The organism is Legionella oakridgensis ATCC 33761 = DSM 21215, from assembly GCF_000512355.1.
GTDB lineage: Bacteria > Pseudomonadota > Gammaproteobacteria > Legionellales > Legionellaceae > Legionella_A > Legionella_A oakridgensis.
The window spans coordinates 342,501-400,171 of sequence record NZ_CP004006.1 but is presented as its reverse complement, the minus strand read 5'-3'; the positions used below and the strand labels follow the sequence as shown (position 1 = coordinate 400,171).

Below are 57,671 nucleotides of genomic sequence, written 5' to 3'. Positions count from 1 at the left end.
TAAATTATTGCAAGTGACTCCTTCTATATGAATCACGCGCTTCTCATCGTAGGCAATCCGCGTATTGGGCACTGCAATGACTTGTTTTCCTGAAAGATATTGGCCAGTAAGAGAATGTTCTTGCTCCATGATTGCTTGCGGAGGTCCAAATGCCACAATTTCTCCACCATGTACACCAGCACCCGGACCGATATCAAGAACATAGTCCGCCGTGCGGATTGCATCTTCATCGTGTTCAACGACAATCACGGTATTTCCCAAATCCCGCAGTCGCAATAGCGTTTTTAACAAGCGATCATTATCACGTTGATGCAACCCTATAGAAGGCTCATCAAGAATATACATTACTCCCACTAACCCTGAGCCAATTTGACTGGCTAAGCGAATACGCTGCGCTTCTCCACCGGAGAGTGTTTCGGCACTTCTCGCCAGCGATAAATAATCCAAACCAACATTCACTAAAAAACCAAGACGCTCTACAATTTCTTTATTAATTTTTGCTGCGATTTCACCACGACTCCCCGGCAATTTTAATTGCTTAAAAAAAGCATGGGCTTGCTCGATAGAATAAGAACTAATTTCAGGTAAACTCCTATTTTCAATAAAGACGTAACGGGCCTCCAATCGTAAGCGCGAACCATTGCAGGACAGGCAAGGTCTTGACGATAAATATTTGGATAATTCTTCACGAACCATATCTGAGTCTGATTCGCGATAACGTCGCTGCATGTTGGGAATGATCCCTTCAAAAGGGTGTTTTTTAAGTACATATCCTCCATGCGGACGCTGATAATGAAATTCGATAACTTCATTACCGCTGCCATAAAGAATGCATTGACGAATCGTCTCTGGCAGATCACAAAAGGCAGATTCCAGTGAAAAATCATAATGCCCAGCTAATGATTCCAACAATGAATAATAATATACCGTGCGTTTATCCCAGCCACGAATCGCACCATCTGCCAAACTCAACGTTTCATCATGGATAATTCGTTGCGGGTCAAAAAACTGATCCACTCCCAAACCATCACAAGAGGGGCATGCACCTGCTGGATTATTAAAAGAAAACAAACGTGGCTCAAGCTCGCTAAGACTGTAACCGCATTCCGCACAAGCAAATTTCGATGAAAATACAAGGTCGTCAAAATCATCATCGATGGCAGCGACAATGGCCAATCCATCAGCAAGATTTAACGCATTTTCAAAGGATTCGCTTAACCGTTGGGCCAAATCTGTCCGAACTTTGAATCGATCCACAACCACTTCTATGGTATGTTTTTTACGCAACTCCAATTTTGGAGGGGAATCAAGTTCATACAATTCGCCATTTATGCGTGCCCGCACATACCCTTGCGCCTGCAGCTGCTGCAGCAATTGCACATGCTCGCCTTTGCGTTCGCGAACGACCGGCGCAAGAATCATCGCTTTGCATTCTGATGGCAGAGCCAGAACTTGATCAACCATTTGGCTAATCGTTTGGGCATGCAATTCTCCTCCATGCTCTGGACACCTCGGTTCCCCCACACGTGCATAAAGCAACCGCAAATAATCATAAATTTCAGTGATCGTACCCACCGTCGAGCGAGGATTATGAGAGGTTGCTTTTTGCTCTATTGAAATGGCTGGTGACAACCCCTCTATCGAATCAACATCCGGTTTTTCCATCATCGATAAAAACTGCCGAGCATAAGCCGATAAAGACTCCACGTAACGCCGTTGTCCCTCTGCATATAGAGTGTCAAAAGCAAGGGAAGACTTACCGGAACCCGATAAGCCAGTAATGACGATTAAGCGGTCACGAGGCAAATCCACGTTAATACTTTTTAAATTGTGCGTTCGTGCGCCCCTTATACTAATCATGTGCATGGCTATTTTTGACTCAAAAAAAAACAAATTATATATCTGCTATACTGATATAACAAATAGTTGTGCGCATTCCCACAATGGATACTGTAGAAGGAAACTACCATGAATCGACGATTAACGTTGAGCTTATCGTTCATATTATCGTTGTTTATATCCATAAATACCCACGCCGCCGATGACGACAATAAAGTCATACAATGGACACAAAATACCTTAGTCACTACGCTTTCCGTCAGTTATCAAGAAAATCCTGATTATTATCAATTCATACAATCCTGTTACACCTATAATGCCCGGACTGCGTTGCATGATTTTTTAGGTGGCAAGATGGACATCATCAAAAGCAGACAACTTACCCTGCACCCACAACTGAAAGGACCTGCGAAAATTCTTGAATCGGGCGTCATCAACAACAGTAATTTTTTTGATGGTGTTCAATGGTGGCGTATTACTCAAGTTATTTGGATCCCGGAACTTAATCGGACTGTTGAATTTGCTGTTACGGTCCTGGAAACGACTCAAAAAACTTATCTCATCCAAGCACTGGATATGAAATTATATTAAACGCTTTCATTATAGTAATTTATCCACACTCTGTGGATATCTTTGTGAATTGCCTGGCTGTATTAAGGTTAGCAGTGCTATAATGGATGCCTTGATACCTTCATTTGAGGTTAACATGCGCCCGATAAAACACCTCATCATTTCAATGTTATTGGCATTATTTGTGTCACAGGCCCAGTCAGCTGATTTAAAAGAAATTGAACAGGATTTCAGCGACTCCGTCATTACAACCATCATTACCGCCAAATTTACCAAGAATAAAAATTTGAACCCTCTGAAAATCTCCGTGTCAACAGAAGACGGCATTGTACAATTAAGCGGCCATGTTAAAGATAGACAAGCGTTTGTTGATGCGTTAAGGCTTGCAAAATCCACCCGCGGCGTCAAAGAAGTTGAAGCTGATAATTTGGAAATTAAAGTAGTCAATACCGCTTTTGCCGATGCTTATATTACTGCCAAAGTAGAAGCTGCCGTCCTGAAAGCTAAAGTGCTGGATGATGAATCCATTCCGCTGGTTGGTATCAACGCCTCAACCACCAATGGTATTGTAACTCTATCTGGTGATCTAAAAACTGACAAGTCCATTACGGCCATATTAAAACGTGTCAGTTCAGTACGCGGTGTTAAAAAAGTTATTTCAAATTTACGCGTGACGGCAAATTCCTAAGGATAGACCTAACATGAACGCTTTGAATCGTTTTAAATTTTTTTATGGTATTTTGGCCGATTTAAAGTTCCTTTAATTGGTTATCTAAAACCAAAATTAATTCAATTAAATGAAAAAGAAATCGTCGTAAAATTACCCTTATCTCGAAAAAGTAAAAATCATTTACACTCTATGTATTTTGGAGCTCTGTCGATAGGAGCGGATGTTGCGGGTGGTTTGCATGGATTTTATCATGCTAAACAATCCGGAATGAAAGTGTCACTGGCTTTCAAATCCTTTCAGGCCCAATTTTTGCGCAGACCAGAAACAGATGTTTACTTTACCTGCGAGCAGGGTGACCTCGTAAAAGACATGATAAACCGGTCAAAACAGACCAGCCAACGCATCAATCAACCACTCAATGTAAAAGCATACATCAACTATCCTACCCATCCTGAAGAAATTGCGCATTTTATTCTTGAGTTATCATTAAAAGTTCTTAATTGACAAACCAAGCATTGCCATCTAACTTAATGATATTGATGCTCTAGTATCACGCGTTATTTCCGAACTTCTTACTCATGATTGATTTGACGATTCATACTCAACCTGATGATGAAACCTGTGGCCCGACTTGTTTGCATGCCATGTATGCTTATTATGGCTTGGATATTTCTCTTGAAACAGTTGTAGGAGAGGTAGAACGCTCTCTATCAGGGGGAACATTAGCTCCCTTACTGGGCAAGCATGCATTAATGCACGATTTTGAGACAACTATTTATATCAATAACTTGGATGTATTCGATCCAACGTGGTTTGAGAATTGTGCATCGTCTCGGGAAAATCTGATTGCCAAATTGGATGCACAAATGAAACACAAATGGGATAAAGGTATTCTGCAATCCAGTATTGCTTATCAAGATTATTTAAAATCAGGCGGGGATGTTCGTTTTAATACAATCAGTGTACAGTTACTTAAAGAATATTTTAATCAAAAAATTCCTATATTGACTGGCTTAAGTGCAACTTATCTATACCGCAGCGCACGCGAAATTTATTCAAATGATGGCGTTGCCTTTTATGATGATATCCGGGGCACACCTTGCGGACATTTTGTTGTATTATGCGGCTATGATGATAAAAATAGGCATATCATTGTCGCCGATCCTCATCGCGAAAATCCCTTATCACACGATAATTACTATAAGGTAAACAGTAATCGCTTGATTAATGCCATCATGTTGGGCGTCTATACTTATGACGCCAATTTATTAATTATAAAACCAAAAAGGAAGCAGAATGCAAACGGTTCTGATTACTGATGATCCACAAAGTTGGAGTTTTTTAAGTTCACTGGCTCCTATTATTCAAGCTTCAGATTACCTGTCAAATGACAGCTATCACCAAACCCAGACGATGCGCATTATTAATCTTTGTCGTTCTTACGATTACCAAACCATTGGTTACTATGTGTCATTATTGGCACAAGCTCGCGACCATAAAGCCATTCCTTCTGCACTGAATATTCAGGACGTTTTAAGCACCAGCTTGACTAAACAAATTTCTCTGGATATTGATGAAGAAATACAACACAGCTTACACGACATTAAAGGGGAAGAGTTTGTATTGAGTCTTTATTTCGGACAAAATATTGCCAAAAGGCATGCTAATTTGGCAAAAAATTACATGGCTTATTCCCTCTGCCACTTATTCGTTTCACCTTAGAGAAAAAGAAGCAATGGTACATCAAAAAAGTGACGGCTTTATCACTCAGTGATATTCCAGATCATCATTATGATTTCATGAAGCAAGCGGCTGAAACCTATTTTACTAAAAAACGGTTTTATCAATGGCGAAAGAAGCCCCGTTTTCATGATTTGGCCATTCTTACAGACCCCAATGAACCTAATGCCCCTTCCAATAAAAAAGCCATTGAAGCATTCATTAGTACAGGAGAATCCTTAGGACTTAACGTCGATTTAATTGATAAAAACGATAGCAAATTCATTGCCGAATACGATGCTCTTTTTATTCGCGCAACCACCGCCGTTGATCATTATACGTATCGTTTTGCCAGACGCGCAGCACAAGAAAACCTGGTGGTTATTGATGATCCACAATCCATCGTCAAATGCACAAACAAAGTTTATCTGGCTGAGTTAATGCGCAGCCATCAAGTATTAACCCCTGAAACTTTATTTATTAGTAAGTATGATCAATCATTACCCGCTATAGAATTTCCTTGTGTCCTGAAAAAACCGGACAGTGCTTTTTCTCATGGTGTTATTAAATTGGATGACTGCAAAAGCTTACAAAAATCTCTGGCACAATTTTTTAAAACATCCGATTTAATTTTACTTCAGCCTTTTATACCCACCGAATTTGACTGGCGCATTGGAGTTCTAGATAACAAGCCACTGTTTGCTTGCCGTTATTACATGGCCAAAGGCCATTGGCAAATTTATAACTGGGATTCAAAAAAGAATTCGAGGGTGAATTTGACACCGTCCCTCTGCATGAGGTCCCTGAATCTGTTATTAAAACGGCTTTGAAGGCAACCCGTTTAATTGGCGATGGCCTCTATGGTGTGGACATCAAAAGTCTTGATGACAAAAATTACGTCATTGAAGTGAATGACAATCCTAACATCGATCAAGGGGTTGAAGATCAAGTTCTGGGCGAAAACCTTTATCAACAAATTATGAGCGTTTTTTTACAACGCATTCGTAGGAAACATGGTTATGTCTAATTATTCTTTATTTTCAGTATTAGGAATTGAAATCGAATACATGCTGGTTGACCGAAATACGTTATCTGTACAACCTAAAAGCGACTTAATTTTGCATACATTGGCCGGTGAACTGGTTAATGAAATCGCTCTGGACGAAATTGCCGTCAGTAATGAATTGGTCATGCATGTTCTTGAACTTAAAAACAATGGTCCAAAATCGCCAACGACTCCCATTGCTAATCAATTTCAACAGACAATTTTACAATTACAGCCTTTACTAGCACAACACAATTTACAGTTTTTACCCACGGGGGCACATCCCTGGATGAATCCTTTGCTGGAAACGCAACGTTGGCCTCATGGCAACAAAAGTATTTATCAACAATATGATCAAATTTTTAATTGCCAAGGTCATGGTTGGGCTAATCTACAAAGCATGCATGTCAATCTTCCTTTTGCCAATGATGAGGAATTTTGCCAATTACATAATACGATCCGTTTGCTTCTTCCTTTGTTGCCTGCTATAGCGGCCAGCACCCCATTTTTAGATGGTAAAAGCACTGGCTTTTTGGATTCACGCCTTTTTTATTATGGGAAAAATCAGGAGCGCATTCCTTCCATCAGTGGCGATATTATTCCTGAATTTATCTGCTCCGAGGCACAGTATGAGCTAGAGATTTTAAAACCAATGTATCGCGATATAAATGCCTGGGACTCTCAAGGTATTCTGCAATTTGAATGGTTGAATTCTCGTGGTGCCATTGCCAAATTTGAAAGCAAAGCCGTTGAAATTCGAATCATTGATTCTCAAGAATGTGTGCAAGCAGATATTGCAATCGCTCAGGCCATCCATGCTATTCTCAAATATTGGTATTCCCAATCACCGATTCATACAAAACCTGTCTGCGAAACCAAAAAACTGAAGTCAATCTACGATCAAAGCATTAAAAAAGGTTTGTCCGTACACATTGACGATATGGAAGTTTTAACACAGTGGCAGCTTCCCAAACGCAACATGAGCATTCGTGATGTCTGGTCGTCACTGATAGAAAAAGCATCCAGCGATCTGGATAATACCAGTCAGCATGCCCTAGAACATATTTTAAGGCATGGTAATTTGAGTGAGCGTATATTACGTGCTTGTGGAAATGATTTTAGCAGATCAACGATACAACGCGTTTATCGTCAATTGGGACATTGTTTGATAAACAATCAATTATTTAATGCATTATGAAACCAACCGTATTAGTATTAAGCTGTGAACATGCCGGTAATGACGTCCCTGATGAGTATTGGCATTTGTTTTCCCAACAAGAAGCTGTTTTACAAACGCATCGTGCCTTCGATATTGGAGCATGTGAAATTGCCGAACAGTTAAGCCAAACGTTTGGTTGCGATTATACAAAAACAACAATTACCCGTTTATTGATTGATTGCAATCGCAGCTTAACCAATCCTAAATGTTTTTCGGAATTCACTCGCTCGCTGTCAAAGCAAGATAGACAAACCATCGTAGAAAAGTATTATTTGCCTTTCCGGCAACGAACTGAACAAATAATTGCTAATCATATTCATCAAGGACAGCAGGTATTACATTTATCGATTCACAGCTTTACACCAGAGCTTAACGGCGTTCTACGAAACGCCGCCATGTCGCTTTTATATGATCCCAAGCGGCATGGTGAAAAAGAAGTAGCTCGCATCTGGCAAAATTTACTCATACACCGACCAGCTGCTTATCGCGTACGTCTTAATTATCCTTATCAAGGAACAAGCGATGGTTTCACCACGGCTCTTCGCAAACAACATCATCAAAAAAATTACCTGGGTATTGAAGTGGAAAGTAATCAGGCATTGATGAAAAACAAAGAGACGTTTAATCAGTTAATCCACATTCTGACAAGTAGCTTGCAAGATTTGCTGCAGTTGCTTTAGTCACCCTAGTCACCCTGTAAAAAAATATGATTTGGCTCCCTTTGATTTTCCCGGGCAGTATATACTTATAGTGTACCTCGCAAAATTCATGGAGCCACCGTGTACAAGTTATCCCAACTGGAAAGTATAGGTGTAAAGTTCAGGGAACTATTACAAAAAGCCGGTATAGAAGATCAAGAGCAATTACTTGCAGCCTGTAGTCAGCGTAGCGGACGACAAGCATTGGCAAAAGAAACAGGAATTAACCCAAAATTAATTCTCAAATGGACTCAGCAAGCTGATTTGGCAAGAATTAATGGCATAGGGGAAGAGTATGCAGAACTCCTGGAATTCAGTGGAGTAGACTCAGTACAGACTCTTGCACAGTTTACCCCCGAAAAGCTATTTCAAACCATGCTGCAAGTCAATGAGCAAGCCAACCTAGTGCGAGCAATGCCCAGCATGACAAAAATTGAATCATGGATAGAACAGGCGCAAACCCTCCCATCGATGCTTGAATGATAACAATTTTGCACAGCCTGATGAATTAGAACTTCTTTTTCTTTAAAGAAAGACTTACGTCACATCTTGCTTTGAATGCTTTTTTTCTGCCAGACAATCGGGGCATATCCCATAAATATTCAAAGCGTGATCCGTCATCTTAAAACGAGCCTGCTCGGCAATTATTTTCTGACGTTTTTCAATGATTTCATCCATAAACTCTTCTACTCGCCCACACTGCACACAAACCAAATGATCATGATGAGCACCCTGGCTTAATTCATACACAGAATATCCACCTTCAAAATTATGGCGATTAATTAATCCTGCGGCTTCAAACTGAGCAAGAACTCGATATACGGTTGCCAAACCAACGTCTTCACCCATGTCCAATAAAGCCTTATAAACATCTTCTGCACTCAGATGATGTTCACTGGCTTGTTCAAGAATTTGTAAAACCTTCAGGCGAGGCATTGTTATTTTAAGTCCGACATCCTTTAACTGCTGACTCTCTCCCACACAAACTCCTTAAGTTATCACCTGTACTCTTTCGATGGATTGCATGCTATTATGGCGAAATTTTTCTCTGCAGGCAAAAAAAATGCGAATTAAAACCATTCTCACACTTTTAGCATTTCTATGCTTCTTCACAAGTTGTACTTCTTACGATTTCTCAAGACGTGTTGTCCAACAGGGAAATTTGCTTCCCCAATCCAAAATCGAACGTTTAAAAATTGGCATGAGTAAAGAAGACACAGCCATCCTCATGGGTACCAGCTTGCTTAGCCCTTTATTTAATAATGACCGTTGGGATTATGCCTACACATGGCGTAAAGGAAGCGGTCCTATGGAAAAACGTCATTTAAGCTTGTATTTTGTCCATGGAAGATTGGCTCGAATTGAAGAGCAACCTATAGCACATTAAAACAGTCAACGTTGATCGCAAAGTGTCTTTGAACCCATGCAATAAACTGGGATATTCTACCTTTGCAGGCAAACAGCAAGTGACAAATACTAGCAATCTCATATCATGAGCCCCTGCATGATTTTCCTGGTGCGGGCCAGGTTCTATGGCTTTGCCCGCTCCCGTCTTTTTTCCTTAGGATCAATCATCAGCGGCCGGTAAATTTCGATACGGTCACCTTCTTTTACGATTTTATCAAGTGCTACTTGCCGTGCAAAAATTCCAATGGCCATGTGTTTGGTTTCAGGATAGTCCACTTGTATTCTGGAACAATCTATTGCCTGTGCCACGGTTGTTCCTATTTCTACCATCAAATGCTTATGAACCGGGGGAGCATTTAATGGAACGTACACGATTTCAACTTTAACCATATAAAACCTTGGCACGCTCACAAAAAGCATCAACCATTTTGTCACTGATTTGTTCAAAAACAGAGCCTAACAACATGGAAAGCATACGACCCGCAAAATCAAATTCAAGATCAAAAGAAATATGGCAACCCTCTGGAACTTCATCAAACCGCCAAAAGCCTTCCAAATGGCTAAAAGGCCCATCCACCAATCGTATTTCTATCATCTTATTGGCCTGCAAGCGATTGCGTGTGGTAAATGATTTACTCATCCCTGCTGCAACAATCACCAAAGTGGCCTGTACTTCGTCTTCATCACGATGATGGACGAGGCTCTTTGAAAAGAAAGGTAAAAATTCATCGTAATGCTCTACATCATTAACCAGATTATACATTTGCTCACAAGTGAAAGGCACAACGCGTGATTTTTTAACAATAGTCATCGTTCGCCCCCTTTGCAATGAATGGCTGAAATCTCATGGATTAACCACCGCCGTATATCCGCAATTTCTTCATGGCAAACCGCATGCTCCATGGAATATTCATGCATGCTAATTTTTTGATATCCTTGTGCGGTTAACCATGCCGCGCTTTGTTGAGTCCAGGTTGGCAAGACGATGGGATCATATTTGCCACTGGCTATAAAGATAGGTGACTCAACGTGTTGATTAGGTTTACATTCTGCCACTAATGGCAGATAAGCGGATAAAACAATTATTCCAGCCAGAGGTTCCGGTATGCATATGCCCGTAAATAAAGCCATAGCCCCACCTTGTGAAAATCCGGCTAAAAAAATCTGATTTGAAGCAAATCCATCAGCCAGCTGATTAGCAATCACCTGTTGAATGAAGTTTTTAGATTGTAAAATGCCATTCTTGTCTTCACGCCCCGTTAAATCCCTATTGATGAGATCATACCAAGCACGCATAGGCATATGATTGTTTAAAGTAACTGGCCGCACGGGGGCATTTAAAAATACGTGCCGGACTGGTAAGTTTAATGCTAATTGTTCAGCCAAACCAGCCATATCCTGAGCATCAGCACCCAAACCATGCATCCAAATCACACAAGCTTGAGGCTGTTGCTGTGGGTCTTTGATATACACGTTCAAAATTTCTCCAATAAAAAAGCCGAATTATCGCCAATGCAAAAGCGCCTGGCAAGGTAGAAATATCATTAATATTATTCTGAATAGAAAAGATAACCTCTACCATTATAAATCTTAGCATGCAGCCGTTTTTTCAAATGTCTGGCAAGTTGATAAGATTCGAAAAACAAACGTATTTAGTACAAAACAGAAAAACACAAGATGACTGAGCTAAATAGCGGCAAGATATTGCCGCATAATATGCTATACTATTGAAAGTCTGTTTATCTTGCATTTTCACAACTGCAAATTTAGCTGACTGGTGCTATTTTTATGTTTGAATTTATGAGGGAGCTTGCTATTCACCTCATTCAAACGCAAAATGGTATGTAAACAGACCCTATATGATTTCTTAATTATCACAATCATCTGAACTGGAAGAGCGTGATGAAAACACTCAATCACATTTTTTTTGCTTTCATGATAATTTTACAATTATCGGCCTGCGGTCAAAAAGGTCCGCTCTATTTACCTAACACGCATCAACAAACCACTGATAAATAATGACCATTCGATTTACAAAAATGCATGGACTAGGAAACGATTTTATGGTGATCGATGCCATACGTCAGAACGTTTTACTTAGCCCCCAACAAATAGCTACTCTAAGTCAACGTGATACTGGCATTGGTTTCGATCAATGCTTAATGGTTGAAGCCAGTCAGGAAACCGGTATTGATTTTTTTATCGCATCTTTAATGCTAATGGCAAAGAAGTGGGCCAGTGCGGCAATGGGGCCAGATGCCTCGCGCGTTTTTTAAAGTATTATCAATTAACTGACAAAACCCTGATAACCGTTGCAACATCAACCACACGTATGCAATTGCAACTTAACGACGATGAAACAGTTACCGTCAATATGGGAATGCCCAAATTCAATCCTGCCTCAATTCCATTATTAATAGATTTACAAAAACCACTATATTCCTTGCCATTAGAAAACCAAACTCCGTGTTATTTCCATGCAGTCAACGTTGGCAATCCTCATGCGGTTGTTCTTGTCGACCGTATTGAGTCAGCACCTGTGCATGCATGGGGCAAGTGGATTAGCGAACATCCATTATTTCCAGAACAAACCAACGTTGGTTTCATGCATGTGGTTACTCATGATCATATTCAATTGCGAGTCTATGAGCGCGGCTGTGGTGAAACAAAAGCTTGTGGCAGCGGTGCTGTGGCAGCTGCTGCTATCGGCCGACTTTATCATCAATTAACAGAGCAAATCCGTGTTAGTTTGCCAGGAGGCGAGTTATTGGTTCAGTGGCCACAAACCACCGGTGATATTTTTTTAACAGGCCCTGCGGTCTTCATTTATGAAGGGACACTCCTATCATGACCATCATACTTAGGCAAACACGATGCGTATTGTAATCCTGGGAGCCGGACAAGTAGGCGGGACCTTAGCCCATAATCTTGCTCATGAAGATAATGATATTACTTTGGTCGATGTCAACGGCGAGCGTTTGCGAGAATTACAGCATCGCTTGGATATCAAAACGGTTCAAGGCAGCGCCTCGCATCCTAATGTATTAATTGAAGCAGGCATCCAACAAGCAGACATGTTAATAGCCGTCACCGACAGCGATGAAATTAACATGATGGGCTGTCAAATTGCCTACAGTCTCTTTCGTACTCCGAACAAAATAGCAAGAATCCGCTCTCGTAATTATTATCAATACCCTGGATTATTTACCAACGATCATATCCCGGTTGATGTATGCATCAGCCCGGAACAATTGGTGACTGAACATATTGTTAATCTGATTGATTACCCAGGAGCATCACAAGTGCTTGATTTTGCTGATGGCAAAGTATTATTGGTGACCATTAAGCCCGATGGAGTCATTATTGGAAAAACGATCGCTCAGTTGGACCAGCACTTGAGTGCCATTGAGGCAGGAGTAGTTGCCTTATTTCGTAATAATACAGCTATTCCTTTGCAAGACGATTGTGTGATAGCAAAAGGCGATGATGTATTATTCATTGCTTCTCCCCAAGCCATTCAGCAAGTCTTGATTGCTTTAGGTCGTTATACGCATCCCAATCGCCGCATCATGATAGCGGGAGGAGGTCATATCGGCTGTAAATTGGCACAAACGCTTGAAAACCACTATCGCATTAAAGTGATTGAGCATAATTTGGAGCGCGCCAATAATCTTGCTTCCCAATTGCATAAATCCACTGTTTTACAAGGAGATATTGCAGATAGAGATCTTCTTATCAATGAAAATATTGAATTCACGGATGTATTTTGCGCAGTCACCAATGATGATGAAGCAAATATCATGTCTTGCCTTCAGGCGAAACGCTTGGGCACAAGACATGTCATGGCCTTGGTCAATCGTGGAGCCTATGTGGATTTAATCGATGACAGCACTATTGATCATGCCATTTCACCTCAGCTCATTACCATTGGCAGCATTCTCACCAAATTACGCCGCGGAAATATGGTTAAGGTCTATCGATTGCATGATGAAGCGGAAGCCATTGAATTAATCATCCACGGTGATGAGCATACTTCACAAGTTATTGGTCGAAGATTAGACGAAATCAAATTACCACCAACCTGCTTGATAGCTGCCATCGTTCGTGGGGAAAAAGTATATATTGCAAACCAAGATTTTAAACTGGAAGCGGAAGACCATGTTATATTACTTCTATTAAAAAAACGTTATGTACGCCAGTTGGAATCACTCTTCCAGGTCAATTTAAGTTTTGTAGAATAGAAATTTAAAATTTTATGCAAATTAGAACCATTCTACGATTAATTGGTTTATTGCTCATGATGTTCAGTTTGAGCATGTTAACTCCATTGCCTTTTAATTTTATTTTTCATGAACATTTCTGGGTTCCATTTATAGCCGCATTTCTTTGCACAGCAAGTACAGGCGCCAGTTTATGGCTCATGTTTCACAAGCATCGCCAGGAATTAAAAATTCGCGACGGCTTCTTGATTGTTGTCTTATTCTGGTTTGTATTATGTTTTTTTGCTTCTTTACCCTTTTTATTTGCACTCCACACCCCTAGCATGACGGATGCACTGTTCGAATCTGTTTCCGGTTTTACCACCACAGGCGCCACCATCATCACTAATATTGAGGCTCTGCCTCATGCGCTTTTATATTATCGACAGCAACTGCAATTTTTAGGTGGAATGGGAATCATCGTTTTAGCAGTAGCCATTTTGCCCATGCTTGGGGTCGGTGGGATGCAGTTATATCGTGCAGAAACGCCAGGGCCTATGAAGGAAACAAAGCTGACCCCTCGCATTGCTCAGACCGCGAAAGCCTTGTGGTTTATTTATTTTTTATTAACCTTGTTGTGCATGGCATGCTATTCGCTTGCTGGCATGGATTGGTTCGATGCATTGGGAGAGAGTTTTGCCACCGTTTCAACGGGAGGGTTTTCCATGCACGATGCCAGTTTTTCTTATTACCAAAGCAATACCATTGAGCTCATTGCCTGTTTTTTTATGTTATTAGGCGGTACAAATTTTGCCTTGCATTTTATTGCTTTAAAAAAACGTACGCTCAAACATTATTGGCAGGATGAAGAATTTCGTTGTTACATCCGTGTATTATTTATCGCAAGTTTTATTGTGGTGCTTGGGCTAGTGTGTTACGGTTTTTTTCATGCCAATCATCATGCCCTTATTAAAAGCCTATTCAATGTGATTTCATTAGCGACCACCACAGGCTTTATCTCTGCACCCTTTGGAACTTGGCCAACGTTTATACCCATATTAATTTTATTTTTAGCCATCATTGGCGGCTGTGCCGCTTCAACCAGCGGTGGCATAAAAATGTTAAGAGCTTTACTTCTCTATAAGCAAAGTAAACGAGAAATGTCTCGTCTTTTACACCCTCATGGCGTCATTCCTATCAAATTTGGCAATCATACTTTGGCTGAGCCTGTTTTACAGTCCATGTGGGGATTTATTTCCGTTTTTATTGCATTATTTTTGACACTCATGATCCTCTTACTTGCCTTAGGTAATGATTTTATAACCACCTTTTCAGCCATTACTGCCACACTTGCCAATGCTGGTGCAGGTATTGGAACCATTAGCATCACTTTTGCAGATCTTAATTTACCCAGCAAATGGGTACTCATGTTTGCTATGATTGCTGGCCGCTTGGAAATTTTCTCTCTGCTTATTTTATTTTCCCGCCAGTTTTGGCAAAAATAAACACTCATCAAACTTTATTATCTTGTTTTAGGGCAAGACGTAAACGATTTTAAGAAGCAGGGTTTACATGGAGTCAATAAGCACCGCAGAAACGTTTGCAACACAGCAACGAAAGAGACAGGTTATGTAAGAGGTCTATTCTTTTAATTTCCATCGTTTATGCAGCCACATCCATTGCTCAGGATGAGCCAAAATAATACGCTCTAATGCACGATTGTATTCCAAAGTATTGCGGTAAATAGCTTCCTGAGCATCATCATAGTGTTGCCATACAATCGGTTCATAGAATTCTAATACATGGTGTCTATTATCAAGACGATAACCGGCGGCCGGGATCACTGGGATTCCAGTATGTCTTGCGAAACTGGCCAAACTACGATAGGTTCCTGCCTTCTTACCAAAAAACTCAACAGCGACTCCATCACGATTGACCAATGAGGCATGCTGATCAAGAACAAAAACAACGGCATGATTTTGCTCCAGCGCGTCACAAACTTGCTGGAGAGAATTTTTCTTAGGGATGACATTAAGACCTGCACGATAATATCGGCCAAACAACATACGCTCGATAAACTTATTACCTAATGTCCGGCGGATAAAATGAAATTGCCCCTGAAATTGCTTAAAATTCAAAATCCCACCAATAGGAGCATACTCCCAGCTGCCAAAATGCCCAGTGAGAATCAAAACACCTTGGCCTTGTTCCGCAACACGTAATAACCGCTCATGACCCCGCACTTCTACCCGCTGCCGTAATTTTTCTTCACTCATAAAACGCAGCTGAATCATTTCTTTTAGGGAGGTAGCAAGATGGGAATAAAAAGATTTAGCCAAATGAATTTGCTGTTGTTCCGTTAAAAGAGCACCAAAGACTTGATTGATATTACTCATAACAACCCGTCTTCGATAAGGCAAGAAACGATATAAGATTTTGCCAGCTAAAGACAATGGCAAAGCATTTATTTTTTTTGTTAAATCAGTCACAAGCTTTAACCACTAAGCAAGCATTTATACTGGCATAACCGCGGTTAACAATTAAAGCGTGGGATTTATCGTTTTCCATCTTCCGTTCTGTTGACGAAATACTAAGCTGCTCACATCCCAAAGCCGGCTTTTCAAAATTGGCAATGCCAGGAATGCATCTTGTCCTCAGCGCATAGGTTGCCAGAACGGTGTCTAAAACACCTGAAGCGCAAATAGTATGCCCCATAGACCATTTAAATGCCGTTACAGGAACCTTATACCCACCAAAGAGAGTATGAATAGCCTGAGCTTCGCTTACATCCGATTTTTTATTGCCATTCCCATGCGCAACAACTAACCCAATATCCGTTGTCTCGATTTGTTGATTGGCCAGGGTCTCCTTCAGCATTGAAACCAAATGAGTTCCTTCCGTCTCTATTGAAAACAAACCAGAAGCTTCTGAGGCGGAAGTTCCCGCCATGATTTCTCCATAGCAAACAGCAGAACGTTTCCGCGCACTTTCTTCACTTTCGAGAACTAAAGCAGCTGCACCTTCAGCCAGCAAGGTCCCATCATGCTCATGATCAAACGGCTTCAGATGGCGCGAACTGATAACACCCAGTTTCTCATAATAAAATAGGGCTTGTGGTTCCGTTCCAATATCATAAGCAACCACAATAGCGCGTGCGACCTGCCCGCTTTGAATAGCATGGTACGCTTCAATAATGGCTTGCATGCCGCCAACCGCGTGATTGGTAATATTATGATTTGCACCTTTAAAACCATAAGTAATTCCAGTGTAAGCCAAGACATTATTTGGCAAAATACGCAATAGCCACATAGGATGAACTTCACTGAACAGCTGAGAAGCAAATTCCTTCATGTCACCACCGGTTTTGTAAGTCAGTGGTAAAAAATCATATTGTTGATAATATTTATTACCTGGTGAACCAACATACACCCCAGTTTCATCATTGAATGAAACCGCTGAATCCAGGGTGTCTCGATAGGGAAGCAGACGGCTATGCTCAACGGCCTGAACCGCCGCACAAATACCCATGGCATCTTGACGTGAAATAACTTTCATCAATTTTCGGTCAGGAAGCATTTTCGCCGGCTGAAATTCCTTTAACTCACCACCTAAACGATGAGTCCATGAAGACAAATCCCAATGCTTAATTTCGTCCAAACCATTCTCACCGGCTAACACAGCAGCCCAAGTATCATCCGCCGTGTGACCGCAAGCCGTTAAAGCACTTAAACCAGTGATAAAAACACGTTTTTTGTTACTCATGCACTGGCCCCTTCGAATTCTGGATGTTTGAATAATAAACTGCTATTGGAACCTCCAAATCCAAATGAATTGGACAGCACCGCACCTACTGATTTTTCTCTTGGTCCTTCCACGACATAATCCAAATCACATTCCGGATCTGGAACCGTCAAATTTGCTGTTCCCGGAATTTTTGCATGCCGAATGGATAAAACTGATAATACTGCTTCCAAGGCACCCGCTGCAGCAATCAAATGCCCGGTTTGACCTTTTGTAGAACTAATTGGTAATTGATATGCATTCGTAGTAAAAACCGCCTTAATCGCATTGGTTTCGCTTAAATCATTCATTTTAGTCGAAGTGCCATGAGCATTAATGTAATCAACATCAGAATGTTTAATCCCTGCATCACGGAGGGCTTGTTGCATGGCTTGAATAGCACCATCCCCATTCGGATGAGAATCGGTGATACGATAAGAGCTTAACGTATTGCCTTCGCCTGCTAATTCGGCGTAAATATGCGCCCCACGAGCTTTGGCTTTTTCCCAAGCTTCCAAAATTAAAAATGCAGCTCCTTCTCCTAAAACAAATCCGTTTCTGGTCGCATCAAAAGGACGGCTTGCCGTTTTTGGTACATCGTTGTAAGTCGACAAAGCACCCAAGAGGCAAAAACTGGATAAACCCAAAGGGTTAATCATAGAATCAAAACCACCTGCAAGCATGAAATCCGCATCACCACGACGAATGGCTTGCATCGCCAAACCCAAAGCCTGACCACCAGAAGCACATGCCGTATGCACTGAACTTGCGAAACCAGAAATTCCAAATTGTTGAATTAAAAGAGACAGCCCGGAGTTCGAAGTCGTTTTGCCAAAATCGACCAACTCATAAAAGCTATTGCTATTATTTTGTAAAGCTTGCCAATCGATTTCTCCCTGTAACGCACAAGTCTGTTGGAAACGAAGTAAATATTCAAACTCAGCCGTCATCATGCCACTGCCAGTAACAACCCCCCACCGCCGAGCAGTTTGTTCATTAGGTCTGATGCCAGCGTCTTCAAAAGCCTGCCATGCAGCATCTAAGGCGTAATAAGTAAACGGCATGGCAAATCGTCTATGTTTGCCAAAATGTGCAGATGGTGGACTATAGTTTTTCACTTCGGCAGCAATTTTAGTCGGAAATGCGCTAGCATCAAATTGCTTGATTTCATCAATCCCCGAACAACCGGCTAATAGATTAGACCATGTTGATTGAACGTCATGGCCTAAAGGAGAAACTACCCCTAATCCAGTTACTGCGACACGTCGTTTTTTCATAGAACACCTTTCGCGGTCATCACCACGTCTAAAACACACACTCGTCTGCCATCTACTTCGCTACGATAACTTAAGATCAACTCATCTTCTTGCTGCTGTTTTACTTTAAGATGGCAAAGCAACACATCACCAGGATAAACAAACTCATTCATTTTGATTTTGCGTAACTCTCGAATTTGATATTTGTCTACCCACTGTGACTTTTCCAAAAACAGGCGCGCTAAATTTAGCTTGCACTCCAGCAAAATCGTCATGGGCAAAACCGGTTTATTCGGGAAATGATCAGGAAAATAAGGTGCTTCGCAACTTATTTTTTTTCCGCTGTAATGGACTGTCCAGGCTGACAATTAATCAGATGGTCAAACTCAAGAGGTGCTATATGTCCGCTACTGATATTGGGTGGACGATTTGCTATCATTTGGCTTATATTCGACAGTGACCACTCACCAGGGTGATTAATTTCAGCAAACTGCTGCCGCACCTCAGTGGGCTCAATAAACTCCGCCATAGGCAATAAAGGCCCTAACGCATCTTCAATATGAAACACAATTTCATCGCCAACACGGGCAATGCTGTGATAACGTACAGCCGCATCATCCAGAGAATCAATAAATGACTCGAGTAAAATGGTTTCCCCAACATACACTGGACGATGCACATGAGCACTGCCCACAATGCCCGCCACGGGTCTGTGTGTAAAATTATTACACACCATGACATTCCAGGCTGCCAATTGACCTAAGGTCTCGCCAATTAGAGAAGGAATAAAACATAACCGGCCCAGTGGATCACGGCATAGATAATGCTCATCATGCGCAATATACTTTATCCCCTTTACCATCTCGCCAGGGGATAACTGCATGATTCTGTCAACAAATAAAAACCGCATCAGACCACAGTTTCAGATACTTTCTGTTCTTTCACAGCAGCAACAATAAGCTTGCAAAACGTTTCTACTGTAAAGAGAGTAGGAATTTCATTAACTTTCATATTGGCTTTAAAATATTCGGCCGGGACTTCACTCAAGTAATCCTTGAGCGCACTTACTCCTTTTTCTGTTAGCACGCCGCCCTTTTCAAATTCATCTTCAGCCAAATTACCACGAGCATTTTTTTCAAGCTGCCCGCGCGGAATTTTTATGTCAAATTCCTTTTCCAATTGAAATACCAAATCAAGGAAATCGATGGATTCAGCGCCCAGGTCGCTAATCAAACGACTATTTAATGATATTTCTTCTTCATCAATAACCAATACATCAGCAATGATTTCCCTAACTTTTGGGTAAACGCTTTCTACGTTCATGTTATACCTCATGACCATACTAAACTTTAAAGCTTGTTAAGAATTCTTAAGGCTTTGGAGTATATCATAAGTTTTTATAAAGCGGCTATCTGCTCCTGTTTTCATTTAGAATAATTATCGATTCTCATCCTCATGCAACGACATAACCACGCGACAAGAAAAGAATGAATTTAAAATAAAATCGGCGAACCTTTCAAGGTTTATCCTCATTTTTAAAGTCCGTTGGTATGCCCTGAAAATGGACAATAAAATCTATATATTTTTGCTGTACAATTCGTGCAGATAAACGCGAAAACTCATAAATTTTCTGCTCATTTTCTATTTGATTCGGTAAATAAAAAAAATAGATAAACAGTGCTCTGCCAGCTTGTCGAATATCCAATTTGCTTTTATTGATCTTAATATTCAGCAATTCGGCTTGTGCCATAATATCTTGTAATAAAGCATATTCATCAATCGCATTAGGCTTGCTATCAATCAACTGTCCTATAGAATTTGTAAATAATTGTATAGGCTCCCAAATAATACAACTTACAATAATAAATGTTAGAGAGGGGTCAATATAGGCACTATAGGCAATCAATGATTCTATTTTATAATAATGAATAGCAAAAGCGACTGTGAATCCTAGAAAAATAATAAGATCAATAATAATACTGATGTACCAGGCAACACACTCAACTCTTAAAACTTCCGAATACACTCGCCTTGCCGCATGACGTAACCATCCATAAACCATCAAACCAACAAGAATATTTATAATAGCAACGCTTAACCCTATTTCATAATTGAATAAGTGATTATGATGAATTAACGCTTTTATGGCATGAAGAATAGATTCAATGCAAACAATAATAATTAATGCCGATTCAACTGCCACAATCAACGGTTCAAATTTATAATAACCAAAATGATACTGCTTACTTCGTGGTCTTTGTAATAACTTAACTGTTCCAATGACGGCAAGGGTTACTGCTACGTCAACTAAAGCCAGCATCGCATTTAGAATCATCATATCAGAATGCGTGATAATGCCAGCTATTGCTGTAAAAAACGTAACAATAACAATCCCAGCAAACGACAACCGCAAGGAAAAAATCTCTATCTTTTTAATATCCATTTAATAGCTACCCTCTGCCAATAGCTGCCAATTAACCTCTTTAGAAAAGCGCAGATTTCACAGACAGGTTTGTTAAGCCTCATGAAGACTTCCCTTCCCTATTTATATACAACCTAATTAAAAAAATCATTATCGGATAATCTGTTGCGACTGCATCAACCGACCACACTATAACCTGCATCCACAAATAAGGTGTGGCCTTTAATCATTTCTGCTTCTGGCAAACACAACAAATAAATGGCATTAGCAACATCTTCAGGGGTTAAAGGACGTGCGGATAAAGCATGGGCCTGATATTCGTCCAGTAATTGTTCACGATTAGGAAAATGTTTTAGAGCATCGGTATCAACCACGCCAGCAGAAACAGTATTCACACTAATACCCGCTTCAGCCAGTTCAAGACTTAATGAACGAACCAAGGCCTCAAGCGCCGCCTTTGAAGCACCAATAAACGCATAATTAGGGATTGCACGGTGTGCACCAAGACTTGATAAAGCAATGACGCGACTGCCTGGTGACATCATAGATCTGCCCTCACTCACTAAATGATTCAAGGCAAGTGCATTCGTCTCAAGACACCACCGCCAATGTTTGGTGGACATGTTCATCGCGGGCTTCAATACACCGCTTGCTGCATTACTGACTAGAAAATTCAGACGATTAAAATGCGTTTTAAATCGCACAAACATTTCTTTAACCGACTGATGATCAGCAACATTAGCCTGAATTGCTATGGCGCGTTGGCCTATTTTTTGGATTTCATCAACCACGATCATAGCTTCATCAGAGCTATTGTAATATATAATGGCAACATCACAGCCTTCTTGTGCCAATTTTAAGGCCGTTGCCCTGCCAATACCACGTGCACCACCGGTAATCATTGCTATTTTATTTGCCAGTACCTGTTTCATTGGCATCCCCCTTAGACTAAAAATCAGTCAAATTATCGCGATTCTATAGTTCTGTCAATGAATCTAATATTCAGCCAAAATAGCTCTTATAAAAACGAAAAAAGACCACGGTAAGATAAAAAGCACTGGATGTAAAATTTAGAATGCAAAGAACCAATCAGAACATCGGTTGGCAAGGCGATGGAATGTTTAAGCTGATTCTATAAGAGTGAAGAACTTGTTTCTAAAACACTATCTCGGTACCATCAGCACACAGTGATTATGTAGTGAAAATTCCGATGAAACAATCCTGGATGAACAGTGTTCTTCCCATAGCTGCAATATTTTCATTTCGCATGCTTGGCCTATTTATGCTGATTCCAGTCTTTAGCGTACTGGCGACCCAATTGCATGACGCAACACCAACGCTGATTGGCATTGCACTTGGCTGTTATGGCCTTAGCCAGGGAATTTTGCAGATGCCTTTTGGCATGCTTTCAGATTATTTTGGCAGAAAACCCGTCCTGACGGCTGGTTTAATTTTATTCGTCCTAGGCAGCTTACTGGGTGCCATGACAGATTCCATTTACGGCATGATTGCTGCACGTATCTTACAAGGCATGGGCGCTATAGGGAGTGTTTTAGTGGCTCTTCTTGCCGATCTTACCCCGGATGAACAACGTACGAAAGCAATGGCCGTGATTGGCGCCACGATTGGATTTTCCTTCAGTCTGGCTATGATCATCAGTCCAACGATTACCTTGTATGCTGGACTTTCAGGAATTTTTTATTTCACTGCTTTATTGGCTGTCATGGGATTATTACTGCTTCATTTAGTTATCCCTACTCCAGTTAAAGAACCCTTCCATGCAGACAGTGAAACAAATCTGGTTTCGTTTATGCCAGTTATAAAAAATTGCCACTTACAACGTCTCAATGCAGGAATCTTTTTTCAGCATTTTATATTAACTTCAACCTTTTTTGTTATTCCAATTCTTTTACAGCAGTATATTCTGCAAGAAAAGCTGTCCGAACAATGGCATTTTTATTTGCCATTAATGGTTCTATCTTTTATAACGATGATCCCATTCATCTGGTTTGCAGAAAAAAAACAAAAAATTAAAGTTGTATTTCTTTGCTCTGTTACCCTCATTGCAATAGCCCAACTCTTATTGTCTTTCATTTCCCAATATTGGGTGGGAGTATGCATCATATTATTTATTTATTTTTTAGCATTTAATATCCTGGAAGCCAGCTTACCCTCGTTAGTTTCAAGACAAGCCAATGCTGAAAGCAAAGGCACTGCCATGGGCATCTATTCAAGCTGCCAATTCCTTGGCATATTTGCCGGTGGAGCAGCGGCAGGTTTTCTGTATCAATCATTTGGCAGTCAAGGGATATTTCTGACTAATTCATTTCTCAGTCTACTCTGGATAATCCTTGCCTCCATGATGAAACCTAATGTTTATCAAATAACATTAATTCTTAAATATCCTGATACCTTCAAAGATGCATCCTTTATCGCTGAAAAGCTGCGATGTCTGACTGGTGTTCTTAACGTTACCATGGCGTATGAGGAAAAAGTGATTTACTTAAAAATTAATAAAGCCAGCTATCATCCCGGCAGTGCCGAACATTTAATGAGCCACTTATAAATACAGATAACATGCACCCGTCAACGGAAATCTCAAATAGAACCCTACGAAATAGTCTGGGAATTATATATAATCGGTTAAACTCATTATTGATATTGGAGAAATTTTATGGCCCGCGGTATTAATAAAGTAATACTCATCGGCAATGTTGGCGTTGATCCAGAAGTACGATACATGCCTAATGGCAACGCCGTTACAACGCTATCCATTGCAACCAGTGAAACTTGGAAAGACAAACAAAGCGGTGATAAACAGGAACGAACCGAATGGCATCGTGTCGTATGTTTTAACCGGCTTGGTGAAATTGCTGGAGAATATGTTCGCAAAGGTTCGAAACTTTATGTTGAAGGAAGTTTACGTACGAGAAAATGGCAAGATCAACAAGGACAAGAACGCTACACAACGGAGATAGTTGCTTCTGACATTCAAATGCTTGATGGCAAAGGTCAAGCAAATTACCCAGAGGAGCAATCCATGTCATCCCAGAACACCAAGACCGCCAAACCCTCACAAGGTGTCGCTCAAGATGCTTTTGAAGAGTTAGATGACGATATTCCTTTTTAATTTTTAAATGAATATACCAATAAAAAAGGCCAGATTAATCTGGCCTTTTTTATGTATACAGAAATAATTTATTCTTCTGCGTTATTTTCTGTGCTAGGTCTATCTACAAGTTCAACAATCGCCATTGGCGCATTATCACCAGCACGATAGCCACACTTTAAAACACGAACGTACCCACCCGGTCTTTTATTATAACGTGGACCAAGCGTTGTAAATAACTTCCCAACGGCACCCTTACTACGTAATTTATCAAACACCTGCCGTCTGGTAGTCACTGAATCAATTTTACTTGTCGTGATCAATGGCTCAATATAGCGTCTTAGTTCTTTTGCTTTTGGCAGAGTCGTTTTAATGATCTCATGCTCAATCAAAGAACAACACATATTAGAAAACATTGCTTTCCGATGGCTACTTGTTCTGCCTAAGTTTCGGCCAGTATTACGGTGACGCATAATTATGACTCCTAACTTTATTCGCCAAGATTTTCTGGCGGCCAATTCTCTAGTTTCATTCCCAGCGATAATGATCGTGATGCCAACACATCCTTAATTTCAGTCAGGGATTTTTTACCTAGATTAGGCGTTTTTAATAATTCGGTCTCAGTTTTTTGTACTAAGTCCCCTATGTAATATATATTTTCGGCCTTCAGACAATTGGCTGAACGTACGGTTAATTCCAAATCATCAACAGGTCGCAACAAAATTGGTTCAAATTGATGCTGTTCCTTATGATCATGACGTGATTCTTCAAACTTCATGTCCACAAACGAATGCAATTGTCTTTGCAGTATACTTGCTGAAATGCGTATCGCTTCTTCAGGATCAATAGTACCATTTGTTTGTAAATCAATAGTCAGCTTATCCAAGTCAGTACGATTTTCAACACGAGCGTTATCAACAAAATAAGCCACTTTTTTGACTGGTGAAAATATGCTGTCAATCTTTAACTTACCAACTGATTTTTCTTGGATTTCGTCTTCTGGCAACCTTATAAATGTTTCAGTTGAACGATAGCCAACACCTCTTTCCACTTTAAGAGTCATATCCAGCTTGCCATGCTCGTTCAGATTTGCAATCACAAAATCAGGATTCAGAATTTCAACACCGTGAGTCAATTGAATGTCCCCGGCAGTAACCTGACAGGGTCCTTTTTTACTCAAAGTGAGCGTAGCCTCGCGACCCACGGAAATCTTAACAGCAACTTCCTTCAGATTAAGAAGTATATTGACAACATCTTCCTGAACACCTTCAATGGTACTGTATTCATGCAATACACCATCAATACTCGCCTCGGTTATTGCGCTCCCTGGCATAGACGACATCAAAATTCGTCGTAAAGCATTACCAAGTGTGTGCCCAAACCCACGCTCCAATGGTTCAAGCACAATACGTGAATGGTTAGGATTCTCAGACTGCACTTTCAGAACCTTCGGGGTCAGCATTTCATTAATATCAGTATACATTCGGCTATGTCTCCGATCTTACTTTGAGTAAAGTTCTACCACCAGGTTAACGTTAAAGTCAGGAGGTAAATCATTAAGTGTTGGGAATGTAGAAAAGGTTCCCTTAAAAGAAGCCAGATCAACAGTTAACCAATCACATGAAGCTCGTTGCTCAGATAATGCTATTGCAGCTTGTATACGTCCTTGCTCTCTTGCTTTTTGGCGAATTGAAATAACATCACCCGCTGCAACCAGATAAGAAGGAATATTAACCACTTCATCATTGACCAAAATAGCCTTATGGCTAACAAGCTGACGAGCTTCAGCACGTGTGCTAGCGAACCCCATGCGATAGACAACATTGTCCAATCGGCTTTCCAATAACACCATCAAGTTTTCACCAGTTGCTCCCTTTTTACGAGCAGCGGCTTTATAATAATTTCGGAATTGTCTTTCCAAAACACCATACAATCTACGAATTTTTTGTTTTTCCCGCAATTGAAGACCATAATCACTCAAGCGTGGCCGCTTGTCACCATGCTGACCGGGTTGTTTTTCCGACTTGCATTTAGACTTATGATCCCGCACACCACTTTTAAGCAACAAATCGGTCCCTTCTCTTCGTGATAACTTACACTTTGGACCAAGGTATCTAGCCATTGAGCACTCCTGAAAACTTACACGCGACGTTTTTTAGGCGGCTTACACCCATTATGAGGTATGCCGGTCACATCTGTTATTTCTACAATTTTGAATTCTTGCGAAATTAATTCGCGAATACTGGATTCACGTCCTGGGCCAGGGCCATGCACAAACACAGCAACGGATTTCATACCATATTCCTTGGCCACGGATGCCGCTTTTTCAGTTGCTATCTGAGCAGCATAAGGCGTACTTTTACGTGAACCTCTAAATCCTGAACCACCTGAAGTCGCCCAACATAACGCATTACCTTGCCGATCAGTAAAGGTAATAATAGTATTATTAAATGATGCATGAACATGGACGATGCCATCAGACACGACTCTTTTAACTTTTTTCTAGTCTTTTGTTGTTTTGCCTTATTAATAGCCATCTCAATTTCCTACATGAAAAATCAAACCACGGTGCCTTTTCTTCGGCCTTTTCGTGTTCTAGCATTCGTTTTTGTTCGTTGTCCGCGCAAGGGCAATCCTCTTCGATGTCTTAACCCCCTGTAACAGCCTAAGTCCATGAGTCGTTTGATATTCATACTGACTACACGTCTTAAATCACCTTCAACGGTCATTTTTGCTATTTCATTTCTGAACAAATCCAATTGTTCATCAGACAATTCAGCTACTTTTGTAGTAGGTTCAACACCAACTTGCTTACATAACTTTAGAGATGTTGGTTTTCCTATACCGTAAATAGACGTCAGTGCGATCACCACGTGCTTATTATCCGGTATATTAACACCTGCAATACGAGCCATTCGTTTCTCCGATATTTATTCGCTCTGCCGAAAGGGACAGAAGAATACTAGTTTCACAAAATAAAATCAAGCTTTAAGTCTAACCTTGCTTTTGCTTATGACGCGCATCTTTACAAATTACACGAATTGAGCCGCTACGACGAATAATCTTACAATTACGGCAAATACGCTTAACTGATGCTCTAACTTTCATTATTAACTCCAAAAAAAATCATAATAAACCAGGCAACTTCGTTCCTTTAAAATTTGCCTTTTTCATAAGTGAATCATATTGCTGTGTCATCAAATGAGCCTGTATTTGAGCAACAAAATCCATAATCACCACAACAATAATCAATAATGAAGTCCCTCCAAAATAAAAAGGAACATGCCAAGTAAACATCAGAATCTGTGGAAGCAAACATACAAGCACCAAATAAATTGCTCCTATCAACGTTAATCTGGTCATCACATTATCAACGTATCTTGCAGTTTGCTCACCAGGTCTAATTCCAGGAATATATGCACCTGACTTTTTGAGATTATCTGCCGTATCTTTAGGGTTAAACACTAACGCCGTATAGAAAAATGCAAAAAATAAGATAGCTGCAGCATAAACAATTAAATATAAAGGTTGCCCTGGTGATAAAGCCATACCCAAGTCAGCAAGCCAATCCATACCTTTTCCTCGGCCAAAAAACTGTGCCAATGTAGCCGGTAAAAGTATGATACTGGATGCAAAAATAGGCGGTATTACTCCTGACATATTTATTTTTAAGGGCAAATGGCTGGATTGCGCAGCATACACCTTTCGTCCTTGTGTTCTTTGTGCGTAATTTACACGAATCCGTCGCTGTCCTCTTTCAATAAAAACAACGAATCCTGTCACAACAACTACGATCACGGCAATAATCAGCAACGTCAAAGCTTGCATCTGGCCTTCTTTTACTTGCTGCAAAATAGAGGCAATAGCGCCTGGCATACTTGAGACGATACCAGAAAATATAATGAGAGAAATACCATTACCAACACCCTTTTCGGTAATCTGTTCTCCAAGCCACATTAGAAACATGGTTCCTGTGACCAACGTCACTACAGCAGTAAAATAGAAAGCAATATCTGGATGCAGGGCAATTTGCTGCCCAGCTAACCATCGCGCCATACCCAAAGACTGGAACACAGAAAGAACCAGAGTCAGATACCTGGTGTACTGGTTTATTTTACGCCGACCAGATTCGCCTTCTTTTTTTAACTGCTCCAGCTTCGGCACCACCACAGAGAAAAGCTGAATCATAATAGAGGCCGAAATATACGGCATAATTCCAATAGCAAAAACAGTTACCCTGGATAACGCTCCTCCAGAAAACATATTAAACAAGCCAAAAATAGTATTTTGCTGTTCGCTAAAAAAATTAGCTAGTTTTTGCGGGTCAAGTCCTGGAACTGGTATATGTGCGCCCAGCCGATACACAAGAATGGCAAGGGCGACAAACAACAATCTTGACTTTAACTCCGTCAAACCTCCACGTGAGGAGAGGCCAGGTCCTTGTTTCTGGTTTTTCATATTCACTCTTCTATACTTCCACCAAGATCTTCGATTGCTTTGCGCGCACCCTTAGTAACACGTAAGCCTTTAATCTTCACAGCGGTAGTAAGCTCACCAGAAAATATAATTTTTGCGTCACGCATTGATTTATTAACAATACCGGCTGCTTTTAATGTTTCAATGTCAATAACTTTGGCATCAACTTTTGCCAATTCAGTCAGTGTGACCTCATCAATTAACTTACCTATACGAGACTTAAAACCTAATTTAGGAAGCCGACGCTGAATTGGCATTTGGCCACCTTCAAAATTAATTTTATGGTAACCACCAGCCCTAGCCTTTTGACCCTTATGTCCACGACCACTAGTCTTACCAAGTCCTGATCCTATTCCTCGTCCTAAGCGCTTGCGAGCAGATCGAGAACCAGGTGTAGGTGAAAGTGAATTTAAATTCATTATGCGCACTCCTCGACCTTCAACAAATAATCAATCTGGCGAATCAACCCGCGAATTGCAGGATTATCTTGATGAATTGCCACGCTATTTAATTTGCTCAGTCGTAATTGTTTAGCTATTTCAATGTGTTTCGGCACACGTCCAATTAAGCTTTTAACTAAAGTGATTTTTATTTTATTACTCATCATTAACCTGCCACTACTTCTTTAACTGTTTTGCCTCTTTTGGCAGCAACATAATCAGGAGTTTCAACGCTAGTTAATGCATGTATCGTCGCACGAACAATATTGCTTGGGTTCGTTGAACCAATACTTTTTGCAAGAATATTTTGCACTCCTAAAACTTCCAGTACTGCTCTCATCGCTCCACCAGCAATAATCCCTGTTCCTTCACTTGCTGGTTTCATGAATACTTTTGAGGCACCATAGCTTCGTGTTATTTCATGATGAATGGTTTTTCCACTTAATGGAACGTACACCATATTTTTCCGAGCTTGATCCATTGCTTTTTGAATTGCAATAGGCACTTCACGAGCCTTACCTCGACCAAAGCCAACTTTACCCTTACCATCTCCAACGACTACCAAGACTGCAAAACCAAATACACGGCCACCCTTAACCACCTTTGCCGTACGTGTTACCGATACCAGTTTTTCTTGATAACCATCAGTTTTTGTTGTTTCATCTAATGCCATAACCGATCCTTAAAAATCCAACCCTGCTTCACGAGCAGCTTCAGCGAGTGCTTTCACACGACCATGATACTTATAACCGGCACGGTCAAATGCAACTTGAACAACCTCTTTTTCTTTTGCACGCTTCGCCAGCAGCTTACCAACTTGCATTGCTTGCTCACACTTGTTTCCGGTCAAATTGGCTTTTAATTCCTTATCCAACGTTGATGAAGAAACCAGAACCTCATCGCCATGTTCACTAGGTCTCACGATTTGTGAATAGATATGAGATGCACTACGATAAACGACCAATCTTGGCCGATCTGAATTACGAATAATGGCTTTTGCTTTAGAAGCACGTCTTTTACGAGCTGCATACTTATTCATAGTTTATACCTTATTTCTTTTTCGCTTCTTTACGAATAATAACTTCGCCAGCGTATTTAACACCTTTCCCTTTATAGGGCTCCGGTGGCCTGAATCCACGAATTTCGGATGCAACTTGACCAAGCAGTTGCTTATCAATTCCTTTTAATATTATTGTTGTATTACTTGGAGTTTCTGCGGCAATCCCATCTGGCAGTTGATATTCCACAGGGTGAGAAAATCCCAAGGACAACGTGATTGACTTGCCTTTAGCCTGCGCACGATATCCAACACCGACCAGTTCCAAAGTTATTTCAAATCCTGATGTTACCCCTTTAACCATATTATTAACTAGAGCACGTGCGGTTCCTGCTTGAGCCCAGGCGTTAGGGTCATTAGAAGCGGGTTTAAAAACAATTTGCTTGGCATTTTCTTCTGATTTACTGACATTAACCAATTTATTTTTATGTTGTGTTAATGTCCCTTTAGGCCCTTTTACTGTTACGGTATCTTTGTCAATCGACAATTCAACATTTGCCGGCAGCACAATTGGGGCTTTCGCTACTCTAGACATATTTATCCTCGTTTGTATTACGCCACTTCACAAATAAGCTCGCCACCTATCCCATTTTGTTTTGCCGCAATATGAGTCATCACACCTTTAGAAGTTGACAAAATTGCAATTCCAAAACCTGGCACAGGAGATAATGCTTTTACTGACTTATAAACTCTTAACCCTGGGCGACTAATGCGCTGAATTCGTTCAATTACTGGTTTCCCATGATAATACTTAAGCTGTACAGTAATTTCCTTTTTATTATTCTCACGTTGTTCAACAGAATATCCAACGATATAGCCTTCTTCTTTTAATACCCGTGCAATCTCTTCTTTTAAATTCGACGACATCATTGTTACAGCTTGATGCTTGGCTTGCTGGCCATTCCGTATTCGGGTCAGCATATCTGCAACTGGATCATGCATACTCACAATTGTTCTCCAATGAATAATAGTTTTTACCAGCTGGACTTTCTACCACCAGTGACGTTTCCAGTCATTAACTGCTGGCGCAAGCAAATCCTGCAAAGTCCAAATTTACGATAAACCGCATGTGGCCTTCCACATTGCTGGCAGCGCGTCGTATGTCGAACAGGATTTGAATTAACAGGTAATTTAGCCAATTTAGCCTGCGCTGCCATAATGGTATCAAAATCACTGGATGACTTAATGATTTCTTTTAGCTCAGCTCTTCGAGTTCGATATTTATCTACCAACCGGCCTTTTTTACTTTCACGTGCTATAATTGATTTTTTAGCCACAATATTACCCTTCTTATTTTCTGTCTCTATCTCTTAAAGGAAGATTAAAAGCTTCCAATAACGCTTTTGCTTCTTCATTGGTTTTAGCACTTGTTGTTATGCATATATCCAAACCGCGAATACCGTCAATTTTATCAAAATCAATTTCAGGAAATACGATTTGTTCATGGATGCCCATGCTATAATTACCTGTGCCATCAAATGATTTTGGATTCAATCCACGGAAATCTCTAACCCTTGGCAGAGCAACAGTGATTAACCGATCCAAAAATTCGTACATCCGATAATTGCGAAGAGTTACTTTACATCCAACTGGCCATCCTTCACGAATTTTAAAACCAGCAATAGATTTTTTTGCTGCAGTAACAACAGGTTTTTGACCAGCAATTCTCGTCATGTCTTCTAAAGCAAAATTCATTACTTTTTTATCACCGACCGCTTCTCCAACACCCATATTCAGTGTTATTTTTTTAATTCTCGGCACTTGCATGACACTCTTGTAGCCGAACTTCTTCATCATCATTCCGACTACTTCTTTATTATAAAAATCTTTCAATCTAGCCATTTCCGTCACCTAAATTAAACAAGGTCAACTACTTCATTATTGGATTTAAAATATCTTACCTTGTATTTGCCGCCATCTTTTTCAAGAAATTTGAATCCAACTCTATCCGCTTTTTTCGTTGCGGGATTATATAAAGCCACATTGGATACATCCAAAGGAGCTTCCTTAGAAATAATTCCGCCTTTTTGGTTTAGCTGTGGATTAGGCTTAACATGTTTTTTGATTAAATTTGCACCTTCAACGACAACCTTGCCATCGATCACACGTATGACTTTGCCCACATGATTTTTGCTTTTACCGGCAATGACTATAACCGTATCGCCTTTTCTAATGCGTTTCATAACACAATCCTTCTCATAATACTTCAGCAGCGAGAGATATGATTTTCATAAATCGCTCTCTTAGCTCACGCGTCACCGGCCCGAATATTCGAGTCCCAATTGGTTCATATTGGTTGTTTAAAAGCACAGCCGCATTTCCATCAAACCGTATAAGTGAGCCATCATCTCGACGGACACCTTGACTGGTGCGCACGACGACAGCATTCATCACGGCACCTTTTTTTACTTTGCTGCGCGGAATCGCTTCTTTCACGCTAACTTTTATAACATCACCCACGCGGGCATATCGCCTGTGCGAGCCGCCAAGCACCTTGATACACATTACTTTGCGCGCGCCGCTATTATCCGCAACGTCGAGCACGGTCTGCATTTGTATCATTTCATTCTCCAGATCTAATTTTGACCAGAAAAAGGCTGCTGATTATATCAGCCTTACTGGTTTTTTAAAAGGGCATCAAATCACTAAAATCAGGAAATTACTTCGACAAGTTCCCAAGTCTTTGTTTTAGACAAAGGTCTGGTCTCACGAATTTTAACTGTATTACCTATTTTGGAAATTTGATTTTCATCATGAGCATGCAACTTTGTACGACGCTTAATCATTTTTCCGTACTTGGGGTGCTTAACAGTTCGCTCTACCATAACAACAATAGTCTTTTGCATTTTATCGCTGATAACTTTTCCCACTACTGTTCTGGCATTTGTCTCACTATTTGACATCACTATTTCCTGCCTTTTCAGTCATAATTGTTTTAATTTTTGCAATTGCGCGGCGTACTTGGCGCACAAGATGAGTCTTATCCAATGTACCACTTGCCTTTTTTAAACGCATATTGAATTGTTGCTTACGCAATGAAAGTAATTCGTTTTGCAATTCATCTATTGTCATCTTTCTTAGTTCGTTATTATCTTTCATTACATCACCTTACGCTCTTCAAATGCCACCTTGAAAGGAAGCTTGGCTTTAGCCAAATCAAACGCCTCTATAGCAAGCTCTTTGCTTACACCTTCCATTTCAAAAAGTACTTTGCCTGGCTGAATTTGAGCCACCCAATATTCAACGTTACCCTTTCCTTTCCCTTGTCGCACTTCCAAAGGTTTTTGAGTAATTGGTTTGTCGGGAAATACACGAATCCATATTTTCCCACCACGCTTGATGTGACGTGTCATCGTCCGCCTTGCAGCTTCTATTTGGCGCGCGGTTAAACGGCCTCTTTCTATCGCCTTTAAACCAAACTCACCAAAGCTAATTTTTGAGCCTCGTTGTGCAAGTCCGCGATTCCGGCCTTTCATTTGTTTACGATATTTAGTACGTTTTGGCTGTAACATAATTGTAAATCCTCACTCACTTGGTCGTGTCGCTGTTACGGCTCTTCTGAGGTACATTTTCACCCTTGAAGATCCAGACTTTGACACCAATGATTCCATAGGTGGTTTTTGACTCAGCCGTACCATAATCAATATCAGCACGAAATGTATGCAAAGGAACACGACCTTCACGGTACCACTCACTACGAGCAATTTCGGCTCCACCAAGTCGGCCACTAACACAAATCTTAATACCTTTGGCGCCTGCTTTTAAAGCAGAGGTTACCGCACGTTTCATAGCTCGTCTAAACATAACACGTTGTTCTAATTGTTGAGCTATTCCTTCAGCAACAAGTGTTGCATCAAGTTCAGGTTTTCGTACTTCTTCTATATTGAGATGCACAGGAACTTCAAGTTTTGCAGAAATCTCAGCTCGTAATGACTCAATACCACCACCTTTTTTGCCGATAATAACGCCTGGTCTTGCAGAATAGATTGTTACCACAGCATTGTTTGCAGGGCGTTCTATTTGGATTCGACTTACAGCAGCAGACATTAGCTTACTTTTCAGTTCCTTACGGAGATTAATATCCTGATTCAGCAATTGTGCATAATTTTTGCTTGCAAACCATTTAGAATTCCAATCTTTAACAATACCTAAACGTATACCAATTGGGTTAACTTTTTGTCCCATTGCTATTCCTCATCAGACACTTTAATGGTGATATGACATGTGCGCTTAGAAATTCTGTTCGCACGCCCTTTGGCACGGGCACGAATGCGCTTAAGCGTTGCCGCTTCATCCACACATACCATACCTACTTTTAATTCGTCGATGTCTGCACCATTATTATTTTCTGCATTAGCAATTGCAGATTCTAATAATTTCAGCATCAATTGAGCGCCCTTTTTGGGAGTAAATTTAAGGACATTGACTGCATTTGAAACGTTCATATTACGAATCATATCTGCAACCAGTCTGCCCTTTTGTGCTGATAAAGGGGCATTTTTTAATCTAGCTGTAACTTCCATCGCTGCCTCTTATTTACCCTTGGCCTTTCTGTCACCAGCATGGCCTTTAAATGTTCGAGTCATGGCAAACTCACCTAATTTATGACCAACCATATTATCGGTGATAAACACCGGAACATGATCTCGTCCGTTATGAACGGCTATGGTCAAATCGATCATTTCAGGAACGATTGTTGAACGTCGCGACCAAGTTTTAATTGGCTTTTTTGACTTAGATGCAACCGCAGCTTCAACTTTAGCCAGTAAATGATGATCAACAAAAGGACCTTTTCTTATAGAACGCGCCACTTTGATATCCTCTTAACTAATTATTTTTTCTTACGTCGTCTAGTAATAAACTTATCCGTTCGCTTATTCGTTCTTGTTTTATAACCTTTCGTTGGGATACCCCATGGGGTTACTGGATGACGGCCGCCTGAAGTTCTACCTTCCCCACCACCATGCGGATGGTCAACAGGGTTCATTGCAACACCACGCACGGTAGGCCGTATGCCTCGCCATCTTGTAGCTCCTGCTTTCCCAAGAGAACGAAGGTTATGTTCACTATTACTCACTTCACCAATAACCGCACGACAACTAGATAAAACTTTTCTCATTTCACCAGAACGGAGCTTAATGGTTGAATAAAGACCTTCTTTTGCTACGATTTGACCGCTGCATCCAGCGCTACGCAATAATTGCGCACCTTTGCCTGGTTTGAGTTCAACACCATGGATGGTTGTTCCGAGCGGAATATTTTTTAAAGGGAGACAATTCCCGTTGGAAATTGGAGACTCCTCACCACTGATGACTACATCGCCTTGTTTTAATCCAGCTGGCGCAATGATATATCGTCGCTCACCGTCTTTATAAACGAGCAGTGCTATCAACGCTGAACGGTTTGGATCATATTCTATCCGCTCAACTCTCGCTTCTATGCCATCTTTATTACGCTTAAAATCAACCAGGCGATAATGGCTTCGAGCACCACCACCAATGTGACGAACAGTAATTCTGCCCTGATTATTTCTTCCACCAGTTTTATTTAGCTTTTCAATTAAAGCTGAATGCGGTTTTCCTTTATGAATATGGTGATGAACTACTCGCAGTTCACCCCGTTTACCCGGTGATGTTGGTTTTGATTTTAATAATGCCATCTTTATTCGCCTTTCTTATTCTGTCACAGTGAAGTCGATGTCATACCCTGGCTGCAAGGAAACAAATGCTTTTTTCCAGTCACTGCGTTTACCATTCAGTTGACGGAAACGTTTACTTTTCCTTTAACATTGATGACAGATACACTTTTGACTTTCACATTAAACATCTGTTCAACAGCTTGCTTTACTTCTCCCTTAGTCGCTGTTCTCAATACTTTAAATGTAAATTGCTTAAACCGCTCAGCCATAATGGTTGCTTTTTCAGAGGTATGCGGTTCACGAAGAACCATTATTAACCGTTCAGGATTCATTGTAACTGCTCCTCTAATTGTTTAATGGCTTCTTCAGTCATCACAACGTTTTCAAATCGCAACAGCGCTACTGGGTCCAAGCCAGTGACATCACAGACGTCAAAATCTATAAGATTGCGTGAAGCCAAATATTCAAACTCACCGACTTCTTTCATAACAACCAATGCATTCGTAAGCTGCAAATCCGCCATCTTACTAATAAAATCCTTGGTTTTTAAGGATGAACACTGAAAGTCACTGACAACAATCAGACTTCCATTGCGGTTGAGCTCGGAGATTATACTACGCAATGCGCGTTTGTACATTTTTTTATTAATTTTTTGTGAATAATCTCGTTTTTTTGAAGCAAAAGTCACACCGCCTGAACGCCATAATGGGCTGCGAATAGTACCAGCTCTTGCTCGTCCGGTTCCTTTCTGATTCCAAGGCTTTTTGCCACCGCCACTTACTTCAGATCGTGTTTTTTGGGCACTATTACCAGAACGTGCCTTATTCATGAAGGCCACAACGGCTTGATGAATTAAACCTTCATTATAATCATATGAAAAGACAGCATCATTGACTGTAATCTCAGAATTTGTATCTTTCGTCACTAATTGCATGGTTAACCCCTTTCTTGCCTTTTAACTGCAGGCTTTACTTCAACTCTTGCGCCTGGGGCACCAGGAATCGCACCTTTGATCAAAAGCAGATTACGATCTTTATCGACGCGGACTAATTCCAAGGATTGAGTCGTACAGCGCTTATTTCCAAGTTGCCCGGCCATTTTTTTCCCTTTAAATACACGGCCTGGTGACTGGTTCTGTCCAATTGAGCCAGGTACACGGTGCGAGCGTGAATTACCATGGGTCGCATCTTGTGTTCTGAAATTATGTCTTTTCACCGTGCCAGCAAATCCTTTACCTTTGGATATGGCAGCAACATCCACGTACTCACCTTCATTGAATACATCGCCAACAGCAATAACTTGACCGACAGAATACTGTTCCAAATCGTCCAAACGGAATTCACAGAGCATATCACCGGCTTCAATTTCTGCCTTTGCGAAATGCCCAGCCATAGGCTTACTAACGCGACTTGCCGCTTTATTACCACCAGTCAGTTGGATCGCATTATAACCATCAACTTCAATGCTTTTTATTTGTGAAACGCGGTTTGGCACTATTTCAACCACTGAAACAGGAATTGTTTTTCCTTCTTCTGTAAACACGCGTGTCATGCCGATTTTACGGCCTAATAAACCGATCATTGCAACACCCTCTCTTTAATTTTCAGCGTTCACCCGCCTAGTCATCCAGGCTAATCTGAACATCCACGCCGGCTGCCAGATCCAGTTTCATTAATGCATCAACTGTCTTTTCGGTAGGATTTACAATAACAACCAGCCGCTTATGCGTACGCAATTCATATTGATCACGTGCATCTTTATTAACATGAGGCGAGGTCAGCACAGTAAACTTCTCTTTTTTCATTGGCAATGGTATTGGCCCACGAATTTGTGCGCCAGTACGTTTAGCCGTATCTACAATTTCTCGTGTTGAAGCATCTATCATACGATGGTCGAATGATTTGAGACGGATTTTAATATTTTGACTATTGCTCATTTTTATTACTCAATAATTTTGGCGACAACACCTGCGCCTACAGTACGACCGCCTTCGCGAATCGCAAAACGCAACCCTTCATCCATCGCAATAGGTGCATGTAAGCTGACAAGCATTTGAACATTATCACCAGGCATGACCATCTCCGTACCTTCCGGAAGCTCGCAAGTTCCCGTTACGTCCGTCGTTCTAAAATAAAACTGTGGACGATAGCCATTAAAGAATGGAGTATGACGTCCACCTTCATCTTTAGATAAAACATACACTTCTGCTTCAAACTTCGTGTGTGGCTTGATGCTGCCCGGCTTAGCTAATACTTGCCCACGCTCAACTTCATCACGCTTCGTGCCACGTAACAGCACTCCAACGTTATCACCAGCGCGGCCTTCGTCAAGCAACTTACGGAACATCTCAACACCCGTGCACGTCGTCTTCACCGTATCACGAATTCCAACAATCTCAACTTCTTCACCAACTTTAATAATTCCGCTTTCAACGCGCCCAGTAACAACCGTACCGCGTCCAGAAATTGAGAACACATCTTCAATCGGCAACAAGAAGCTCTTGTCAATATTACGAACTGGCTCAGGAATATATGAATCCATCGTCTCAACCAGCTTCTCAATCGCTGCCATACCAATGTCACTCGTATCGCCTTCCAGCGCTTTCAAAGCCGAACCAACAACAATCGGAATGTCATCGCCAGGAAACTCATAGGAGCTCAACAAGTCACGTACTTCCATCTCAACAAGTTCTAACAATTCAGGATCATCAACCATGTCAGCCTTGTTTAAAAACACAACAATATAAGGAACACCAACTTGTCGTGACAACAAAATATGCTCGCGGGTTTGTGGCATCGGACCATCCGCTGCAGATACAACTAATATCGCTCCATCCATTTGTGCCGCACCAGTAATCATGTTCTTCACATAATCCGCATGTCCAGGACAGTCTACGTGTGCATAATGGCGAGCAGCTGATTCGTACTCCACATGCGCCGTGGAAATCGTAATCCCACGTTCTCTTTCTTCTGGCGCCGCATCAATTTGATCATAGGCTTTCGCTGTACCGCCATATTTCTTCGCCATAATCGTCGTAATCGCCGCCGTCAGGGTCGTCTTACCATGGTCAACGTGACCAATCGTCCCCACATTCACGTGTGGCTTCTTTCGCTCAAATTTTTCCTTCGCCATTTTAGTACCTCTTTAATTTATTGTTTCTTGATAATTGCATCAGCTATATTTGCCGGGGCTTCGGCATATTTTGCAAACTCCATCGTATAGGTTGCACGTCCCTGGGTTGCAGATCGTAAGTCCGTTGAATACCCAAACATTTCTGCAAGGGGCACTTCCGCACGAATAATACGACCGGCAGGAGATTCATCCATACCTTGAACCATACCTCTACGTCGACTCAAATCACCCATGACATCACCCATGTAATCTTCAGGAGTAACTACTTCGACACTCATAATTGGTTCAAGTAAAACAGGACTGGCCTTTTGCGCACCTTGTTTGAAACATTGTGAGCCTGCTATCTTAAACGCCATCTCACTTGAATCTACCTCATGGAAAGATCCATCAAACAAAGTAACCTTAACATCAACGACTGGATAGCCAGCAATAACGCCATTCTGCAATTGTTCTTGCACACCTTTATCAACAGCAGGAATATATTCTTTAGGTATAACCCCGCCGACGATAGCATTAACGAACTCGTAGCCTTCACCTCTTGGTTTAGGCTCAATCTTAAGCCAGACATGACCATATTGACCCCGACCACCAGATTGACGTACAAACTTGCCTTCTTGCTCAACAGTACGTTTCAACGTTTCACGATAAGCAACTTGTGGTTTGCCAACATTGGCTTCAACTAAAAACTCACGACGCAAACGGTCAACAATAATTTCAAGATGTAGCTCACCCATTCCTTGAATAATAGTCTGTCCACTTTCCTCGTCCGTATGAACTCTAAATGATGGATCTTCTTGCGCCAACTTACCTAAAGCAATCGATAATTTTTCTTGATCAGCCTTGGTCTTTGGCTCAACAGCAACCGCTATTACCGGCTCAGGAAAATCCATTTTTTCTAATGTAATTAGCGAATTGACATCGCAGAGAGTGTCTCCAGTAGTCACCGTTTTCAAGCCAACCGCCGCAGCAATATCACCGGCGTGCACTTCTTTAATTTCTTCTCTTGCGTTTGCATGCATCTGCAACAATCGGCCAATTCGCTCTTTTTTATCTTTTACCGGGTTGTAGACGGTATCACCAGATTTTAATACCCCTGAATACACCCGAAAATAAGTCAACGTGCCAACAAATGGGTCGGTGGCAATTTTAAAAGCAAGTGCTGAAAACGGCTCATCATATGATGTTTTTCGAAAAGCCTCTTCGCCTGCTTCATTGATGCCTCTTACTGGAGGAACATCCAATGGAGATGGCAAATAATCAACCACTCCGTCAAGGACGGCTTGCACGCCCTTGTTTTTAAACGCAGAACCACAAAACACAGGCACAATTTCATTGTTAATTGTACGTCGACGCAAAGCGGATTTAATTTCACTTTCCGTTAATGCCTCACCTTCCAGATATTTTTCCATTAATTCTTCTGAGTCTTCCGCAGCGGCTTCAATAATTTGATTGCGCAATTCTTCGCACTGCCCACGCAGATTATCTGGAATATCTTGGTATTCAAACTTCATTCCTCGGCTTTCTTCATCCCAATAAATTGCTTTCATTTTTATGAGATCAATAACGCCTTTAAACTCTTCTTCTGCTCCAATTGGTAATTGAACAACCACAGGATTGGAGCCAAGACGCTCTTTAATTTGCTTTACTACACGCATAAAATTAGCGCCCATGCGATCCATTTTGTTTACAAAAACAATTCGCGGAACGCCATACCGGTCAGATTGCCGCCACACCGTTTCGGACTGTGGCTCAACACCTGATACGGAATCAAACACAACAATAGCCCCATCCAACACACGAAGAGAACGTTCAACTTCAATCATAAAATCGACGTGCCCTGGGGTATCAATGATGTTAATGCGATGTGGCTTGTACTGTTTTTCCATTCCTGACCAGTAGCAGGTCGTCGCAGCAGAGGTAATAGTAATTCCGCGCTCTTGCTCTTGCACCATCCAATCCATGGTTGCAGCGCCTTCATGAACCTCACCGATTTTATGGGAACGACCAGTATAATACAACACACGCTCCGTTGTGGTTGTTTTTCCTGCATCAACGTGTGCAGCAATACCAATGTTCCTATATAATTCTAATGGTGTAGTTGACACGGACTACCTCTCCCTTTAATTCCATCTGAAATGGGCGAACGCTTGGTTTGCTTTTGCCATTCGATGAGTCTCTTCGCGTTTTTTCACTGCCGAACCTTTGGTTTCATAAGCATCAACAAGTTCGCCAGCCAGTCTCATCATCATACCCTTTTCACCACGTGAACGAGCGGCTTGTACAATCCAACGCATGCCCAGCGCGATACTGCGCTCTAAACGGACTTCAACTGGTACTTGGTAGGTAGCTCCGCCAACACGCCTGGAACGCACTTCAACGGTTGGCCTTACATTATCAAGTGCTTGTTCAAAAATCCGCAAAATAGGGCTTGAGCCGCCCGCAGAGGAATGGCCACCTTCATCACCGCTTTCATCGTCAGATTTTCTTGACTTCTTCAAGCGCTCTTCCATGATTGCAAGCGCTCCATAAGTGATTTTTTCAGCAATGGATTTTTTTCCACTAATCATTAAAACATTGATGAATTTTGCCAATAACTCGCTATGATGTTTCGGATCAGGCAAAATTTCTCGTTTTGGGACTTCTCTTCTTCTTGGCATATTAGTTCCTAAAAATCAGATTATTTCTTATCTTTGGGTTTCTTGGTTCCATACTTAGAACGCCCTTGCTTCCGATCATTCACCCCTGACGTATCCAAGCTACCCCGTATGGTATGATATCGAACACCAGGCAAGTCCTTAACACGGCCGCCACGAATAAGAACAACCGAGTGTTCTTGCAAATTATGGCCTTCACCGCCAATATAAGAAGTTACTTCATATCCATTTGTTAATCGCACCCGCGCAACCTTACGCATAGCTGAATTAGGCTTCTTAGGTGTTGTCGTATAAACACGGGTACAGACCCCTCTACGTTGCGGGCAAGACTCCAATGCTGGAACGTTACTTTTTCTTTTAGCGTTCACTCGAGGCTTTCTTACCAACTGATTAATAGTAGCCATTTATTGTTAACTCCGAACTTTAGCTTGAGATTATTTCGTATGCATAAGGAGGCCGGATTCTATAAAGGTCCGCTTGATTTGTCAAGTGCAAACCAAATGGACCTTCATTTATATACTCATTATGATCATCCAAAGCATCTAATTTACGTAATTTCCACAGATCATACACAAACATGAAACCAGATTACTTTTGGATAATTCATTTTATAGCAATAAATTAGAACAGAATTTGAACTCCTATCATTTAATTTCAGTGCTCATGATTATCTGCATTTAACGCTTCGCTAAGCGCATGTTCTACATCGCTCGCTGAAACAACATGCACTGCTTACTCAGCTCCTGCAATTCTAGCACGTTTTGCCTTACGCCGCTGGTGATAAGCATACCCAGTTCCTGCGGGTATTAACCGACCAACCATGACATTTTCTTTTAAACCACGTAAATCATCGATCTTTCCACTGACTGCAGCTTCTGTAAGCACACGTGTTGTCTCTTGGAAGGAAGCAGCAGAAATAAATGATTCCGTTGCCAGCGATGCTTTGGTAATCCCCAATAACATTGGAGTGCCATAAGCTGGCATTTTACCTTCGCTGATTAGCTTATCATTTTCTTGCAACATTGCCGTTTCTTCAATCTGTTCACCTGCGAGGAATTTGGAATCTCCCGGGAACGTTATTGTACGTTTACGCAACATCTGCCGAACAATGGTTTCGATGTGCTTATCGTTAATTTTAACACCCTGCAGGCGATAAACATCCTGAACTTCATTAACGATGTAATTTGCAAGAGCACCAACACCCAGTAATCGTAAGATATCGTGTGGATTAGGTGGTCCATCTGCTACAATCTCACCTTTTTCCACATGTTCACCTTCAAATACTGAAATATGCCGCCATTTAGGAATTAACTCTTCGTGCGCCTCATTTTCTGAAGCAGTAATAATCAGGCGTCGTTTTCCTTTTGTTTCTTTTCCAAAACTGACCACACCAGATATTTCAGCCATCACGGCAGAATCTTTCGGTTTTCTTGCCTCAAACAAATCAGCAACACGAGGAAGACCCCCAGTAATATCGCGGGTTTTTGAGCGCTCTTGAGGAATACGAGCAATAATATCGCCAACGCCTACTCGATGCCCATCTTCAAAATTGATGATTGCATCTACAGGAAGATAATATTGTGCCGGCACATTAGTCCCTGCAATGAATATATCTTCACCATCATCAGAAACCAATTTGACCATTGGTCGTAAATCCCGGCCAGCTCCACCACCTCTTTGTTTTGCATCAATCACCACAATATTACTCAAACCGGTCAATTCATCGGTTTGGCGATTCATGGTTAAACCATCAATCAAGTCAACGAACTTAAGTTTTCCACTTACTTCCGAAATAACTGGATGCGTATGTGGATCCCAAGTAGCTATTACTTGTCCTGCTTCTACAGCGGAATGATCATGAACAGATAAAACCGCACCATAAGGCAATTTGTAGCGCTCTCGCTCTCGGCCAAACTCATCTGCTACAGTCAGTTCTCCTGAACGCGATACCGCAACCAGGTTGCCGTTGTCGTTTGTGACGGTCTTAATATTATGCAGTCGAATAATACCTTTATTTTTGACCTGGATATTATTGGCAGCCGTTGCTCTTGAAGCAGCACCTCCGATATGGAATGTCCGCATGGTTAACTGAGTACCTGGTTCACCAATGGACTGTGCAGCAATAATGCCTACTGCTTCTCCAGTGTTGACAAGATGTCCACGAGCCAAATCGCGGCCATAACACTTTGCACATAATCCAAAACGAGTCTCGCAAGTAATTGGAGAACGAACGTAAACTTGGTCAACACCAATTTTTTCCAAACGCTCTACCCATTCCTCATCCAACAAAGTACCTGCTGTAACAATAGGATCTTTTTCATTGGGAATATATACATCTATTGCTACCACACGACCAAGTACGCGCTCATGCAGCGGCTCTACGATATCACCACCTTCAATCAGCGGCTGCATTAATATCCCTTTATCAGTACCGCAATCATCTTCCGTAATCACAACATCTTGTGCCACATCCACCAAGCGCCGTGTTAAATATCCAGAGTTAGCGGTTTTTAATGCGGTATCGGCCAAACCCTTACGGGCACCGTGAGTTGAAATAAAATATTGGAATACATTCAATCCTTCACGGAAATTAGCCGTAATGGGTGTTTCAATAATCGAACCATCCGGCGCTGCCATCAAGCCCCGCATTCCAGCTAATTGTCGTATCTGTGCAGCAGAACCCCGGGCTCCAGAATCCGCCATCATAAAAATAGGATTGAAGGAATCTTGCCGAACTAGTTTACCTTCTTTATTGGAAACTTCTTCCGTTGCGATTTTACTCATCATCGATTTAGCCACCATTTCATTGGTTCGTGACCAAATATCGATAACCTTGTTATATCGCTCACCATTCGTTAACAAACCTGAACGAAATTGCGATTCAATCTCACGTACTTCATTATCAGCTTGCTCAATAATGGATGCTTTATCATCAGGAATTTCCATATCTTCGATACCAATGGAAGCGCCTGCACGAGTAGCGTATTTAAACCCCATATACATCAGCTGATCGGCAAAAATAACGGTTTCTTTTAACCCATAGTTTCTATAACAGCTATCCACCACTTTAGAAATCGCTTTTTTCGTCATGGGTTTATTGATATAAGAAAACGGCATTCCTTTGGGAAGGATATCCGCGAGGATAGCTCGCCCAACAGTTGTTTCTACCAACTGATGAGTTTGCGTTTTATCTATAGACATGCGAATTTTAATTTTAGCGTGGATGTCTACATAGCCATCTTCATAAAAATTCTGTGCTTCCTGAGCACTTGCAAAAATCTTACCTTCCCCAAGCGCATTGACTCGTTCTCGTGTCAGATAATATAACCCTAAAACAACGTCCTGGCTTGGAACGATAATAGGTTCACCATTGGCCGGCGACAAAATATTATTGGTAGACATCATCAGCGAGCGGGCTTCCAACTGAGCTTCTATCGTCAGTGGCACATGTACTGCCATTTGGTCACCGTCGAAGTCTGCGTTATAAGCAGTACAAACCAATGGATGCAATTGAATAGCCTTTCCTTCAATAAGAACGGGCTCAAACGCTTGAATCCCTAAACGGTGTAAAGTTGGCGCACGGTTTAATAGAATTGGATGCTCGCGAATAACGTCTTCGAGTATATCCCATACGACTGGGTCTTCACGTTCCACCATTTTTTTAGCGGCCTTGATGGTTGTAGCGAGTCCGCGAAATTCTAATTTACTAAAGATAAATGGCTTAAATAATTCCAAAGCCATCTTTTTTGGCAATCCGCATTGATGCAAGCGCAACGTTGGCCCAACAACGATAACGGAACGTCCCGAATAATCTACACGCTTGCCTAACAAATTTTGACGGAAACGACCTTGCTTTCCTTTAATCATATCAGCAAGCGATTTCAATGGTCGTTTGTTAGTACCGGTAATAGCTCGACCTCTGCGACCATTATCCAATAATGCATCAACAGATTCTTGCAACATTCTCTTTTCATTACGAACAATGATGTCGGGAGCATTAAGATCTAATAATCTTTTTAAACGGTTATTACGATTAATGACTCGTCGATACAAATCATTTAAATCAGACGTTGCAAATCGGCCACCATCCAGAGGAACCAATGGTCTCAAATCTGGCGGCAACACTGGGAGAACGTTCATAATCATCCACTCAGGCTTGTTTCCTGAATCATAGAACGCTTCCAATAATTTAAGTCGTTTGGTGATTTTTTTAATTTTCGTTTCAGAATTTGTCGTCGGTAATTCTTCGCGCAATGATTTGATTTCTTCTTCCAAATCAATTTGCTTTAACAAATCTCGAATAGCTTCTGCACCCATTCTAGCATCAAATTCATCACCATACTGCTCCATGGCATCCAAGTAAGCTTCATCATTAAGCAGCTGCCCACGCTCCATTTCTGTCATACCTGGATCGACAACGACAAACGCTTCGAAATATAAAACGCGTTCAATATCCCTCAATGTCATATCAAGCAGCAAGCCAATACGCGATGGAAGTGATTTCAAGAACCATATATGAGCCACAGGACTTGCCAGTTCAATATGGCCCATACGCTCACGCCGGACCTTAGCCAAAGCCAATTCCACACCGCATTTTTCACAAATAACACCGCGATGTTTCAAGCGTTTGTATTTACCGCATAAGCATTCATAATCTTTAATAGGGCCAAATATTTTGGCACAAAATAGCCCATCACGTTCTGGCTTGAACGTACGATAATTAATGGTTTCTGGTTTTTTTACTTCACCATAAGACCAAGAACGAATTAAATCAGGTGAAGCCAAAGCAATCTTGATTGCATCAAACTCTTCACTTTGACCTTGTTGTTTGAGCAAGCCGAGCAAATCACTCATTACGGGCGCTTTATTCATGGATTCGTTGCCTAGATTAGCCAAGTTTATGTCTCCAAAAAATGGTCAGTCAGAAATCACTACTGTTTAATCGTGATCCAATTCAATATCAATTCCCAATGCCCTGATTTCCTTAAGCAATACGTTAAATGATTCAGGCATTCCGGGATCCATACGATGATCACCATCAACAATGTTTTTGTATATCTTGGTTCTTCCTCCAACGTCATCTGATTTTACCGTTAACATTTCTTGCAAGGTATAAGCAGCACCATAAGCTTCCAATGCCCATACTTCCATCTCTCCAAAGCGCTGTCCACCAAATTGCGCTTTCCCACCAAGAGGCTGCTGGGTAACCAGACTATACGAACCCGTTGAACGGGCATGCATTTTATCATCAACCAAATGATTAAGTTTAAGCATATACATATAGCCAACGGTGACAGGATTATCGAATTTTCTGCCTGTTCGACCATCCACTAATGTGGTTTTCCCATCTCCCGGTAACTCAGCCAACTGCAGCATGGCTTTGATTTCCGCTTCAGAAGCTCCATCAAACACCGGAGTTGCCATGGGCACGCCATCTCTGAGATTATTTGCAAGAACACGCATTTCTTCATCGTTTAATTTACTTAAATCAATGCGCTTTTTCTCATCATGGTTGTATATCTTATTAAGATAATTGCGAATATCAGACATAGGATGATTATTATCTAACATTTTTCCAATGCGTAATCCCAAGCCTTTTGCAGCCATTCCCAAATGAGTTTCGAGTACCTGTCCAATGTTCATACGTGACGGCACACCTAATGGATTGAGAACGATATCAACTGGCGTACCATCTTCCATGTATGGCATATCTTCCACTGGAACAACGATGGATATAACCCCTTTATTTCCATGACGACCAGCCATCTTATCCCCTGGCTGTATACGTCTTTTCACAGCAAGATAAACTTTAACGATTTTCAATACGCCAGGAGCCAAATCGTCACCTTGAGTTATTTTTTACGACTATCATTAAATCGTTTTTCAATTTCCTTAGCCAAGGATTCCAATTGTTTAGACAATTGCTCAAGTTGTTGGCTTATCACATCGTCTTCTACACGAATATCAAACCATTTTTCACGATCAAGCTTACTTAAATAATCGTTGGTTATTTTTGATCCTGATTTTAAACCGCCAGGGCCACCCGTTACCATTTTATCCAACAGTAACGTACGCACACGATGATAAATATCTTCTTCTCGAATGCGTCGCTCATCAATCAAATCCTTTCGTATCCGCGCAAGATGTTCTTCTTCGATGCTTTTGGCACGTGCATCTTTTTCAAGGCCATCGCGAGTAAAGACTTGTACATCAATAACGGTACCATTCATTCCTGACGGCACACGCAATGATGAATCTTTTACATCAGAAGCTTTTTCACCAAAGATGGCTCTTAACAGCTTTTCTTCAGGCGTTAACTGCGTTTCACCTTTTGGCGTGACTTTACCAACGAGAATATCGCCAGCAGCCACTTCAGCACCAATGTAAACAACACCAGACTCATCTAAATTAGCTAATGCTGATTCCCCTACATTCGGTATGTCAGAAGTAATTTCTTCTGTTCCTAATTTTGTATCTCGTGCGATGCAAGTTAATTCTTCAATATGAATCGTTGTAAATCGATCATCCTGGACAATGCGCTCAGAAATCAAAATAGAATCTTCAAAGTTATAACCGTTCCAAGGCATAAAAGCGACAAGAAGATTTTGACCTAATGCCAATTCTCCCATGTCTGTGCATGGACCATCAGCGAGAATATCACCGCGTTTGATACGGTCGCCTTTCGCAACAATTGGAATTTGATTAATGCAAGTATCTTGGTTTGAGCGGAAGTATTTCGTCAGGTTATAAATATCAACCCCTGTTTCACCAGCGGATGTTTCATCATCATTAACACGCACCACAATCCGTGCAGCATCCACAAGGTCAATAACACCACCACGTTTTGCAACCACGCATACTCCTGAATCAGAAGCAACATCCCGCTCCATTCCAGTACCAACCAACGGTTTTTCAGAGCGCAACGTTGGAACAGCTTGTCGTTGCATGTTGGAACCCATCAAGGCACGGTTAGCATCATCATGCTCCAAAAATGGAATCAGAGAAGCCGCTACAGACACGATTTGTTTTGCCGACACGTCCATGTAGTTAATTTTGTCCGGAGTCGTCAGCGAAAATTCGTTCTGATGTCGACAAGGAACCAAATCCGCTAAAATTTTGCCATTTCCGTCAACTTCGACGCTGGATTGCGCAATGTATTGGTCAACTTCTTCGATGGCAGAAATGTATTCAATTTCATCGGTAACACATCCATTAACCACCTTTCTGCATGGTGTTTCAATGAACCCATACTCATTTGTTCTTGCATAAACTGACAAGGAATTAATCAACCCAATGTTCGGACCTTCAGGCGTTTCAATGGGACACACTCGACCATAATGGGTGGTATGAACGTCACGAACCTCAAATCCAGCTCTTTCGCGAGTTAAACCACCTGGTCCCAATGCAGAAACACGGCGTTTATGAGTAACACCTGATAATGGATTAACCTGATCCATAAATTGTGAAAGCTGACTTGAGCCAAAAAACTCTTTTACAGCTGCAGATACTGGTTTGGCATTAATTAAATCTTGTGGCATAAGATTTTCTGACTCAGCCAAGCTCAAGCGTTCTTTTACCGCACGTTCTACACGAACCAAACCTACACGGAATTGATTCTCAGCCATTTCACCGACACTACGTACGCGACGATTTCCTAAATGGTCAATGTCATCAACCATGCCAATACCGTTGCGAATGTCGATTAATGTTTTAATAACAGCCAGTATATCTTCCTTAGTCAGCGTGCCGGGCCCCTGATCTTCTTTCCGACCTACTCTGCGATTAAACTTCATACGTCCAACCGCTGAAAGATCATAACGGTCTTCCGCAAAGAACAGATTTTTAAATAATGCTTCAGCAGCTTCTTTGGTGGGAGGCTCACCTGGCCGCATCATTCGATAAATTTCTACTAACGCTTCTAATTGGTTTGATGTTGGATCAATACGAATTGTATCGGATATATAAGAACCATGATCCAATTCGTTAGTATAAATCATTTCAAACGCGTGAATTCCATGCTCAATAGTGGAATCCAAGAGATCGCTTGTAATTTCATCGTTAGCCAGAGCAATCGCTTCTCCCGTTGACGTATCAACGATGTCTTTGGCAAGTACTTTACCAATCAAGTAATCATGAGGAACAACAAGAACACTCATATTGTTCTTTTCCATTAATTTAATGTGTCTTGTTGTTATTCTTCTTCCTTCTTCAACAATAACTTCGCCTGTCTCTGGAGCAATAATATTAAATAATGCAATTTCACCACGTAATCGTGATGGAATGAGGTCAATATGGAACTCACCATTTTTCAAATGACAGGACGTTGTCTCAAAAAACTCGGTTAGAATGGATTCCGTATCATAACCTAATGCGCGCAACAAAATACTAACAGGTAATTTACGACGACGGTCGATACGAACAAATACGCAATCTTTGGGGTCGAATTCAAAATCAAGCCATGAGCCACGATAAGGGATAATTCTGGCTGAATATAATAATTTGCCAGAAGAATGTGTTTTACCTTTATCATGTTCAAAAATAACTCCTGGGGAACGATGAAGTTGCGAGACAACAACTCGCTCTGTACCATTAATAACAAATGTACCCACATCCGTCATTAACGGAATCTCTCCCATGAAGACATCTTGCTCACGAATATCTTTAATGGGCTTTTCATCGCCAGTTGCATCTTTGTCAAGGACAACCAGTCGTACTTTAACTCTTAACGGAGCAGAATAGGTTAATCCTCTCAACTTGCATTCTCGTACATCGAAAGCTGGCTCACCTAAGCTGTAGCCAACGTATTCAAGTCTTGCATTGCCAGAAAAGCTATGAATTGGAAATACCGATGCAAAAGCCGCATGTAAACCAGTTTTTTCTTGTTCTTTTGTTCCAGCATCGGCTTGAATAAAATCACGATAAGATTTCAGCTGAATGTCAAGCAGATTAGGGATTTCCATCATATCCGCTTGTTTACCAAAGCTCTTGCGAAATCGTTTTTTCTCAGCATGTGAATATTGAGGGTTAGCAACTGCTTCGGCCATTAGGAGTTCCTCTATAAATTATTGAATATTTCAAACACGTAAACCCAGCCATGAAAACATGGCTGGGTCATCAATTATGATCTAGCGAAATTACTTAACGTCGACGGAAGCACCAGCCTCTTCAAGCTGCTTCTTGATATCAGCAGCTTCGTCTTTAGAAACACCTTCTTTAACGGTTGATGGAGCACCTTCAACCAAATCTTTAGCTTCTTTCAAACCAAGACCGGTGATACTACGGATTGCTTTAATCACACCAACTTTATTATCACCAAAACTGGTCATAACTACGTCAAATTCGGTTTTCTCTTCAGCAGCACTAGCAGCGGCAGCAGCAGGAGCTGCAACAGCAACCGCAGCAGCGGCGGCAGAAACGTTAAATTTCTCTTCCATCGCTTCAATTAATTCAACCACTTCCATAACAGACATGTTGGATATGGTTTCCAGAATTTCATTTTTTGATATAGCCACTTTTAACTCCTAAATTAAAATTATTTAAAGATTATCGTTCAGCTAGCCTGCTTTTTATCCTTGATTGCCGCGATAGTTCTCACTAACTTGGCATGAGGTTCTGCAAGAGTACGAACAAACTTCTCAATTGGTGCCTTCATTACAAACATCAGCTTAGATATTGCTTCATCTCGAGTCGGCAAGCTTGCAACAGCATCAAGCTGTTCTGCACCATATACTTTACCGCCTACGGATAACGCTTTAATTTCAAGCTTTTCGTATGATTTTGTAAATTCCTTAAGTAATCTTGCCGCATCTCCTGGAGATTCCATAGATAAAGCAATGAATAAAGGACCAACCAACAAGTCGCTTAAACAGGCAAAATCTGTTTTTTCAAATGCCCTGCGAGTCAGGGTATTGCGTACGACACGCAAATAAACGCCAGCTTTGCGTGCTTCTGTTCGAAGCTGAGTCATTTGATTGACAGTTAAACCACGATAATCAGCAACCACTGCTGAAATAGCCTTTGAAGCAACACTTGTTACCTCTTCAACCACGGCTTTTTTTGCAGCTAATGTTAATGTCACGTTACTGACCTCCTAAGTTGTTCAAACCACAAGGATTTGACTGTTAATGGTGGCCGTCTCTAAATGATTCCGGAGCCGGTTCACCGTCTGCGCAGGATATTAAGCAATGGCACCTGCGGTCTTCGACGGCATTGAACCTAGTGTCTATGCCGTGAATACTTTAAAAATGGGTGACTATTTTACATGGAAATTGATGCTGGATCAATAGTTAATCCAGGACCCATTGTGGTAGATAATGTTATTTTTTTGATGTATATGCCTTTTGATGAAGAAGGTTTGGCTTTCTTCAAATCAGCAAGCAATGCTGCGACGTTCTCTATTAAGTCGGCTGCTTCAAAATCAACCTTACCGACCGTGCAATGGATAATACCATTTTTATCGGTTCGATATCGAACTTGACCTGATTTTGCATCTTGAACAGCAGCTTCAACATTGGTTGTTACCGTTCCAACCTTCGGGTTAGGCATTAATCCTCTTGGTCCTAAAATCTGTCCTAATTGTCCGACGATTCGCATTGCATCTGGTGTTGCAATAACAACATCAAAATTGATTTCACCATTTTTGATCTGGTCAGCCAAATCTTCAAAACCCACCAAATCAGCACCAGCATTTTTTGCTTTTACAGCATTATCACCCTGGGCAAACACGGCAACGCGAACTGCTTTACCTGTTCCTTTTGGAAGATTGGTTGATGCACGAACGACCTGATCAGATTTACGCGGATCGACTCCCAAATTTACAGCAATATCAACACTTTCGCGAAATTTTGAACTTGTAAATTCTTTCAAGACAGCTATTGCTTCAGATGCTTTATATAAGTGATTAGGTAAAACTTTTTCTCTAATCTTTTTTGCTTTTTGCTTAACTTTGCCATGGTAACCTCTTATTCTACGCCTTCGACTTCAATGCCCATGCTACGTGCCGTACCTGCAATACTACGTACAGCGGCCTCTAAGGTTGCTGCCGTCAAGTCAGGTTCTTTTGTCTTAGCAATTTCTTCAAGTTGTGAACGTTGAAGTTTAGCGACTTTCTTGGTGTTAGGTGTACCACTACCGCTTTGAATTCCAGCTGCTTTCTTCAATAATACCGAAGCAGGCGGTGTTTTAGTTATAAAAGTAAAACTACGGTCACTATACACAGTGATAACGACAGGAATTGGCAATCCTTGCTCCATAGATTGCGTGCTGGCATTAAATGCCTTGCAAAACTCCATAATATTCACACCGCGTTGACCTAAGGCCGGCCCTACTGGAGGACTTGGATTAGCTTTCCCCGCCGGTATTTGTAATTTAATATAAGCTTCTACTTTCTTAGCCATTTTTACTCCTCATTTGGGTATAACGCTATTTCATCATTTCAATTACTTTAGCTTCCCGGGTTAAACACATTGGAAAATTCAATGCGTTAAATCCTCCATCAAGTTTTTTCAACCTGACTAAATTCTAGTTCCACTGGCGTAGAACGTCCGAAAATAAGCACGGCTACACGCAGTCGATTTTTTTCATAATTTACTTCTTCAACAACACCATTGAAATCAACAAATGGGCCTTCTTTAACACGCACCACCTCCCCAGGCTCAAACAATACCTTGGGTTTTGGTTTGGTTACACCTTCCTCTACACGCTGCATAATAGCACGTGCTTCTTTATCAGAAATAGGAGTGGGCGTTTGGCTGGTTCCGCCAATAAATCCTAATACTCGTGGGATTGCACGTATCATATGCCAAGTTTGATCATCCATTACCATATGAACGAGCACATAGCCTGGAAAAAACTTACGAGTACTCTTGCGTTTTTGTCCAGCACGCATCTCAACAACCTCTTCAGACGGCACAACAATTTCGCCAATCTTATCTTCAAGACGGTGGTGTTCCACACGTGATTTTATTTCGCGCATGACAAAATTTTCATAGCCTGAATAGGCATGCACAACATACCATTGTTTGCTTTTCTGTTCTTCCACCTTGGTCAACCTAAATGCGTTATTTTCCCAATTGCCCACATCATACCTGCATCAATGCCCCAAAGTATCAGGCCTGTTACAGCAACCATAATCATGACGATTGATGTGGTTTGTATTGTTTCCTGGCGACTTGGCCACACAACTTTTTGTAATTCTACTTTCGCTTCTTTTGCAAATAAGAAAACTTGCTTACCTTGCGTTGTAAAGAATCCAAAAACAAATATCAATACCAGCCAACCTACCCATATAAGCACTTTTATTGGAGTTGAAAAATGAAAATAGTAAGTCCCAAAAAATGCAGCTATGGTCACCAATATCATTGCCATCCATGATAAAACATCACGAGGCATTATTCTGGATTTATTTACGTTTTTCATATTTTCTTTTAATGTTGGCAGGCCAGGAGGGAATCGAACCCCCAACCTGCGGTTTTGGAGACCGCCGCTCTGCCAATTGAGCTACTGGCCTAGTTTTAGGCTTTCTGGACTTTAAGTCCAGAAAGCCACATTCAAGTAAAATCCACCCAGATGGCTTTACTCAATGATTTTGGCGACAACACCTGCGCCTACAGTACGACCGCCTTCGCGAATCGCAAAACGCAACCCCTCATCCATCGCAATAGGTGCATGTAAGCTGACAAGCATTTGAACATTATCACCAGGCATGACCATCTCCGTACCTTCCGGAAGCTCGCAAGTTCCCGTTACGTCCGTCGTTCTAAAATAAAACTGTGGACGATAGCCATTAAAGAATGGAGTATGACGTCCACCTTCATCTTTAGATAAAACATACACTTCTGCTTCAAACTTCGTGTGTGGCTTGATGCTGCCCGGCTTAGCTAATACTTGCCCACGCTCAACTTCATCACGCTTCGTGCCACGTAACAGCACTCCAACGTTATCACCAGCGCGGCCTTCGTCAAGCAACTTACGGAACATCTCAACACCCGTGCACGTCGTCTTCACCGTATCACGAATTCCAACAATCTCAACTTCTTCACCAACTTTAATAATTCCGCTTTCAACGCGCCCAGTAACAACCGTACCGCGTCCAGAAATTGAGAACACATCTTCAATCGGCAACAAGAAGCTCTTGTCAATATTACGAACTGGCTCAGGAATATATGAATCCATCGTCTCAACCAGCTTCTCAATCGCTGCCATACCAATGTCACTCGTATCGCCTTCCAGCGCTTTCAAAGCCGAACCAACAACAATTGGAATGTCATCGCCAGGAAACTCATAGGAGCTCAACAAGTCACGTACTTCCATCTCAACAAGTTCTAACAATTCAGGATCATCAACCATGTCAGCCTTGTTTAAAAACACAACAATATAAGGAACACCAACTTGTCGTGACAACAAAATATGCTCGCGGGTTTGTGGCATCGGACCATCCGCTGCAGATACAACTAATATCGCTCCATCCATTTGTGCCGCACCAGTAATCATGTTCTTCACATAATCCGCATGTCCAGGACAGTCTACGTGTGCATAATGGCGAGCAGCTGATTCGTACTCCACATGCGCCGTGGAAATCGTAATCCCACGTTCTCTTTCTTCTGGCGCCGCATCAATTTGATCATAGGCTTTCGCTGTACCGCCATATTTCTTCGCCATAATCGTCGTAATCGCCGCCGTCAGGGTCGTCTTACCATGGTCAACGTGACCAATCGTCCCCACATTCACGTGTGGCTTCTTTCGCTCAAATTTTTCCTTCGCCATCGGAAAATCTCCCCTAATTGGTTAATTATTATGGTGCCCACAACTGGACTCGAACCAGCGACCTCTTCCTTACCAAGGAAGTGCTCTACCGCCTGAGCTATGTGGGCTTATAATCCCAGTTTCCGTTACCCCGTCATCTGCGGAAAATTGGAGCGGGTGATGGGAATCGAACCCACACCATCAGCTTGGAAGGCTGAGGTTCTACCATTGAACTACACCCGCTTACTATTAAAAGCCAATCAATGAGTCCTACTTGATTGAGCCAGATCATGTTACGCTTATGGCACGCAGATCATCACAGATTCGAATTATATCACTCTAACTCTGTGGATTAAGTTTTAAATCCATAAACATTGGTGGAGGGGGAAGGATTCGAACCTTCGAAGGCTGAGCCGTCAGATTTACAGTCTGATCCCTTTGACCGCTCGGGAACCCCTCCAAAAAGATTGCCATTTTCTTTCATGGAACAGCTAAAGTCAATAGTTCTTTAGCCATGAAGGTAGTATTTAGATGGTGCTGGCACCAGGAATCGAACCCGGGACCTACTGATTACAAATCAGTTGCTCTACCGACTGAGCTACGCCAGCAGTATTTTTTAATATTCGCCACCAACTACGCTATCCAGGCATATTTATTGTTTTAATTACTTGCTAACTACCCACATACAGGCAATCTGCTAGGTACTTATTTCAGCAGGATTAACCTCCGCCTGGCAATTTTTTATTTGGCAAACACTAAGAAGCCAGCATAAGCTGGCTTCCATACAAAAAAGCCCTGGCGATGACCTACTTTCACATGGGGAAGCCCCACACTATCATTGGCGCGCGTTCGTTTCACTTCTGAGTTCGGGATGGTATCAGGTGGTTCCAAACGGCTATGGTCGCCAGGAAAAACGGTATTGGAAGCTTACGCTTCCAAGTGGTAAAGATTGAGGCATACACAAACGCATGCGTTAACCTGAATCAACTCAGGTTATATGGTCAAGACAATCAGCCAATTAGTACGAGTTAGCTTCACGTATTACTACGCTTCCACACCTCGCCTATCAACGTCGTCGTCTTCAACGGGCTTCATGGGAAAACTCATCTCGAGGGAGGCTTCCCGCTTAGATGCTTTCAGCGGTTATCCCGTCCAAACTTAGCTACCCGGCAATGCAACTGGCGTCACAACCGGTACACCAGAGGTTTGTCCACTCCGGTCCTCTCGTACTAGGAGCAGCTCCTCTCAATTTTCCTACGCCCACGGCAGATAGGGACCGAACTGTCTCACGACGTTCTAAACCCAGCTCGCGTACCACTTTAAATGGCGAACAGCCATACCCTTGGGACCTGCTGCAGCCCCAGGATGTGATGAGCCGACATCGAGGTGCCAAACACCGCCGTCGATATGAACTCTTGGGCGGTATCAGCCTGTTATCCCCGGAGTACCTTTTATCCGTTGAGCGATGGCCCTTCCATACAGAACCACCGGATCACTAAGACCTACTTTCGTACCTGCTCGAGCCGTCGCTCTCGCAGTCAAGCACCCTTTTGCCTTTACACTCTTGGTACGATGTCCGACCGTACCGAGGGTACCTTTGTGCTCCTCCGTTACTCTTTGGGAGGAGACCGCCCCAGTCAAACTACCCACCATACACTGTCCTCATCCCAGTTCATGGGACCAAGTTAGAACCTCAACAATCACAGGGTGGTATTTCAAGGTCGGCCCCATACAAACTAGCGTTCATACTTCTTAGCCTCCCACCTATCCTACACAGTCATTGTCAAAGTCCAGTGCAAAGCTGTAGTAAAGGTTCACGGGGTCTTTCCGTCTAGCCGCGGGTATACGGCATCTTCACCGCAATTTCAATTTCACTGAGTCTCGGGTGGAGACAGTGTGGCCATCGTTACGCCATTCGTGCAGGTCGGAACTTACCCGACAAGGAATTTCGCTACCTTAGGACCGTTATAGTTACGGCCGCCGTTTACCGGGGCTTCGATCATCAGCTTCAGCTCGCGCTTAACCAAATCAATTAACCTTCCGGCACCGGGCAGGCGTCACACCCTATACGTCTTCTTACGAATTTGCAGAGTGCTGTGTTTTTATATAAACAGTCGCAGCCACCTGGTCTCTGCGGCCTTCGCCAGCTTCATTACGTAAAGCAACTAACCAGCAAAGGCGTACCTTCTCCCGAAGTTACGGTACCATTTTGCCTAGTTCCTTCACCCGAGTTCTCTCAAGCGCCTTAGTATTCTCTACTCGTCTACCTGTGTCGGTTTGCGGTACGGTTCTCTATAAGCTGTCGCTTAGAGGCTTTTCCTGGAAGCTTGGCATCAATAACTTCTCAGCACACCAAAGTGTCTGAACCACTCCGCACCTCAGCGTTAGCAGCAAGTCGGATTTGCCTGACTCGCCCGCCTACATGCAAGTACCAGGACAACCATCGCCTGGCTCACCTAGCCTTCTCCGTCCCCCCTTCGCACTTATAAAAAGTCCAGGAATATTAACCTGGTTCCCATCGACTACGCGTCTCCGCCTCGCCTTAGGGGCCGACTCACCCTGCTCCGATTAACGTCGTGCAGGAAACCTTAGACTTAC

Annotated in this window: 64 protein-coding genes, 5 tRNA genes, 2 rRNA genes and 6 pseudogenes (2 of these 77 cut by a window edge); 17 read left to right on the top strand and 60 right to left on the bottom strand. The window is 41.7% G+C overall.

The window, feature by feature from the left end; translation table 11 throughout:
* On the bottom strand, positions 1-1,866 hold the 5' portion of the coding sequence (gene uvrA, locus LOA_RS02005) for an excinuclease ABC subunit UvrA (protein WP_025384922.1). Its footprint begins 960 nt before the window's first position; the window shows 1,866 of its 2,826 coding nt (coding positions 1-1,866); it begins with the start codon at positions 1,864-1,866; the stop codon falls past the left edge of the window.
* 102 nt (positions 1,867-1,968) lie between these two features.
* Between uvrA and LOA_RS13555 the strand changes: the two genes are divergently transcribed.
* The 10 genes and pseudogenes from LOA_RS13555 (at position 1,969) to LOA_RS01960 (ending at position 8,243) form a co-directional block, all read left to right on the top strand.
* Positions 1,969-2,430, top strand: coding sequence for a hypothetical protein (locus LOA_RS13555; RefSeq protein ID WP_025384921.1), 462 nt, complete (start codon positions 1,969-1,971; stop codon positions 2,428-2,430).
* Positions 2,431-2,545: 115 nt separating this feature from the next.
* The gene (locus tag LOA_RS01995; RefSeq protein WP_025384920.1) at positions 2,546-3,097 is read left to right on the top strand and encodes a BON domain-containing protein; all 552 of its coding nucleotides are present in this window, start codon (positions 2,546-2,548) and stop codon (positions 3,095-3,097) included.
* 171 nt (positions 3,098-3,268) lie between these two features.
* Positions 3,269-3,583 carry a hypothetical protein gene (locus LOA_RS01990; RefSeq protein WP_025384919.1) on the top strand — a complete coding sequence of 105 codons (315 nt, stop codon included), beginning with the start codon at positions 3,269-3,271 and terminating at the stop codon, positions 3,581-3,583.
* 74 nt (positions 3,584-3,657) lie between these two features.
* Positions 3,658-4,398: a C39 family peptidase gene (locus LOA_RS01985; protein ID WP_025384918.1), complete on the top strand. Its 741-nt coding sequence runs from the start codon at positions 3,658-3,660 to the stop codon at positions 4,396-4,398.
* Positions 4,376-4,827: pseudogene (locus LOA_RS15075) on the top strand (RimK-like ATPgrasp N-terminal domain-containing protein); the annotation flags it as partial. The gene LOA_RS01985 and the pseudogene LOA_RS15075, both read left to right, overlap by 23 nt.
* Positions 4,828-4,830: 3 nt before the next feature.
* Positions 4,831-5,628, top strand: a complete 798-nt coding sequence (locus LOA_RS15070) for an ATP-grasp domain-containing protein (protein WP_238551293.1) — start codon at positions 4,831-4,833, stop codon at positions 5,626-5,628.
* A complete protein-coding gene (locus tag LOA_RS15065) occupies positions 5,625-5,825 on the top strand; it encodes an ATP-grasp domain-containing protein (protein WP_238551292.1) in 201 nt (66 codons plus the stop codon). The genes LOA_RS15070 and LOA_RS15065 overlap by 4 nt, the downstream gene beginning before the upstream one ends.
* On the top strand, positions 5,818-7,041 hold the full coding sequence (locus tag LOA_RS01970) for a glutamate-cysteine ligase family protein (protein ID WP_025384917.1): 1,224 nt from the start codon (positions 5,818-5,820) through the stop codon (positions 7,039-7,041). The genes LOA_RS15065 and LOA_RS01970 overlap by 8 nt, the downstream gene beginning before the upstream one ends.
* The gene (locus tag LOA_RS01965) at positions 7,038-7,742 is read left to right on the top strand and encodes an N-formylglutamate amidohydrolase (protein WP_025384916.1); all 705 of its coding nucleotides are present in this window, start codon (positions 7,038-7,040) and stop codon (positions 7,740-7,742) included. Before LOA_RS01970 ends, LOA_RS01965 begins: the two co-directional genes overlap by 4 nt.
* Positions 7,743-7,841: 99 nt before the next feature.
* The gene (locus LOA_RS01960) at positions 7,842-8,243 is read left to right on the top strand and encodes a DUF4332 domain-containing protein (protein WP_025384915.1); all 402 of its coding nucleotides are present in this window, start codon (positions 7,842-7,844) and stop codon (positions 8,241-8,243) included.
* Positions 8,244-8,297: 54 nt separating this feature from the next.
* On the opposite strand, the gene fur is transcribed toward LOA_RS01960, so the two are convergent.
* The gene (gene fur, locus LOA_RS01955; protein ID WP_025384914.1) at positions 8,298-8,741 is read right to left on the bottom strand and encodes a ferric iron uptake transcriptional regulator; all 444 of its coding nucleotides are present in this window, start codon (positions 8,739-8,741) and stop codon (positions 8,298-8,300) included.
* An 82-nt stretch (positions 8,742-8,823) separates the two neighbouring features.
* On the opposite strand from fur, the gene LOA_RS01950 reads away from it, so the two are divergent.
* Positions 8,824-9,147, top strand: coding sequence for an outer membrane protein assembly factor BamE (locus LOA_RS01950; RefSeq protein WP_025384913.1), 324 nt, complete (start codon positions 8,824-8,826; stop codon positions 9,145-9,147).
* A gap of 143 nt (positions 9,148-9,290) precedes the next feature.
* Here LOA_RS01950 and LOA_RS01945 read toward each other — a convergent pair whose 3' ends face one another.
* Genes LOA_RS01945 through LOA_RS01935 form a run of 3 tightly spaced genes read right to left on the bottom strand, consistent with a single transcriptional unit; the run spans position 9,291 to position 10,634 of the window.
* Positions 9,291-9,557 carry an RnfH family protein gene (locus LOA_RS01945; RefSeq protein WP_025384912.1) on the bottom strand — a complete coding sequence of 89 codons (267 nt, stop codon included), beginning with the start codon at positions 9,555-9,557 and terminating at the stop codon, positions 9,291-9,293.
* Positions 9,550-9,978 carry a type II toxin-antitoxin system RatA family toxin gene (locus LOA_RS01940; protein ID WP_025384911.1) on the bottom strand — a complete coding sequence of 143 codons (429 nt, stop codon included), beginning with the start codon at positions 9,976-9,978 and terminating at the stop codon, positions 9,550-9,552. Before LOA_RS01940 ends, LOA_RS01945 begins: the two co-directional genes overlap by 8 nt.
* Positions 9,975-10,634 carry an alpha/beta hydrolase gene (locus LOA_RS01935; protein WP_025384910.1) on the bottom strand — a complete coding sequence of 220 codons (660 nt, stop codon included), beginning with the start codon at positions 10,632-10,634 and terminating at the stop codon, positions 9,975-9,977. Before LOA_RS01935 ends, LOA_RS01940 begins: the two co-directional genes overlap by 4 nt.
* Positions 10,635-11,069: 435 nt before the next feature.
* Between LOA_RS01935 and lptM the strand changes: the two genes are divergently transcribed.
* The 4 genes and pseudogenes from lptM (at position 11,070) to LOA_RS01920 (ending at position 14,871) form a co-directional block, all read left to right on the top strand.
* Entirely contained in the window at positions 11,070-11,186 is a 117-nt protein-coding gene (gene lptM, locus LOA_RS15975; protein WP_081724922.1) for an LPS translocon maturation chaperone LptM, read from the top strand.
* Positions 11,186-12,018, top strand: a pseudogene (gene dapF / locus LOA_RS01930) (diaminopimelate epimerase). Before lptM ends, dapF begins: the two are co-directional and overlap by 1 nt.
* A 22-nt stretch (positions 12,019-12,040) precedes the next feature.
* On the top strand, positions 12,041-13,408 hold the full coding sequence (trkA, locus tag LOA_RS01925) for a Trk system potassium transporter TrkA (protein WP_025384909.1): 1,368 nt from the start codon (positions 12,041-12,043) through the stop codon (positions 13,406-13,408).
* Between the two features lie 14 nt (positions 13,409-13,422).
* Positions 13,423-14,871, top strand: coding sequence for a TrkH family potassium uptake protein (locus LOA_RS01920; protein ID WP_025384908.1), 1,449 nt, complete (start codon positions 13,423-13,425; stop codon positions 14,869-14,871).
* Between the two features lie 135 nt (positions 14,872-15,006).
* Here LOA_RS01920 and LOA_RS01915 read toward each other — a convergent pair whose 3' ends face one another.
* The 7 genes and pseudogenes from LOA_RS01915 to fabL form a co-directional block, all read right to left on the bottom strand.
* A complete protein-coding gene (locus tag LOA_RS01915; RefSeq protein ID WP_025384907.1) occupies positions 15,007-15,855 on the bottom strand; it encodes a lysophospholipid acyltransferase family protein in 849 nt (282 codons plus the stop codon).
* Positions 15,848-17,128: a beta-ketoacyl-[acyl-carrier-protein] synthase family protein gene (locus LOA_RS01910; protein WP_025384906.1), complete on the bottom strand. Its 1,281-nt coding sequence runs from the start codon at positions 17,126-17,128 to the stop codon at positions 15,848-15,850. Before LOA_RS01910 ends, LOA_RS01915 begins: the two co-directional genes overlap by 8 nt.
* Positions 17,125-18,423, bottom strand: coding sequence for a beta-ketoacyl-[acyl-carrier-protein] synthase family protein (locus LOA_RS01905; protein ID WP_025384905.1), 1,299 nt, complete (start codon positions 18,421-18,423; stop codon positions 17,125-17,127). The genes LOA_RS01910 and LOA_RS01905 overlap by 4 nt, the downstream gene beginning before the upstream one ends.
* Positions 18,420-19,312, bottom strand: a pseudogene (locus tag LOA_RS01900) (ApeI family dehydratase). The gene LOA_RS01905 and the pseudogene LOA_RS01900 overlap by 4 nt, the downstream one beginning before the upstream one ends.
* Positions 19,312-19,725 carry an acyl carrier protein gene (locus LOA_RS01895; RefSeq protein WP_025384904.1) on the bottom strand — a complete coding sequence of 138 codons (414 nt, stop codon included), beginning with the start codon at positions 19,723-19,725 and terminating at the stop codon, positions 19,312-19,314. Before LOA_RS01895 ends, LOA_RS01900 begins: the two are co-directional and overlap by 1 nt.
* Positions 19,726-19,918: 193 nt before the next feature.
* Entirely contained in the window at positions 19,919-20,845 is a 927-nt protein-coding gene (locus tag LOA_RS01890) for a cation efflux transmembrane domain-containing protein (RefSeq protein WP_025384903.1), read from the bottom strand.
* A gap of 155 nt (positions 20,846-21,000) precedes the next feature.
* Positions 21,001-21,756 carry an enoyl-[acyl-carrier-protein] reductase FabL gene (fabL, locus tag LOA_RS01885; protein ID WP_025384902.1) on the bottom strand — a complete coding sequence of 252 codons (756 nt, stop codon included), beginning with the start codon at positions 21,754-21,756 and terminating at the stop codon, positions 21,001-21,003.
* Between the two features lie 278 nt (positions 21,757-22,034).
* Between fabL and LOA_RS01880 the strand changes: the two genes are divergently transcribed.
* Complete coding sequence (locus tag LOA_RS01880; protein ID WP_025384901.1) at positions 22,035-23,390, top strand: MFS transporter; 1,356 nt, start codon at positions 22,035-22,037, stop codon at positions 23,388-23,390.
* A 108-nt stretch (positions 23,391-23,498) separates the two neighbouring features.
* A complete protein-coding gene (gene ssb / locus LOA_RS01875) occupies positions 23,499-23,954 on the top strand; it encodes a single-stranded DNA-binding protein (protein WP_025384900.1) in 456 nt (151 codons plus the stop codon).
* Positions 23,955-24,022: 68 nt separating this feature from the next.
* Here the strand turns inward: ssb and rplQ are convergent, their stop codons facing one another.
* From rplQ to LOA_RS01640, 48 genes and pseudogenes are all read right to left on the bottom strand, one after another.
* Positions 24,023-24,406 (bottom strand): 50S ribosomal protein L17, encoded by a 384-nt coding sequence (gene rplQ, locus LOA_RS01870; RefSeq protein WP_025384899.1) that lies wholly within the window; start codon positions 24,404-24,406, stop codon positions 24,023-24,025.
* Positions 24,407-24,423: 17 nt separating this feature from the next.
* On the bottom strand, positions 24,424-25,416 hold the full coding sequence (locus tag LOA_RS01865) for a DNA-directed RNA polymerase subunit alpha (protein WP_025384898.1): 993 nt from the start codon (positions 25,414-25,416) through the stop codon (positions 24,424-24,426).
* Between the two features lie 18 nt (positions 25,417-25,434).
* Entirely contained in the window at positions 25,435-26,055 is a 621-nt protein-coding gene (gene rpsD, locus LOA_RS01860) for a 30S ribosomal protein S4 (RefSeq protein WP_025384897.1), read from the bottom strand.
* A 17-nt stretch (positions 26,056-26,072) separates the two neighbouring features.
* The gene (gene rpsK / locus LOA_RS01855; protein WP_025384896.1) at positions 26,073-26,417 is read right to left on the bottom strand and encodes a 30S ribosomal protein S11; all 345 of its coding nucleotides are present in this window, start codon (positions 26,415-26,417) and stop codon (positions 26,073-26,075) included.
* A 74-nt stretch (positions 26,418-26,491) separates the two neighbouring features.
* Entirely contained in the window at positions 26,492-26,848 is a 357-nt protein-coding gene (gene rpsM / locus LOA_RS01850) for a 30S ribosomal protein S13 (RefSeq protein ID WP_025384895.1), read from the bottom strand.
* 79 nt (positions 26,849-26,927) lie between these two features.
* The gene (gene rpmJ / locus LOA_RS14065; RefSeq protein ID WP_081724921.1) at positions 26,928-27,041 is read right to left on the bottom strand and encodes a 50S ribosomal protein L36; all 114 of its coding nucleotides are present in this window, start codon (positions 27,039-27,041) and stop codon (positions 26,928-26,930) included.
* Between the two features lie 18 nt (positions 27,042-27,059).
* Positions 27,060-28,391, bottom strand: a complete 1,332-nt coding sequence (secY, locus tag LOA_RS01845; protein ID WP_025384894.1) for a preprotein translocase subunit SecY — start codon at positions 28,389-28,391, stop codon at positions 27,060-27,062.
* Between the two features lie 2 nt (positions 28,392-28,393).
* Positions 28,394-28,828: a 50S ribosomal protein L15 gene (gene rplO / locus LOA_RS01840; RefSeq protein ID WP_025384893.1), complete on the bottom strand. Its 435-nt coding sequence runs from the start codon at positions 28,826-28,828 to the stop codon at positions 28,394-28,396.
* On the bottom strand, positions 28,828-29,013 hold the full coding sequence (rpmD, locus tag LOA_RS01835; protein WP_025384892.1) for a 50S ribosomal protein L30: 186 nt from the start codon (positions 29,011-29,013) through the stop codon (positions 28,828-28,830). The genes rplO and rpmD overlap by 1 nt, the downstream gene beginning before the upstream one ends.
* A gap of 2 nt (positions 29,014-29,015) precedes the next feature.
* A complete protein-coding gene (rpsE, locus tag LOA_RS01830) occupies positions 29,016-29,522 on the bottom strand; it encodes a 30S ribosomal protein S5 (RefSeq protein ID WP_025384891.1) in 507 nt (168 codons plus the stop codon).
* Between the two features lie 9 nt (positions 29,523-29,531).
* The gene (gene rplR / locus LOA_RS01825; protein ID WP_025384890.1) at positions 29,532-29,888 is read right to left on the bottom strand and encodes a 50S ribosomal protein L18; all 357 of its coding nucleotides are present in this window, start codon (positions 29,886-29,888) and stop codon (positions 29,532-29,534) included.
* Between the two features lie 10 nt (positions 29,889-29,898).
* Complete coding sequence (gene rplF / locus LOA_RS01820; protein ID WP_025384889.1) at positions 29,899-30,441, bottom strand: 50S ribosomal protein L6; 543 nt, start codon at positions 30,439-30,441, stop codon at positions 29,899-29,901.
* Positions 30,442-30,458: 17 nt separating this feature from the next.
* Entirely contained in the window at positions 30,459-30,848 is a 390-nt protein-coding gene (gene rpsH / locus LOA_RS01815) for a 30S ribosomal protein S8 (protein WP_428838583.1), read from the bottom strand.
* Positions 30,849-30,880: 32 nt separating this feature from the next.
* Positions 30,881-31,183, bottom strand: coding sequence for a 30S ribosomal protein S14 (gene rpsN, locus LOA_RS01810; protein ID WP_025384887.1), 303 nt, complete (start codon positions 31,181-31,183; stop codon positions 30,881-30,883).
* Between the two features lie 13 nt (positions 31,184-31,196).
* Positions 31,197-31,748, bottom strand: coding sequence for a 50S ribosomal protein L5 (gene rplE / locus LOA_RS01805; RefSeq protein ID WP_025384886.1), 552 nt, complete (start codon positions 31,746-31,748; stop codon positions 31,197-31,199).
* A gap of 14 nt (positions 31,749-31,762) precedes the next feature.
* A complete protein-coding gene (gene rplX, locus LOA_RS01800; protein ID WP_025384885.1) occupies positions 31,763-32,089 on the bottom strand; it encodes a 50S ribosomal protein L24 in 327 nt (108 codons plus the stop codon).
* A 13-nt stretch (positions 32,090-32,102) separates the two neighbouring features.
* Complete coding sequence (gene rplN / locus LOA_RS01795; protein ID WP_025384884.1) at positions 32,103-32,468, bottom strand: 50S ribosomal protein L14; 366 nt, start codon at positions 32,466-32,468, stop codon at positions 32,103-32,105.
* 89 nt (positions 32,469-32,557) lie between these two features.
* The gene (gene rpsQ / locus LOA_RS01790) at positions 32,558-32,812 is read right to left on the bottom strand and encodes a 30S ribosomal protein S17 (protein ID WP_118996607.1); all 255 of its coding nucleotides are present in this window, start codon (positions 32,810-32,812) and stop codon (positions 32,558-32,560) included.
* On the bottom strand, positions 32,799-33,005 hold the full coding sequence (gene rpmC, locus LOA_RS01785; protein WP_025384882.1) for a 50S ribosomal protein L29: 207 nt from the start codon (positions 33,003-33,005) through the stop codon (positions 32,799-32,801). Before rpmC ends, rpsQ begins: the two co-directional genes overlap by 14 nt.
* Positions 33,005-33,418 (bottom strand): 50S ribosomal protein L16, encoded by a 414-nt coding sequence (gene rplP, locus LOA_RS01780; RefSeq protein WP_025384881.1) that lies wholly within the window; start codon positions 33,416-33,418, stop codon positions 33,005-33,007. The genes rpmC and rplP overlap by 1 nt, the downstream gene beginning before the upstream one ends.
* A 16-nt stretch (positions 33,419-33,434) precedes the next feature.
* A complete protein-coding gene (gene rpsC, locus LOA_RS01775; RefSeq protein ID WP_035892939.1) occupies positions 33,435-34,091 on the bottom strand; it encodes a 30S ribosomal protein S3 in 657 nt (218 codons plus the stop codon).
* A gap of 2 nt (positions 34,092-34,093) precedes the next feature.
* A complete protein-coding gene (gene rplV / locus LOA_RS01770; protein ID WP_025384879.1) occupies positions 34,094-34,429 on the bottom strand; it encodes a 50S ribosomal protein L22 in 336 nt (111 codons plus the stop codon).
* A gap of 9 nt (positions 34,430-34,438) precedes the next feature.
* Positions 34,439-34,717: a 30S ribosomal protein S19 gene (rpsS, locus tag LOA_RS01765; RefSeq protein ID WP_025384878.1), complete on the bottom strand. Its 279-nt coding sequence runs from the start codon at positions 34,715-34,717 to the stop codon at positions 34,439-34,441.
* Positions 34,718-34,737: 20 nt separating this feature from the next.
* Positions 34,738-35,565, bottom strand: coding sequence for a 50S ribosomal protein L2 (gene rplB / locus LOA_RS01760; RefSeq protein ID WP_025384877.1), 828 nt, complete (start codon positions 35,563-35,565; stop codon positions 34,738-34,740).
* Positions 35,566-35,580: 15 nt separating this feature from the next.
* Positions 35,581-35,876: pseudogene (rplW, locus tag LOA_RS01755) on the bottom strand (50S ribosomal protein L23).
* Positions 35,873-36,478 carry a 50S ribosomal protein L4 gene (gene rplD / locus LOA_RS01750; RefSeq protein ID WP_025384876.1) on the bottom strand — a complete coding sequence of 202 codons (606 nt, stop codon included), beginning with the start codon at positions 36,476-36,478 and terminating at the stop codon, positions 35,873-35,875. The pseudogene rplW and the gene rplD overlap by 4 nt, the downstream one beginning before the upstream one ends.
* A gap of 2 nt (positions 36,479-36,480) precedes the next feature.
* Positions 36,481-37,125: a 50S ribosomal protein L3 gene (gene rplC, locus LOA_RS01745; protein WP_025384875.1), complete on the bottom strand. Its 645-nt coding sequence runs from the start codon at positions 37,123-37,125 to the stop codon at positions 36,481-36,483.
* 37 nt (positions 37,126-37,162) lie between these two features.
* The gene (rpsJ, locus tag LOA_RS01740; protein WP_025384874.1) at positions 37,163-37,480 is read right to left on the bottom strand and encodes a 30S ribosomal protein S10; all 318 of its coding nucleotides are present in this window, start codon (positions 37,478-37,480) and stop codon (positions 37,163-37,165) included.
* Between the two features lie 5 nt (positions 37,481-37,485).
* A complete protein-coding gene (gene tuf / locus LOA_RS01735; protein WP_025384864.1) occupies positions 37,486-38,676 on the bottom strand; it encodes an elongation factor Tu in 1,191 nt (396 codons plus the stop codon).
* A 17-nt stretch (positions 38,677-38,693) separates the two neighbouring features.
* Positions 38,694-40,781, bottom strand: a complete 2,088-nt coding sequence (gene fusA / locus LOA_RS01730) for an elongation factor G (protein ID WP_025384873.1) — start codon at positions 40,779-40,781, stop codon at positions 38,694-38,696.
* A 15-nt stretch (positions 40,782-40,796) separates the two neighbouring features.
* Positions 40,797-41,333: a 30S ribosomal protein S7 gene (gene rpsG / locus LOA_RS01725; RefSeq protein ID WP_025384872.1), complete on the bottom strand. Its 537-nt coding sequence runs from the start codon at positions 41,331-41,333 to the stop codon at positions 40,797-40,799.
* Between the two features lie 20 nt (positions 41,334-41,353).
* On the bottom strand, positions 41,354-41,734 hold the full coding sequence (gene rpsL, locus LOA_RS01720) for a 30S ribosomal protein S12 (protein ID WP_025384871.1): 381 nt from the start codon (positions 41,732-41,734) through the stop codon (positions 41,354-41,356).
* A gap of 250 nt (positions 41,735-41,984) precedes the next feature.
* Positions 41,985-46,184: pseudogene (gene rpoC, locus LOA_RS01715) on the bottom strand (DNA-directed RNA polymerase subunit beta').
* 84 nt (positions 46,185-46,268) lie between these two features.
* Positions 46,269-50,374: pseudogene (gene rpoB, locus LOA_RS01710) on the bottom strand (DNA-directed RNA polymerase subunit beta).
* A gap of 90 nt (positions 50,375-50,464) precedes the next feature.
* Complete coding sequence (rplL, locus tag LOA_RS01705; protein ID WP_025384870.1) at positions 50,465-50,842, bottom strand: 50S ribosomal protein L7/L12; 378 nt, start codon at positions 50,840-50,842, stop codon at positions 50,465-50,467.
* Between the two features lie 38 nt (positions 50,843-50,880).
* Positions 50,881-51,408: a 50S ribosomal protein L10 gene (rplJ, locus tag LOA_RS01700; protein WP_025384869.1), complete on the bottom strand. Its 528-nt coding sequence runs from the start codon at positions 51,406-51,408 to the stop codon at positions 50,881-50,883.
* A 179-nt stretch (positions 51,409-51,587) separates the two neighbouring features.
* Positions 51,588-52,295: a 50S ribosomal protein L1 gene (gene rplA / locus LOA_RS01695; RefSeq protein WP_042238637.1), complete on the bottom strand. Its 708-nt coding sequence runs from the start codon at positions 52,293-52,295 to the stop codon at positions 51,588-51,590.
* On the bottom strand, positions 52,292-52,726 hold the full coding sequence (gene rplK, locus LOA_RS01690) for a 50S ribosomal protein L11 (protein WP_025384867.1): 435 nt from the start codon (positions 52,724-52,726) through the stop codon (positions 52,292-52,294). The genes rplA and rplK overlap by 4 nt, the downstream gene beginning before the upstream one ends.
* A gap of 98 nt (positions 52,727-52,824) precedes the next feature.
* A complete protein-coding gene (gene nusG, locus LOA_RS01685) occupies positions 52,825-53,370 on the bottom strand; it encodes a transcription termination/antitermination protein NusG (protein ID WP_025384866.1) in 546 nt (181 codons plus the stop codon).
* 5 nt (positions 53,371-53,375) lie between these two features.
* Positions 53,376-53,747 (bottom strand): preprotein translocase subunit SecE, encoded by a 372-nt coding sequence (gene secE / locus LOA_RS01680; RefSeq protein ID WP_025384865.1) that lies wholly within the window; start codon positions 53,745-53,747, stop codon positions 53,376-53,378.
* Positions 53,748-53,762: 15 nt separating this feature from the next.
* Positions 53,763-53,838, bottom strand: a tRNA-Trp gene (locus LOA_RS01675).
* Between the two features lie 65 nt (positions 53,839-53,903).
* Positions 53,904-55,094 (bottom strand): elongation factor Tu, encoded by a 1,191-nt coding sequence (gene tuf / locus LOA_RS01670; protein WP_025384864.1) that lies wholly within the window; start codon positions 55,092-55,094, stop codon positions 53,904-53,906.
* 31 nt (positions 55,095-55,125) lie between these two features.
* Positions 55,126-55,201: transfer RNA gene (locus tag LOA_RS01665), tRNA-Thr, on the bottom strand.
* A 41-nt stretch (positions 55,202-55,242) separates the two neighbouring features.
* Positions 55,243-55,316: transfer RNA gene (locus LOA_RS01660), tRNA-Gly, on the bottom strand.
* Positions 55,317-55,448: 132 nt separating this feature from the next.
* A tRNA-Tyr gene (locus LOA_RS01655) sits at positions 55,449-55,533 on the bottom strand.
* A gap of 72 nt (positions 55,534-55,605) precedes the next feature.
* Positions 55,606-55,681 (bottom strand) — tRNA-Thr (locus tag LOA_RS01650).
* 185 nt (positions 55,682-55,866) lie between these two features.
* A 5S ribosomal RNA gene (gene rrf / locus LOA_RS01645) occupies positions 55,867-55,982 on the bottom strand.
* An 88-nt stretch (positions 55,983-56,070) separates the two neighbouring features.
* A 23S ribosomal RNA gene (locus LOA_RS01640) occupies positions 56,071-57,671 on the bottom strand (it continues 1,300 nt past the right edge of the window).

Bases quoted from the DNA above. Each gene is read 5' to 3' on its own strand.
- rplN (WP_025384884.1), bottom strand. From the start codon at position 32,468: ATGATACAAATGCAGACCGTGCTCGACGTTGCGGATAATAGCGGCGCG.
- LOA_RS01985 (WP_025384918.1), top strand. From the start codon at position 3,658: ATGATTGATTTGACGATTCATACTCAACCTGATGATGAAACCTGTGGC.
- rplF (WP_025384889.1), bottom strand. From the start codon at position 30,441: ATGTCTAGAGTAGCGAAAGCCCCAATTGTGCTGCCGGCAAATGTTGAA.
- rpsC (WP_035892939.1), bottom strand. From the start codon at position 34,091: ATGGGACAAAAAGTTAACCCAATTGGTATACGTTTAGGTATTGTTAAA.
- rplQ (WP_025384899.1), bottom strand. From the start codon at position 24,406: ATGCGTCACCGTAATACTGGCCGAAACTTAGGCAGAACAAGTAGCCAT.
- LOA_RS01995 (WP_025384920.1), top strand. From the start codon at position 2,546: ATGCGCCCGATAAAACACCTCATCATTTCAATGTTATTGGCATTATTT.
- tuf (WP_025384864.1), bottom strand. From the start codon at position 55,094: ATGGCGAAGGAAAAATTTGAGCGAAAGAAGCCACACGTGAATGTGGGG.
- tuf (WP_025384864.1), bottom strand. From the start codon at position 38,676: ATGGCGAAGGAAAAATTTGAGCGAAAGAAGCCACACGTGAATGTGGGG.
- rplC (WP_025384875.1), bottom strand. From the start codon at position 37,125: ATGATCGGTTTATTAGGCCGTAAAATCGGCATGACACGCGTGTTTACA.
- rpsJ (WP_025384874.1), bottom strand. From the start codon at position 37,480: ATGAGCAATAGTCAAAATATTAAAATCCGTCTCAAATCATTCGACCAT.
- rplE (WP_025384886.1), bottom strand. From the start codon at position 31,748: ATGGCTAGATTGAAAGATTTTTATAATAAAGAAGTAGTCGGAATGATG.
- LOA_RS01990 (WP_025384919.1), top strand. From the start codon at position 3,269: ATGTATTTTGGAGCTCTGTCGATAGGAGCGGATGTTGCGGGTGGTTTG.
- rpsL (WP_025384871.1), bottom strand. From the start codon at position 41,734: ATGGCTACTATTAATCAGTTGGTAAGAAAGCCTCGAGTGAACGCTAAA.
- rplX (WP_025384885.1), bottom strand. From the start codon at position 32,089: ATGAAACGCATTAGAAAAGGCGATACGGTTATAGTCATTGCCGGTAAA.
- secE (WP_025384865.1), bottom strand. From the start codon at position 53,747: ATGAAAAACGTAAATAAATCCAGAATAATGCCTCGTGATGTTTTATCA.
- lptM (WP_081724922.1), top strand. From the start codon at position 11,070: ATGAAAACACTCAATCACATTTTTTTTGCTTTCATGATAATTTTACAA.
- LOA_RS01905 (WP_025384905.1), bottom strand. From the start codon at position 18,423: ATGAAAAAACGACGTGTCGCAGTAACTGGATTAGGGGTAGTTTCTCCT.
- rplR (WP_025384890.1), bottom strand. From the start codon at position 29,888: ATGAATAAGTATGCAGCTCGTAAAAGACGTGCTTCTAAAGCAAAAGCC.
- secY (WP_025384894.1), bottom strand. From the start codon at position 28,391: ATGAAAAACCAGAAACAAGGACCTGGCCTCTCCTCACGTGGAGGTTTG.
- LOA_RS01965 (WP_025384916.1), top strand. From the start codon at position 7,038: ATGAAACCAACCGTATTAGTATTAAGCTGTGAACATGCCGGTAATGAC.
- LOA_RS01970 (WP_025384917.1), top strand. From the start codon at position 5,818: ATGTCTAATTATTCTTTATTTTCAGTATTAGGAATTGAAATCGAATAC.
- rplP (WP_025384881.1), bottom strand. From the start codon at position 33,418: ATGTTACAGCCAAAACGTACTAAATATCGTAAACAAATGAAAGGCCGG.
- LOA_RS01945 (WP_025384912.1), bottom strand. From the start codon at position 9,557: ATGGTTAAAGTTGAAATCGTGTACGTTCCATTAAATGCTCCCCCGGTT.
- rpsE (WP_025384891.1), bottom strand. From the start codon at position 29,522: ATGGCATTAGATGAAACAACAAAAACTGATGGTTATCAAGAAAAACTG.
- ssb (WP_025384900.1), top strand. From the start codon at position 23,499: ATGGCCCGCGGTATTAATAAAGTAATACTCATCGGCAATGTTGGCGTT.
- LOA_RS01880 (WP_025384901.1), top strand. From the start codon at position 22,035: ATGAAACAATCCTGGATGAACAGTGTTCTTCCCATAGCTGCAATATTT.
- rplK (WP_025384867.1), bottom strand. From the start codon at position 52,726: ATGGCTAAGAAAGTAGAAGCTTATATTAAATTACAAATACCGGCGGGG.
- LOA_RS01920 (WP_025384908.1), top strand. From the start codon at position 13,423: ATGCAAATTAGAACCATTCTACGATTAATTGGTTTATTGCTCATGATG.
- rpmJ (WP_081724921.1), bottom strand. From the start codon at position 27,041: ATGAAAGTTAGAGCATCAGTTAAGCGTATTTGCCGTAATTGTAAGATT.
- LOA_RS01910 (WP_025384906.1), bottom strand. From the start codon at position 17,128: ATGAGTAACAAAAAACGTGTTTTTATCACTGGTTTAAGTGCTTTAACG.
- LOA_RS01865 (WP_025384898.1), bottom strand. From the start codon at position 25,416: ATGTATACTGATATTAATGAAATGCTGACCCCGAAGGTTCTGAAAGTG.
- LOA_RS01950 (WP_025384913.1), top strand. From the start codon at position 8,824: ATGCGAATTAAAACCATTCTCACACTTTTAGCATTTCTATGCTTCTTC.
- trkA (WP_025384909.1), top strand. From the start codon at position 12,041: ATGCGTATTGTAATCCTGGGAGCCGGACAAGTAGGCGGGACCTTAGCC.
- rpmC (WP_025384882.1), bottom strand. From the start codon at position 33,005: ATGAAAGATAATAACGAACTAAGAAAGATGACAATAGATGAATTGCAA.
- rpsH (WP_428838583.1), bottom strand. From the start codon at position 30,848: ATGCATGATCCAGTTGCAGATATGCTGACCCGAATACGGAATGGCCAG.
- rplB (WP_025384877.1), bottom strand. From the start codon at position 35,565: ATGGCATTATTAAAATCAAAACCAACATCACCGGGTAAACGGGGTGAA.
- LOA_RS01940 (WP_025384911.1), bottom strand. From the start codon at position 9,978: ATGACTATTGTTAAAAAATCACGCGTTGTGCCTTTCACTTGTGAGCAA.
- fabL (WP_025384902.1), bottom strand. From the start codon at position 21,756: ATGAAACAGGTACTGGCAAATAAAATAGCAATGATTACCGGTGGTGCA.
- rplV (WP_025384879.1), bottom strand. From the start codon at position 34,429: ATGGAAGTTACAGCTAGATTAAAAAATGCCCCTTTATCAGCACAAAAG.
- rpsM (WP_025384895.1), bottom strand. From the start codon at position 26,848: ATGGCTCGTATTGCAGGTGTTAATATACCGGATAATAAGCACGTGGTG.
- rpsD (WP_025384897.1), bottom strand. From the start codon at position 26,055: ATGGCTAGATACCTTGGTCCAAAGTGTAAGTTATCACGAAGAGAAGGG.
- rpmD (WP_025384892.1), bottom strand. From the start codon at position 29,013: ATGAGTAATAAAATAAAAATCACTTTAGTTAAAAGCTTAATTGGACGT.
- rplD (WP_025384876.1), bottom strand. From the start codon at position 36,478: ATGCAATTAGTGACGAAAGATACAAATTCTGAGATTACAGTCAATGAT.
- LOA_RS01895 (WP_025384904.1), bottom strand. From the start codon at position 19,725: ATGAACGTAGAAAGCGTTTACCCAAAAGTTAGGGAAATCATTGCTGAT.
- rplO (WP_025384893.1), bottom strand. From the start codon at position 28,828: ATGAATTTAAATTCACTTTCACCTACACCTGGTTCTCGATCTGCTCGC.
- rpsG (WP_025384872.1), bottom strand. From the start codon at position 41,333: ATGCCAAGAAGAAGAGAAGTCCCAAAACGAGAAATTTTGCCTGATCCG.
- LOA_RS13555 (WP_025384921.1), top strand. From the start codon at position 1,969: ATGAATCGACGATTAACGTTGAGCTTATCGTTCATATTATCGTTGTTT.
- LOA_RS01890 (WP_025384903.1), bottom strand. From the start codon at position 20,845: ATGGATATTAAAAAGATAGAGATTTTTTCCTTGCGGTTGTCGTTTGCT.